The 57,671-nt window shown below is 67.1% G+C and carries 46 protein-coding genes (1 of these 46 running past the window's edge); 18 read left to right on the top strand and 28 right to left on the bottom strand.

Features of this window, described 5'->3' with window-relative positions; all coding sequences use genetic code 11:
* Positions 1 to 268: the 3' end of an ABC transporter ATP-binding protein gene (locus tag C5O79_RS10510; protein WP_046545302.1), read on the top strand. It extends 506 nt beyond the left edge of the window; only the last 268 of its 774 coding nucleotides appear in the window; its start codon lies off the left edge, out of view; the stop codon is at positions 266 to 268.
* Positions 269 to 468: 200 nt separating this feature from the next.
* Here C5O79_RS10510 and C5O79_RS10505 read toward each other — a convergent pair whose 3' ends face one another.
* The 4 genes from C5O79_RS10505 to C5O79_RS10490 form a co-directional block, all read right to left on the bottom strand.
* Positions 469 to 939 carry an Lrp/AsnC family transcriptional regulator gene (locus tag C5O79_RS10505; protein WP_011351482.1) on the bottom strand — a complete coding sequence of 157 codons (471 nt, stop codon included), beginning with the start codon at positions 937 to 939 and terminating at the stop codon, positions 469 to 471.
* Positions 940 to 1,192: 253 nt separating this feature from the next.
* Complete coding sequence (locus C5O79_RS10500; protein ID WP_131931357.1) at positions 1,193 to 1,834, bottom strand: NAD(P)H-binding protein; 642 nt, start codon at positions 1,832 to 1,834, stop codon at positions 1,193 to 1,195.
* 129 nt (positions 1,835 to 1,963) lie between these two features.
* Positions 1,964 to 2,419, bottom strand: a complete 456-nt coding sequence (locus C5O79_RS10495) for an Rrf2 family transcriptional regulator (protein WP_046545300.1) — start codon at positions 2,417 to 2,419, stop codon at positions 1,964 to 1,966.
* 90 nt (positions 2,420 to 2,509) lie between these two features.
* Entirely contained in the window at positions 2,510 to 2,938 is a 429-nt protein-coding gene (locus C5O79_RS10490; protein WP_122473718.1) for a hypothetical protein, read from the bottom strand.
* Positions 2,939 to 3,130: 192 nt separating this feature from the next.
* Between C5O79_RS10490 and C5O79_RS10485 the strand changes: the two genes are divergently transcribed.
* The 8 genes from C5O79_RS10485 (at position 3,131) to C5O79_RS10450 (ending at position 16,996) form a co-directional block, all read left to right on the top strand.
* Positions 3,131 to 3,466, top strand: a complete 336-nt coding sequence (locus C5O79_RS10485) for a hypothetical protein (RefSeq protein WP_046545298.1) — start codon at positions 3,131 to 3,133, stop codon at positions 3,464 to 3,466.
* A gap of 233 nt (positions 3,467 to 3,699) precedes the next feature.
* The gene (locus tag C5O79_RS10480; RefSeq protein ID WP_047850477.1) at positions 3,700 to 4,893 is read left to right on the top strand and encodes an ammonium transporter; all 1,194 of its coding nucleotides are present in this window, start codon (positions 3,700 to 3,702) and stop codon (positions 4,891 to 4,893) included.
* Between the two features lie 161 nt (positions 4,894 to 5,054).
* On the top strand, positions 5,055 to 7,019 hold the full coding sequence (locus C5O79_RS10475) for an alkaline phosphatase PhoX (RefSeq protein ID WP_122473717.1): 1,965 nt from the start codon (positions 5,055 to 5,057) through the stop codon (positions 7,017 to 7,019).
* A gap of 590 nt (positions 7,020 to 7,609) precedes the next feature.
* Positions 7,610 to 8,434, top strand: a complete 825-nt coding sequence (locus C5O79_RS10470) for an IclR family transcriptional regulator (RefSeq protein ID WP_046545295.1) — start codon at positions 7,610 to 7,612, stop codon at positions 8,432 to 8,434.
* Between the two features lie 254 nt (positions 8,435 to 8,688).
* On the top strand, positions 8,689 to 10,059 hold the full coding sequence (locus C5O79_RS10465) for an MdtA/MuxA family multidrug efflux RND transporter periplasmic adaptor subunit (protein WP_122473716.1): 1,371 nt from the start codon (positions 8,689 to 8,691) through the stop codon (positions 10,057 to 10,059).
* A gap of 15 nt (positions 10,060 to 10,074) precedes the next feature.
* Positions 10,075 to 13,194, top strand: a complete 3,120-nt coding sequence (locus C5O79_RS10460) for an MdtB/MuxB family multidrug efflux RND transporter permease subunit (RefSeq protein WP_122473715.1) — start codon at positions 10,075 to 10,077, stop codon at positions 13,192 to 13,194.
* Between the two features lie 3 nt (positions 13,195 to 13,197).
* Positions 13,198 to 16,506, top strand: a complete 3,309-nt coding sequence (locus C5O79_RS10455; protein ID WP_046545292.1) for an efflux RND transporter permease subunit — start codon at positions 13,198 to 13,200, stop codon at positions 16,504 to 16,506.
* 106 nt (positions 16,507 to 16,612) lie between these two features.
* A complete protein-coding gene (locus C5O79_RS10450) occupies positions 16,613 to 16,996 on the top strand; it encodes a VOC family protein (protein ID WP_122473714.1) in 384 nt (127 codons plus the stop codon).
* 79 nt (positions 16,997 to 17,075) lie between these two features.
* Here C5O79_RS10450 and C5O79_RS10445 read toward each other — a convergent pair whose 3' ends face one another.
* Entirely contained in the window at positions 17,076 to 18,581 is a 1,506-nt protein-coding gene (locus C5O79_RS10445; RefSeq protein ID WP_122473713.1) for an NYN domain-containing protein, read from the bottom strand.
* Between the two features lie 312 nt (positions 18,582 to 18,893).
* Here C5O79_RS10445 and C5O79_RS10440 point away from each other — a divergent pair, with 312 nt between their 5' ends.
* Entirely contained in the window at positions 18,894 to 19,523 is a 630-nt protein-coding gene (locus tag C5O79_RS10440; RefSeq protein WP_046545289.1) for an NAD(P)H-binding protein, read from the top strand.
* 89 nt (positions 19,524 to 19,612) lie between these two features.
* On the opposite strand, the gene C5O79_RS10435 is transcribed toward C5O79_RS10440, so the two are convergent.
* Positions 19,613 to 20,164, bottom strand: a complete 552-nt coding sequence (locus C5O79_RS10435; protein ID WP_039348233.1) for a peroxiredoxin — start codon at positions 20,162 to 20,164, stop codon at positions 19,613 to 19,615.
* A 279-nt stretch (positions 20,165 to 20,443) separates the two neighbouring features.
* On the opposite strand from C5O79_RS10435, the gene cdpA reads away from it, so the two are divergent.
* Complete coding sequence (gene cdpA / locus C5O79_RS10430; RefSeq protein WP_205746229.1) at positions 20,444 to 22,186, top strand: sensor domain-containing phosphodiesterase; 1,743 nt, start codon at positions 20,444 to 20,446, stop codon at positions 22,184 to 22,186.
* Between the two features lie 27 nt (positions 22,187 to 22,213).
* On the top strand, positions 22,214 to 23,713 hold the full coding sequence (locus tag C5O79_RS10425) for an HDOD domain-containing protein (RefSeq protein WP_047850483.1): 1,500 nt from the start codon (positions 22,214 to 22,216) through the stop codon (positions 23,711 to 23,713).
* A 118-nt stretch (positions 23,714 to 23,831) separates the two neighbouring features.
* On the opposite strand, the gene C5O79_RS10420 is transcribed toward C5O79_RS10425, so the two are convergent.
* The 16 genes from C5O79_RS10420 to hpnI form a co-directional block, all read right to left on the bottom strand.
* The gene (locus C5O79_RS10420) at positions 23,832 to 24,626 is read right to left on the bottom strand and encodes an ABC transporter substrate-binding protein (protein WP_043182082.1); all 795 of its coding nucleotides are present in this window, start codon (positions 24,624 to 24,626) and stop codon (positions 23,832 to 23,834) included.
* A gap of 354 nt (positions 24,627 to 24,980) precedes the next feature.
* Complete coding sequence (gene astE / locus C5O79_RS10410; protein WP_122473711.1) at positions 24,981 to 26,036, bottom strand: succinylglutamate desuccinylase; 1,056 nt, start codon at positions 26,034 to 26,036, stop codon at positions 24,981 to 24,983.
* Complete coding sequence (gene astB, locus C5O79_RS10405; RefSeq protein WP_047850485.1) at positions 26,020 to 27,360, bottom strand: N-succinylarginine dihydrolase; 1,341 nt, start codon at positions 27,358 to 27,360, stop codon at positions 26,020 to 26,022. Before astB ends, astE begins: the two co-directional genes overlap by 17 nt.
* Positions 27,361 to 27,374: 14 nt before the next feature.
* The gene (gene astD / locus C5O79_RS10400; protein ID WP_047850486.1) at positions 27,375 to 28,838 is read right to left on the bottom strand and encodes a succinylglutamate-semialdehyde dehydrogenase; all 1,464 of its coding nucleotides are present in this window, start codon (positions 28,836 to 28,838) and stop codon (positions 27,375 to 27,377) included.
* A 7-nt stretch (positions 28,839 to 28,845) separates the two neighbouring features.
* Complete coding sequence (astA, locus tag C5O79_RS10395; RefSeq protein ID WP_122473710.1) at positions 28,846 to 29,877, bottom strand: arginine N-succinyltransferase; 1,032 nt, start codon at positions 29,875 to 29,877, stop codon at positions 28,846 to 28,848.
* Complete coding sequence (gene aruF / locus C5O79_RS10390; RefSeq protein ID WP_046545280.1) at positions 29,874 to 30,941, bottom strand: arginine/ornithine succinyltransferase subunit alpha; 1,068 nt, start codon at positions 30,939 to 30,941, stop codon at positions 29,874 to 29,876. Before aruF ends, astA begins: the two co-directional genes overlap by 4 nt.
* A gap of 30 nt (positions 30,942 to 30,971) precedes the next feature.
* Positions 30,972 to 32,204: an aspartate aminotransferase family protein gene (locus C5O79_RS10385; protein WP_047850488.1), complete on the bottom strand. Its 1,233-nt coding sequence runs from the start codon at positions 32,202 to 32,204 to the stop codon at positions 30,972 to 30,974.
* A gap of 1,019 nt (positions 32,205 to 33,223) precedes the next feature.
* A complete protein-coding gene (locus C5O79_RS10370) occupies positions 33,224 to 34,267 on the bottom strand; it encodes a GlxA family transcriptional regulator (RefSeq protein WP_122473709.1) in 1,044 nt (347 codons plus the stop codon).
* 19 nt (positions 34,268 to 34,286) lie between these two features.
* Positions 34,287 to 35,087: an ABC transporter ATP-binding protein gene (locus tag C5O79_RS10365; protein ID WP_011351457.1), complete on the bottom strand. Its 801-nt coding sequence runs from the start codon at positions 35,085 to 35,087 to the stop codon at positions 34,287 to 34,289.
* Between the two features lie 20 nt (positions 35,088 to 35,107).
* Positions 35,108 to 35,821, bottom strand: a complete 714-nt coding sequence (locus C5O79_RS10360) for an ABC transporter permease (protein WP_046545277.1) — start codon at positions 35,819 to 35,821, stop codon at positions 35,108 to 35,110.
* Positions 35,818 to 36,507, bottom strand: coding sequence for a histidine ABC transporter permease HisQ (gene hisQ, locus C5O79_RS10355; protein WP_039348273.1), 690 nt, complete (start codon positions 36,505 to 36,507; stop codon positions 35,818 to 35,820). Before hisQ ends, C5O79_RS10360 begins: the two co-directional genes overlap by 4 nt.
* A gap of 276 nt (positions 36,508 to 36,783) precedes the next feature.
* Positions 36,784 to 37,341, bottom strand: coding sequence for a lipoprotein (locus C5O79_RS10350; RefSeq protein ID WP_046545276.1), 558 nt, complete (start codon positions 37,339 to 37,341; stop codon positions 36,784 to 36,786).
* Between the two features lie 87 nt (positions 37,342 to 37,428).
* Positions 37,429 to 38,472 carry a lysylphosphatidylglycerol synthase domain-containing protein gene (locus C5O79_RS10345; protein WP_122473708.1) on the bottom strand — a complete coding sequence of 348 codons (1,044 nt, stop codon included), beginning with the start codon at positions 38,470 to 38,472 and terminating at the stop codon, positions 37,429 to 37,431.
* Positions 38,469 to 39,353: a hopanoid biosynthesis-associated protein HpnK gene (hpnK, locus tag C5O79_RS10340; protein WP_122473707.1), complete on the bottom strand. Its 885-nt coding sequence runs from the start codon at positions 39,351 to 39,353 to the stop codon at positions 38,469 to 38,471. The genes C5O79_RS10345 and hpnK overlap by 4 nt, the downstream gene beginning before the upstream one ends.
* Positions 39,354 to 39,356: 3 nt before the next feature.
* Positions 39,357 to 40,799 (bottom strand): hopanoid biosynthesis associated radical SAM protein HpnJ, encoded by a 1,443-nt coding sequence (gene hpnJ, locus C5O79_RS10335; RefSeq protein ID WP_306426965.1) that lies wholly within the window; start codon positions 40,797 to 40,799, stop codon positions 39,357 to 39,359.
* 136 nt (positions 40,800 to 40,935) lie between these two features.
* Positions 40,936 to 42,111 (bottom strand): bacteriohopanetetrol glucosamine biosynthesis glycosyltransferase HpnI, encoded by a 1,176-nt coding sequence (hpnI, locus tag C5O79_RS10330; RefSeq protein WP_047850490.1) that lies wholly within the window; start codon positions 42,109 to 42,111, stop codon positions 40,936 to 40,938.
* Between the two features lie 641 nt (positions 42,112 to 42,752).
* Between hpnI and C5O79_RS10325 the strand changes: the two genes are divergently transcribed.
* Positions 42,753 to 43,751, top strand: coding sequence for an LLM class flavin-dependent oxidoreductase (locus C5O79_RS10325; RefSeq protein WP_122473706.1), 999 nt, complete (start codon positions 42,753 to 42,755; stop codon positions 43,749 to 43,751).
* Between the two features lie 37 nt (positions 43,752 to 43,788).
* On the opposite strand, the gene C5O79_RS10320 is transcribed toward C5O79_RS10325, so the two are convergent.
* Positions 43,789 to 44,850 carry an alpha/beta hydrolase gene (locus C5O79_RS10320; protein WP_046545271.1) on the bottom strand — a complete coding sequence of 354 codons (1,062 nt, stop codon included), beginning with the start codon at positions 44,848 to 44,850 and terminating at the stop codon, positions 43,789 to 43,791.
* 173 nt (positions 44,851 to 45,023) lie between these two features.
* On the opposite strand from C5O79_RS10320, the gene pdxY reads away from it, so the two are divergent.
* From pdxY to C5O79_RS10300, 3 genes are all read left to right on the top strand, one after another.
* Positions 45,024 to 45,884 carry a pyridoxal kinase PdxY gene (gene pdxY, locus C5O79_RS10315; RefSeq protein ID WP_039348286.1) on the top strand — a complete coding sequence of 287 codons (861 nt, stop codon included), beginning with the start codon at positions 45,024 to 45,026 and terminating at the stop codon, positions 45,882 to 45,884.
* A gap of 273 nt (positions 45,885 to 46,157) precedes the next feature.
* Entirely contained in the window at positions 46,158 to 48,302 is a 2,145-nt protein-coding gene (locus tag C5O79_RS10310) for a phospholipase C, phosphocholine-specific (RefSeq protein WP_046545270.1), read from the top strand.
* A gap of 361 nt (positions 48,303 to 48,663) precedes the next feature.
* Positions 48,664 to 49,812, top strand: coding sequence for a branched-chain amino acid ABC transporter substrate-binding protein (locus tag C5O79_RS10300; protein WP_046545269.1), 1,149 nt, complete (start codon positions 48,664 to 48,666; stop codon positions 49,810 to 49,812).
* A 138-nt stretch (positions 49,813 to 49,950) separates the two neighbouring features.
* On the opposite strand, the gene C5O79_RS10295 is transcribed toward C5O79_RS10300, so the two are convergent.
* A complete protein-coding gene (locus tag C5O79_RS10295) occupies positions 49,951 to 50,700 on the bottom strand; it encodes a FadR/GntR family transcriptional regulator (protein WP_039348294.1) in 750 nt (249 codons plus the stop codon).
* 358 nt (positions 50,701 to 51,058) lie between these two features.
* On the opposite strand from C5O79_RS10295, the gene gudD reads away from it, so the two are divergent.
* Positions 51,059 to 52,411 (top strand): glucarate dehydratase, encoded by a 1,353-nt coding sequence (gene gudD / locus C5O79_RS10285; RefSeq protein ID WP_131931355.1) that lies wholly within the window; start codon positions 51,059 to 51,061, stop codon positions 52,409 to 52,411.
* Positions 52,412 to 52,477: 66 nt separating this feature from the next.
* Here the strand turns inward: gudD and C5O79_RS10280 are convergent, their stop codons facing one another.
* The 3 genes from C5O79_RS10280 to C5O79_RS10270 all read right to left on the bottom strand — a co-directional run bounded on the left by C5O79_RS10280 (position 52,478) and on the right by C5O79_RS10270 (position 55,089).
* Positions 52,478 to 52,942 (bottom strand): DUF2214 family protein, encoded by a 465-nt coding sequence (locus C5O79_RS10280; RefSeq protein ID WP_122473705.1) that lies wholly within the window; start codon positions 52,940 to 52,942, stop codon positions 52,478 to 52,480.
* A 39-nt stretch (positions 52,943 to 52,981) separates the two neighbouring features.
* Positions 52,982 to 53,788: a hypothetical protein gene (locus C5O79_RS10275; protein ID WP_046545267.1), complete on the bottom strand. Its 807-nt coding sequence runs from the start codon at positions 53,786 to 53,788 to the stop codon at positions 52,982 to 52,984.
* Between the two features lie 236 nt (positions 53,789 to 54,024).
* Entirely contained in the window at positions 54,025 to 55,089 is a 1,065-nt protein-coding gene (locus tag C5O79_RS10270) for a glycosyltransferase family 4 protein (protein ID WP_006476459.1), read from the bottom strand.
* Positions 55,090 to 55,652: 563 nt separating this feature from the next.
* Between C5O79_RS10270 and C5O79_RS10265 the strand changes: the two genes are divergently transcribed.
* The gene (locus tag C5O79_RS10265) at positions 55,653 to 57,485 is read left to right on the top strand and encodes an ABC transporter ATP-binding protein (protein ID WP_046545266.1); all 1,833 of its coding nucleotides are present in this window, start codon (positions 55,653 to 55,655) and stop codon (positions 57,483 to 57,485) included.
* Between the two features lie 62 nt (positions 57,486 to 57,547).
* On the opposite strand, the gene C5O79_RS10260 is transcribed toward C5O79_RS10265, so the two are convergent.
* Positions 57,548 to 57,671, bottom strand: a 124-nt coding sequence (locus C5O79_RS10260; RefSeq protein ID WP_143329487.1) for a transposase, incomplete at its 5' end; no start/stop codon positions are given.

Below are 57,671 nucleotides of genomic sequence, written 5' to 3'. Positions count from 1 at the left end.
TCTCGACGTCGATACCCGCGAGCGGCTCGCGTTCGAACTGCGCGACATCCTGAAACGCACGGGCCACACCGCGATCCTCGTCACGCACAACCAGGCCGAAGCGTTCGCGATCGCCGACCGGATCGGCGTGATGAAGGACGGCCGGCTCGCGCAATGGGATACGCCGTACGCGCTGCATCACCATCCGGCCAGCCCGTTCGTCGCGGATTTCGTGCGCCGCGACGCGCTGGCCGACGAACGCGCACGCGCACTGGCGCGCGGCCGCTGAACTCGCGGGCGCGATGCGCGCGCCCGCGTCGTTTCATCGCCGCGTTTCGTTGCCGCGTTTCGTTGCCGCGTTTCATCGCCGCGTTTCGTTGCCGCGTTTCGTTGCCGCGTTTCGTTGCCGCGTTTCGTTGCTGCGTTTCGTTGCTGCGTTTCGTTGCTGCGCTTCGTTGCTGCGCTTCGTTGCTGCGCTTTATTGCTGCGTCAGGCCGGCTCGGCAAGATCGCGCACGGGCAGCGCGGTCGAATACTTGATCTGCTCCATTGCGAACGACGAACTGACGTCGAACAGCGGCACCGCACGAATCAACTGTTTGTACACGCGGTCGTAATCGTCGATGCCGGCCACCACGACGCGCAGCAGGTAATCGGTCTCGCCGCTCATCCGGTAGACCTCGACCACTTCCGGCATGTCGCGCACGGCCTGCGTGAAACGCTGCGCCCATTCCTCCGTGTGCTGGTTGGTGCGGATCGCGACGAACACGGTCGTGCCGACCCCGAGCTTGCGCGGATCGCACAGCGCAACCTGCGCGCGAATCGCGCCGGTTTCCTTGAGCCGCTGCACGCGCTTCCAGCACGGCGTCTGCGACAGGTTCACGCGCTGCGCCAGTTCCGCGATCGGCAGCGTGGCATCCGCCTGCAACAGCTCCAGCAGCTTGCGATCGATGGCGTCCATTTCTCCAGTCCCTCGTAGATAGAAATTTATTCTATTCATCCTGCACAACGGGGAACAATATGGAAACGGCTTTGCCGCGTCGACCGGTATAAATACCGATCCGGTACGCGCGCGAAGCGAGCGAACCCTCCGCCTCGCCGCATGCGCCAAATGAGACAGGCGATCCCGCCCGTGAAGGTGGAATCGCCTGGCGTTTCTGCACGGTGCAGCCGCCCCTGCGCTCACGCGCCACGGGCCAGCGTCAGCGCACCGTTCAATACGCGACCGTCGCGATCTCGCGCACGAAGCTGTCTTGCTCGAGTGCGTCGACGAACGCGATCGCGTAGTCTTCCGCCGAGATCTTGCTGTTGCCTTGTGCGTCCACGATCAGCTTGCCGACGCCCGTGCGGAACGTACCCGTGCACTCGCCCGGGGCGATCAGCGCGGCCGGCGCGAAGAACGTCCAGTCGAGATCGCCAACCGTCTTCAGGTAGTCGAGCGCGTCGCGGTGTGCGAGCGCGACCGCCTTGTATGCTTCCGGGAAACCTTCGCTGTCGACGAGCTGCTTGCCCGGCGCAACTTCGAGCGAACCGGCGCCGCCCACCACGACGAGCCGCTTCAGCCCCGCCTGGCGCGTGCCGGCGACCAGCGCCTTCGCAGCTGCGACGACCTTCGCCGCATCATCCTGCTTCGGACCGTACGCGCTCGCGACGACATCATGGCCCGGCAGTGCGGCCGCAATGCTGGCCGCGTCGAACAGGTCGGCCGCCTTCGCGGTAATGCCGTCGGCGGCTGCACCCGGATTGCGCGACAGTGCCGTCACGCGATGGCCGCGTCGTGCAGCTTCCGCGGCGATGCGCGAGCCGATCGTGCCGGTGGCGCCGAACAGCGCGATATTCAAGGTACGTTGCGTCATATCGATTCTCCAGTAAGAAAAATATGTAACATAGTTAATTACATATAAGACCGAAAAAAACGGGGCAAAGCCCCCGTCGCGCCGGTCGCCGCGCCTCTCGCGCCGTCCGGCTTCCTGCCCTGCCGCCTTTCACCCGCCGGCGCGTGCCGCCTGCTGCGTGCGCTGCTCCAGATCCAGCACGTCGGCCGTGACGTCGGCCAGCGTGCGCGTACCCAGCGATGCTTCCATCGCCCGCTGCGCGTCGCCGATGTAGCCGATCAGCGCGCCCTGGATGTGCCGCCCGACGAGACACGCGGGATTCGGCGCCTCACGGTGCAGCGCGAACAGTTGCGCATCGTCGACCGCCCGATACACGTCGAGCAGCGTGATCGCGCCTGGCTCACGCGCCAGCAGCGCACCGCCGCCCGCGCCCAGTTGCGACGTGGTCAGCCCTGCGGCCGCCAGCATCGACAGCAACCGGCGGATCAGCGCCGGATTCGTGTTCACGCTGCCCGCGATGATGTCGGACGACAGCGGCACGCCTTCCTGCATCGACAGCAAGGCAAGCACGTGGACGGCAAACGCGAACCGGCTGCTGGTATTCATTCCTCACTCACTTGACGACGCCGGCCCATCCCGCAGCCGGCGACATGTGTAACCATCATAATTACATTTTGCGGATCATGCAAGCCCGCGTCATTCTCCGCTCGCGGGCTTGGCGCCCGGCGCGTTCTGCTGGCTCCACTGCTGGAGCTTCTTGCCGGCTTCGGCGATCTTCGCGCCGGCTTCGGAAGCAGCATGCGCGACGACCGCGGACGCGGCCGCGTCGATCTGTGCCTGCGCGGCGGATGCGAGGCCGCTCGCGGACAGCGGCGGCACGGCCGATGCGGCGGACGCGATGCCGGCCTTCGCGGCGTTGAGCTGCTGGTTGACGGTGCTCGCCACCTGATCGAGCGCCTTGGCCGCATTGTTCGCGGCATCGGCGGCCGCGCTCGCGGCCGTATCGGGTTGCGTGGCCGGCGCACCGGACTTCTCGCAGCCCGCGAGCAACAGCAGCGCACCGGCGGCCACGGCCGCCAGCACGGCCCCGGGCACGCGACGCGCCCGCGAAGTCTTCATGTTCATCAGCAATCTCCGGCCGCGCGCCGCGCGGCCTCGTGGTTGGACCGACGTCGATGATACCGCCTGTGGCACTGGGCCAATCGCGCGCCGTGATTAAAAATGGCTTTCAATTTCGGACTCGTCTGATTTAATCGCACACGCGAGAACATTAAAGTGGGCACGCTTCAATCCGCTTTGGACGTGCCCCTTTTTCTCATGGATTTCCTCGTCGACTGGTTCATCGCCCTGGCCGCCGTGCTCGCCGCCACCCTGTTCCTGTGCCTGCGCCCGCCGTCGGCGCGCCGCCTGGCCGAATCCGGGCGCCCGCGCCGCGTCGCGTCCGCGCGCCTGCTCACGCAGGCCGTGATCGGCTTCTGGACGGCCGCGCTGATCGTCGCGGAAGGCATTCTCGGCCCTACCGCCGACGGCCAGTCGCTGGCGGGCTTCGCGGCACTCGCGTTTGCCGCGCTCGGGCTGACGACCGTCGCCGCCTACTGGTCGGCGTGCGCGCTGCGGTTGCGCCGGCCGCCGCTGCTGTTCCCGCGCCACTGACGCGCCGCAACGGTGCGCGGCAACGCACCACCGCGCACCAGTTCCGCACGCGCCGCACCACACGCGTGCACCCGGCATCACGTCACATCCGCACCGGCCGCGCCCCCTTCCCGTGCACGATTCACCGGATTGCCGCACCACACCGTGGTGAAGCACCAACTCCACGCAGTCGTTCACCAAGTTGGCTCGATACTTGCGTTCCTTGCCCGTTTTTTGCGCAAGGAAGCCACGGCATGGTTGGTCTGAAATCCGGCGTCGACACACTGTTCCTGTTGATCGGCGCCGTCATGGTGCTCGCGATGCACGCGGGCTTTGCTTTTCTCGAACTCGGCACGGTCCGCAAGAAGAACCAGGTCAACGCGCTCGTGAAGATCCTGGTCGACTTCTCGGTGTCGACGCTCGCGTATTTCTTCATCGGCTACACGATCGCGTACGGTGTCGAGTTCTTCGACGACATCGGCACGCTGTCGCAGCACAACGGCTATGCGCTCGTGCGCTTCTTCTTCCTGCTGACCTTCGCGGCGGCGATTCCCGCGATCGTGTCCGGCGGCATCGCCGAGCGTGCGAAGTTCAATCCGCAGCTCGTCGCGACGCTGATCATCGTCGGCTTCATCTATCCGTTCTTCGAAGGGATCGCCTGGAACGAGCGCTTCGGCGTGCAGGCCTGGCTCACGCACGCGTTCGGTGCGCCGTTCCATGATTTCGCGGGCTCCGTCGTCGTGCACGCGTTCGGCGGCTGGGTCGCGCTGCCCGCCGTGCTGCTGCTCGGCGCGCGCCACGGCCGCTATGCGAAGGACGGCAGGATCGCCGCGCACCCGCCGTCGAACATCCCGTTCCTCGCGCTCGGCGCGTGGGTGCTCGCGGTCGGCTGGTTCGGGTTCAACGTGATGAGCGCGCAGACGCTCGACAAGATCAGCGGCCTCGTCGCGGTGAACTCGCTGATGGCGATGGTCGGCGGCACGCTCGCCGCGTGGATGGCCGGCCGCAACGACCCGGGCTTCACGTACAACGGGCCGCTCGCGGGCCTCGTCGCCGTGTGCGCCGGCTCCGACGTGATGCACCCGATCGGCGCGCTCGTCACGGGCGCCGCGGCCGGCGCGCTGTTCGTCGCGATGTTCACCTGCGTGCAGAACAAGTGGCGCATCGACGACGTGCTCGGCGTGTGGCCGCTGCACGGCATGTGCGGCGCGCTCGGCGGCCTCGCGGCCGGCGTGTTCGGCCTGCCCGCGCTCGGCGGCCTCGGCGGCGTGTCGTTCATGTCGCAGCTCGTCGGCACGCTCGGCGGCATCGCGATCGCGACCGCGGGCGGCACGCTCGTCTACGGCGCACTGAAAGCGACCGTCGGGCTGCGCCTCGACCGCGAAGCCGAGTTCGACGGCGCGGACCTGTCGATCCACCGCATCTCGGCAACGCCCGAACGCGATTGAGCGGCTGACGAACGCCCGACGCGTCATTACGTTTTCAATTCAAAAAACTTTCATCGAGCGTCCTTACACTTCCGTCCAGTTTTCAATATGCCTTCGCGAAGCTTGCCGACCGCCTGCTCTCCGCGAAGGCCATTCTTCCAACAACTGAAACTGGACTCCACATGCCCGCGTTGCCCAATACTTCCCGTCGTCAGGCCCTGAAGATCCTCGCCGGCGCGCCGATGCTTCCGCTTTCCGGCCTCGCGCTGCCGGCCCTGCTGACGGGTTGCGGCGGCGACGACAATCCGGCGTCGACGCCGGCCCCGGTCGCCGCCGCGTACACGTCGGCGACGTTCTCGGCGATGGCCGCCCCCACGCTCGACAACGCGGCCGCGATGGCCACGACGACGGTCGGCTCGACGCTGTCGGTGTCGTTCTCGGACGGCTCGGCACGCAACTTCAAGCTGGCGTACCGGCCGTTCTTCGTGACCGGCGACCTGGTGCCGGACGGCAAGGGCGGCACGACGCTCGCGGGCGGCTACTACGACATCAACAACCAGCCGATCATCGATCGCTCGGTTGCCGGCAAGGAGCGCCAGTTCTATTCCGACTGCCCGGACGGCAGCTCGCTGCTGACGCTGAAGAACGCGAACGTGCCCGGCGTGAAGGGCAACACGGTGTTCGCCGTCGTGCAGTTCGAATACACGACGCGCGATCAGGCCAGCGCATCGCAGTACGGCCAGCTGCCGTCGCCGATCGCGGTGCTGACGCTCGACCAGGATCCGGCCAACGGCGCGCTGAAAGTCGTCAAGTACCACAACGTCGACACGTCGAAGGCGCACGGCCTGTGGATCACGTGCGGCGCGAGCCTGTCGCCGTGGGGTACGCACCTGTCGAGCGAGGAGTACGAGCCGGACGCGACGAAGGTCGCGACCGACGCGCAGTTCAAGGCGTTCAGCAAGAACACGTTCGGCGACGAGACGAAGGCGAACCCCTACCACTACGGCCACCTGCCCGAGATCACCGTGAATCCGGACGGCACGGGCACCGTGAAGAAGCACTACTGCCTCGGCCGCATCTCGCACGAGCTGATCCAGGTGATGCCGGACCAGCGCACCGTGATGATGGGTGACGACGCCACCAACGGCGGCCTGTTCATGTTCGTCGCCGACAAGGCGGCCGACCTGTCCGCCGGCACGCTGTACGTCGCGAAGTGGACGCAGACGTCGTCCGCCGGCGCAGGCGCCGCGACGCTCACGTGGATCAGGATCGGCCACGCAACCAGCGGCGAAATCGAAGCGCTCGCGAACACGCTGAAGGCGTCGGACATCATGGACCTCGCGACCACCGACCCGAACGATGCGAGCTACACGAAGATCCACTTCGGCGGCAAGTTCAACTGGATGCGCGTGAAGCCGGGGATGGAAAAGGCAGCCGCGTTCCTCGAAACGCACCGCTACGCGGCGCTGCTCGGCGGCAGCATGGCGTTCACGAAGCTCGAAGGCACGACCGTGAACGCGAAGGACAAGATCGTCTACACGGCGATGTCGCGGATCGAGACGTCGATGGTCAAGGGCAACGCGGTGTCGCGCGACGTCGCGGTCGACAAGAAGATTGCTGCCGGCGCCGTCTATGCGCTGAACCTGAAGGGCAGCCAGCGCGACACGACGGGCGGCACGATCGACAGCGAGTGGGTGCCGGTCGACATGAGCGCGCCGGCCGCGCTCGTCGGCGAGGATCTCGCCGCGGCCGACGGGCTCGGCAACCTTGCGAACCCGGACAAGATCGCGAACCCGGACAACCTGAAGTTCTCCGAAAAGCTGCGCACGCTGTTCATCGGCGAAGACTCGGGCATGCACGTGAACAACTTCCTGTGGGCGTACAACGTCGACACGAAGGCGCTGGTACGCGTGCTGTCGTGCCCGGCCGGCGCCGAATCGACGGGCCTGCACGCGGTCGACGAGATCAACGGCTGGACCTACATCATGAGCAACTTCCAGCACGCGGGCGACTGGGAATCGCCGCTGCACGACAAGGTCAAGCCGACGCTCGACCCGCTCGTGCGCGCGAACTTCAAGGACCGCTTCGGCGCCAGCGTCGGTTACCTGACGGCCGAGCAGACCAGCATCAAGCTCGCGAAGGGCTGACCCGGTCACGCGAGGCAGGTCCGCCCCCCTGGCGGGCCCCTTTCTTCATCACGTTCATTCGTCGGCGCTCCACGCCGTTTGATGCGCGATGCCCAATGCGGGCGTCGCGCTTTTTTTTGTGCATGCGAATCACGCAAAGCGCGCGCGCAAACAGACGCCGCCCGCGTTCAAACAGGGGATTTCGACGATCGGGGGGATAATACGGGCCTGACGCGTCCGGGCGGACGAGCAGAAAGACGGGCAAAAAAAAGCGCCACGGAGACCGTGGCGCTAAAAAAGTTCTAGCCATTCCGAGGGCCGTGCTAGAACCTGAGAGACTGCGCGAAACATCGTTGCCGGTTAAACTCTTGAAACGATGTTTCGAAAACGTGAGACATTCTTTCCGTTTCCGCCCGACAAGTCAAGCGGTATTTGCACCGGTTCATGCACTTTCTGGCAACGCACATTTGAACGTTTTCCTAATAAACCAAGGGTGAACCCGTAAAATCTCATCCAATGACCGGTTCGCCAGCAGAACATGCATCCTTTGACAATAGTCCTACAATTCCAACAAAATTGAAATCGAGTTTCGGAATTAGAGAGAATCCCTCGTGTCGACAACTGTAACCCCTCCCGCGTCGCGGGACCGTGAATCGTCGCCCGACGAGATCACCGCCCTCGCCCGCGGCCTCGCCGTGCTGCGCCGCATCGCGGCGGCCGACGCGCCCGTCAGCAACCGCGAGCTGACCGAACTGACCGGCATCCCGAAGCCGACCGTCTCGCGCATCACCGCGACGCTCGTCAGCGCCGGCTTCCTGTTCCAGTTGCCCGACAGCGAGCGCTTCGTGCTCACCGCGTCGGTGCTCGAACTGAGCCACGGCTTCCTGCGCAACTTCGACATCCGCGCGCGTTCTCGGCCGTTCATGATCGAGTTGGCCGAACGCACGTCGCTTTCCGTGCACCTCGCGGTGCGCGACCGGCTCGACATGGTCGCGATCGACGTGATCCGTCCACGCTCGGCCGTGCTCGTCACGCGCCTCGAAATCGGCTCGCGGATGGACATCGCGCGCACCGCGGTCGGCCGTGCGTATCTCGCCGCACTCGAGGACGACGAACGCCGCCTGCTGCTCGAGTCGCTGCGCACCACGGCGGGCGACGACTGGCCCCATGTGTCCGCCCGCCTGACCCCCGCGCTGGACGATGCGATGCGCGACGGCCACGCGATCGCGCTCGGCGAATGGCGCGAGGGCCTGAATGCCGTCGCGGCCGGTTTCGTCGGTCCGTCGGGCCAGCGCTATTCGGTGAATTGCGGTGGCGCGTCGCACCAGTGCCCGCCCGAATGGCTGCACGAACACGTGGTGCCCGCGCTGCACGAATGCATCGCGAAAATCACCCGCGAGATCGGCGGCGCACCAGCCCGTCGCATCGGCGTGTAATCGTTTCGTCATCGTACTGCCGCGTTCTGTAACGACCGTAACCCGTTGAAAGATAGACCACTGGACTGTAACGGGGACGGGACGTAGGATCATGCCCATCGTCGCGCCGCACTCGCGGTGCGCACCGCTCTTTTCCCGCGCAGACCGGCGGGGGCCCGGACCGAGCCGGGCGCCCCCTCCCCGGCACCGCTCGCCCACGCGCAGCCCAGCAGTCCGATTTCCGGCCCGCCGCGCCGTCTTCCTGACAGATCACGATGGATAACGAACAAAAGCCCACGCCCCCTTCGAAAGACCCCGCGTCGCCCGCCGCGCGGCGCCCGCGCCGCACGCTGATGGCCGGCGCACTCGCGGTCGTCGTCATCGGCGGCCTGCTGTGGTGGCATCCGTGGAACCGCACGCCGGCGTCCGGCAGCAGTGCGGGCGGTGCGGGCGCAAGCGCGGCCAGTGGCGCCGGCGGCCACCGCGGCCGTGGCGGCCCCGCCGCGATGGCGAACGTTCCGCAGCCCGTGCAGGTCGCGACCGCGACCCAGGGCGAGATGCCGATCGTGCTGTCCGCGCTCGGCACCGTCACGCCGCTCGCGAACGTCACGGTCAAGACGCAGTTGTCGGGCTACCTGCAGTCGGTCGCGTTCCAGGAAGGCCAGATCGTCAAGAAGGGCGACCTGCTCGCGCAGATCGACCCGCGCCCGTACCAGGTCGCGCTCGAGAACGCCGAAGGCACGCACGCGCGCGACACGGCGCTGCTCGCGACGGCGCGCCTCGACCTGAAGCGCTACCAGACGCTGCTGTCGCAAGACTCCATCGCGTCGCAGACCGTCGACACGCAGGCATCCCTCGTCAAGCAATACGAAGGCGCGGTGAAGACCGACCAGGCCGCGATCGATTCCGCGAAGCTGAACCTCACGTATGCGCGCATCACCGCGCCGGTGTCGGGCCGCGTCGGCCTGCGCCAGGTCGACCCCGGCAACTACGTGACGCCGGGTGATACCAACGGCCTCGTCGTGATCACGCAACTGCAGCCGATGAGCGTGATCTTCACCACGTCGGAAGACAACCTGCCGCAGATCCTCAAGCAGGTGAACGCGGGCCAGAAGCTGTCGGTCACCGCGTACAACCGCAACAACACGGTGCCGCTCGAGACGGGCTCGCTCGCGACGCTCGACAACCAGATCGACACGAGCACGGGCACCGTCAAGCTGCGCGCGAACTTCGATAACAAGGAAGGCATGCTGTTCCCGAACCAGTTCGTGAACACGCGCCTGCTCGTCGACGTGCTGCGCAACGCGACGATCGTGCCGACCTCGGCCGTGCTGACCGGCTCGATCGGCCAGTTCGTCTACGTCGTGAAACCCGACAACACGGTGACCGTGCGCAAGGTCACGATCGGCCCGGTCGACGGCGAACGCACCAGCATCGTCAGCGGCGTGTCGGTCGGCGAGCGCGTGGTGACCGACGGCTCCGACCGCCTGCGCGAAGGCGCAAAGATCTCGATCCCGGCCGACAAGCCGAAAGGCGCGTCGGGCGCACGCGGCGCCGGTGCGGCGTCGGGCGCATCGGGCGCCGGCGGCCATCGCGGCGAACACAGGCACGGCGCGTCGCAGGCAGCGGCCTCCGCGGCCCAGTAACGCGCGGGCCGCTCGATGAATCCATCCCGCCTCTTCATTCTCCGGCCGGTCGGCACCGCCCTCCTGATGGCGGCGATCATGCTGGCCGGTCTCGTCGCGCTGCGCTTCCTGCCGCTCGCCGCGCTGCCGGAAGTCGACTATCCGACGATCCAGGTCCAGACCTTCTACCCGGGCGCGAGCCCGGAGGTGATGACCTCGTCGGTCACCGCACCGCTCGAACGGCAGTTCGGGCAGATGCCGTCGCTGAACCAGATGTCGTCGCAGAGTTCGGCCGGCTCGTCCGTGATCACGCTGCAGTTCTCGCTCGACCTGCCGCTCGACATCGCCGAACAGGAAGTGCAGGCCGCAATCAACGCGGCCGGCAACCTGCTGCCGTCCGACCTCCCTGCCCCGCCGATCTACGCGAAGGTCAACCCGGCCGACGCACCGGTGCTGACGCTCGCCGTCAAGTCGAAGACGCTGCCGCTCACGCAGGTGCAGGATCTCGCCGACACGCGCCTCGCGATGAAGATCTCGCAGGTCGCGGGCGTCGGTCTCGTCAGCCTGTCGGGCGGCAACCGCCCGGCCGTGCGCATCCAGGCTAACCCGACCGCGCTCGCGAAATACGGGATGAACCTCGACGACCTGCGCACGACGATCTCGAACCTGAACGTGAACACGCCGAAGGGCAACTTCGACGGCCCGACGCGCGCGTATACGATCAACGCGAACGACCAGCTGACGAGCGCCGACCAGTACAACAGCGCGGTCGTCGCCTACAAGAACGGCCGTCCGGTGATGCTCACCGACGTCGCGACGGTCGTCGCCGGCTCGGAGAACACCAAGCTCGGCGCGTGGGTGAATTCGGACCCGGCCATCATCCTGAACGTGCAGCGCCAGCCGGGCGCGAACGTGATCGCGACCGTCGATGCGATCAAGGCGCAGTTGCCGAAGCTGCAGGAAACGCTGCCGGCCGCGCTCGACGTGGAGATCGTCACCGACCGCACGACGATGATCCGCGCCGCCGTGCGCGACGTGCAGTTCGAACTGCTGCTCGCGGTCGCGCTGGTCGTGCTCGTGATGTACCTGTTCCTCGCGAACGTCTACGCGACGATCATCCCGAGCCTGTCGGTACCGCTGTCGCTGATCGGCACGCTCGCGGTGATGTACATGGCCGGCTTCTCGCTGAACAACCTGTCGCTGATGGCGCTCACCATCGCGACCGGCTTCGTGGTCGACGACGCGATCGTGATGATCGAGAACATCGCGCGCTACGTCGAGGAAGGCGAATCGGGGCTCGAGGCCGCGCTGAAGGGCTCGAGGCAGATCGGCTTCACGATCATCTCGCTGACGGTGTCGCTGATCGCGGTGCTGATCCCGCTGCTGTTCATGGGCGACGTGGTCGGGCGCCTGTTCCACGAATTCGCGATCACGCTCGCGGTGACGATCGTGATCTCGGCGATCGTGTCGCTCACGCTCGTGCCGATGCTGTGCGCGAAGCTGCTGCGCCACTCGCCGCCGCCCGAGAGCCATCGCTTCGAGGCACGCGTGCACCGCGCGATCGACTGGGTGATCGCGCGCTACGCCGTCGCGCTCGAATGGGTGCTGAACCGCCAGCGCTCGACGCTCGTCGTCGCGCTGCTGACGCTCGCGCTGACCGGCCTGCTGTACGTCTACGTGCCGAAGGGCTTCTTCCCCGCGCAGGATACCGGCGTGATCCAGGCGATCACGCAAGCGCCGCAGTCGATCTCGTACGGCGCGATGGCGGAGCGCCAGCAGGCGCTGGCGGCCGAGATCCTGAAGGATCCGAACGTCGAGAGCCTCACGTCGTTCATCGGCGTCGACGGCAGCAACATCACGCTGAACAGCGGCCGGATGCTGATCAACCTGAAGGCGCGCGACGAACGCTCCGAGACGGCCGCGCAGATCATCCGCGACCTGCAGCACCGCGTCGCGAACATCACCGGCATCTCGCTGTTCATGCAGTCGGTGCAGGACCTGACGATCGACTCGACCGTCAGCCCGACGCAGTACCAGTTCATGTTGACGAGCCCGAACTCGGAAGAGTTCGCGACCTGGGTGCCGAAGCTCGTTGCCCGGCTGCAGCAGGAACCGTCGCTCGCCGACGTCGCGACCGACCTGCAGAGCAACGGCCAGTCCGTCTACATCGAGATCGACCGCCCGAGCGCCGCGCGCTTCGGCATCACGCCGGCGACCGTCGACAACGCGCTGTACGACGCGTTCGGCCAGCGCATCGTGTCGACGATCTTCACGCAGTCGAACCAGTACCGCGTGATTCTCGAGTCCGAGCCGAAGGAGCAGCACTACGCGCAATCGCTGAACGACATCTACTTGCCGTCGGCGGGCGGCGGCCAGGTGCCGCTGGCGTCGATCGCGTCGTTCCACGAGCGGCCGTCGCCGCTGCTGGTCGCGCACCTGTCGCAGTTCCCGTCGACCACCATCTCGTTCAACCTCGCGGCGGGTGCGTCGCTCGGCGAGGCGGTCAAGGCAATCGGCGCCGCCGAGAAGGACATCGGGCTGCCCGCGTCGTTCCAGACGCGCTTCCAGGGCGCGGCGCTCGCGTTCCAGGCGTCGCTGTCGAACCAGCTGTTCCTGATCCTCGCCGCGGTCATCACGATGTACATCGTGCTCGGCGTGCTGTACGAGAGCTACATCCACCCGATCACGATCCTGTCGACGCTGCCGTCGGCCGGCGTCGGCGCGCTGCTCGCGCTGATGATCACCGGGCACGACCTCGACATCATCGGGATCATCGGCATCGTGCTGCTGATCGGCATCGTGAAGAAGAACGCGATCATGATGATCGACTTCGCGCTCGAGGCCGAGCGCGTCGAAGGCAAGCCGCCTCGCGAAGCGATCTACCAGGCGTGCCTGCTGCGCTTCCGGCCGATCCTGATGACGACGCTCGCCGCGCTGCTCGGCGCGGTGCCGCTGATCGTCGGCTCCGGCGCGGGCTCCGAGCTGCGCCAGCCGCTCGGGATCGCGATCGCCGGCGGCCTGATCGTGTCGCAGGTGCTGACGCTGTTCACGACGCCCGTGATCTACCTCGGCTTCGACTCGCTCGCGCGCCGCGTGCGCGGCTGGTTCGAGCGGCACGGCCCCGGCGCCGATGCCGGCACGCATCCGGGCGCGTAAGCGATGAACCTGTCGCGCCCCTTCATCACCCGCCCCGTCGCGACGACGCTGCTCGCGATCGGCGTCGCGCTCGCGGGCCTGTTCGCGTTCGTCAAGCTGCCGGTGTCGCCGCTGCCGCAGGTCGATTTCCCGACGATCTCGGTGCAGGCGTCGCTGCCGGGCGCGAGCCCGGAAACGGTTGCAACCAGCGTGACGAGCCCGCTCGAGCGGCACCTCGGCTCGATCGCCGACGTGTCCGAAATGACGTCGACCAGCACGGTCGGCAACGCGCGGATCATCCTGCAGTTCGGCCTGAACCGCGACATCGACGGCGCCGCGCGCGACGTGCAGGCCGCGATCAACGCGGCGCGCGCCGACCTGCCCGCCGCGCTGAAGAGCAACCCGACCTACCGCAAGGTCAACCCGGCCGATTCGCCGATCATGATCGTGTCGCTGACGTCTGAAACGTCACCGGCCGCGAAGCTGTACGACGCCGCGTCGACGGTGCTGCAGCAGTCGCTGTCGCAGATCGACGGGATCGGCCAGGTGTCGGTCAGCGGCTCCGCGAACCCGGCCGTGCGCGTCGAGCTCGAGCCGCAGGCGCTGTTCCACTACGGGATCGGCCTCGAGGACGTGCGCGCGGCGCTGGCCTCCGCGAACGCCAACGCACCGAAGGGCGCAATCGAATTCGGCCCGCAGCGCTACCAGCTCTATACGAACGACCAGGCATCCCAGGCATCGCAATACCGCGACCTCGTCGTGGCCTACCGCAACGGCTCGGCCGTGCGGCTGTCCGACCTGTCGGACGTCGTCGATTCGGTCGAGGACCTGCGCAACCTCGGCCTGTCGAACGGCAAGCGCGCGGTGCTCGTGATCCTCTACCGCTCGCCCGGCGCGAACATCATCGACACGATCGACCGCGTGCGCGCGGCACTGCCGCAGCTCACCGCGTCGCTGCCGGCCGACATCACCGTCACGCCGGTGCTCGACCGCTCGACCACGATTCGCGCGTCGCTGAAGGACACCGAGCATACGCTGCTGATCGCGGTCAGCCTCGTCGTGATGGTCGTGTTCCTGTTCCTGCGCAACTGGCGCGCGACGCTGATCCCGAGCGTCGCGGTGCCCATCTCGATCATCGGCACGTTCGGCGCGATGTACCTGCTCGGCTTCTCGATCGACAACCTGTCGCTGATGGCGCTGATCGTCGCGACCGGCTTCGTCGTCGACGACGCGATCGTCGTGCTCGAGAACATCTCGCGGCACATCGAGAACGGCAAGTCGCGCATGCAGGCCGCGTTCGACGGTGCGCGCGAGGTCGGTTTCACCGTGTTGTCGATGAGCATTTCGCTCGTCGCGGTGTTCCTGCCGATCCTGCTGATGGGCGGCATCGTCGGGCGGCTGTTCCGCGAGTTCGCGCTGACGCTGTCGCTCGCGATCGCCGTATCGCTCGCGGTGTCGCTCACGGTCACGCCGATGATGTGCGCGCGCCTGCTGCCCGAGTCGCACGACCCGCAAAACGAAGGCCGCTTCGGGCGCTTCCTGGAACGCTGTTTCAGTCGCATGCAGCGCGGCTACGAACGCTCGCTGTCGTGGGCGCTGCGCCGGCCGCTCCTGATCCTGCTGACCCTGTTCGCGACGATCGGGCTGAACGTCTACCTGTACATCGTCGTGCCGAAGGGTTTCTTCCCGCAACAGGACACCGGGCTGATGATCGGCGGCATTCGGGCCGACCAGTCGACGTCGTTCCAGGCGATGAAGCTGAAGTTCTCCGAGATGATGCGGATCGTGCAGAGCAACCCGAACGTGAAGAGCGTCGCGGGCTTCACCGGCGGCACGCAGACCAACTCGGGCTTCATGTTCGTCACGCTGAAGGATCGCACCGAGCGCAAGCTGTCGGCCGACCAGGTGATCCAGCAACTGCGCGTCCCGCTGTCGGACGTCGCCGGCGCGAGCACGTTCCTGCAGGCGGCGCAGGACATTCGCGTCGGCGGCCGGCAGAGCAACGCGCAGTATCAGTTCACGCTGCTCGGCGATTCGAGCGCCGACCTGTACAAATGGGGGCCGATCCTCACCGAGGCGCTGCAGAAGCGCCCCGAGCTGACCGACGTGAACTCCGACCAGCAGCAAGGCGGCATGGAAGCAATGGTGACGATCGACCGGGCGACGGCCGCACGGTTCGGCATCAAGCCCGCGCAGATCGACAATACGCTGTACGACGCATTCGGCCAGCGCCAGGTCTCGACGATCTACAACCCGTTGAACCAGTACCACGTGGTGATGGAAGTCGCGCCGAAGTACTGGCAGAGCCCCGAGATGCTGAACCAGGTGTGGATCAGCACGTCGGGCGGCAGCGCGAACGGCTCGCAGACCACCAACGCAGCGGCCGGCACCTACGTCGCGACCTCCGCCGGCACGTCGAGCGCCGGCACGGCCACGCAGAGCGCGGCGGCGATCGCGTCGGACTCCGCGCGCAACCAGGCGCTCAACGCGATCGCGGCGAGCGGCAAGTCGAGCGCGTCGTCGGGTGCGTCGGTGTCGACGTCGAAGTCGACGATGATTCCGCTGTCGGCGATCGCGACCTTCGGGCCGAGCACGACGCCGCTGTCGGTCAACCACCAGGGGCTGTTCGTCGCGACGACGATCTCGTTCAACCTGCCGCCCGGCGTGTCGCTGTCGCAGGCGACGCAGGTGATCTACCAGACGATGGCGCAGGTCGGCGTCCCGCCGACCATCGTCGGCAGCTTCCAGGGCACCGCGCAGGCGTTCCAGCAGTCGACGAACGACCAGCCGATCCTGATCCTCGCGGCGCTGCTGGCCGTCTACATCGTGCTCGGGATCCTGTACGAGAGCTACATCCACCCGATCACGATCCTGTCGACGCTGCCGTCGGCCGGCGTCGGCGCGCTGCTCGCGCTGCTGCTGTTCAAGACCGAGTTCAGCATCATCGCGCTGATCGGCGTGATCCTGCTGATCGGGATCGTGAAGAAGAACGCGATCATGATGGTCGACTTCGCGATCGACCAGACGCGCAACAATCAGAAGTCGTCGTTCGACGCAATCCACGAGGCGTGCCTGCTGCGCTTCCGCCCGATCATGATGACGACGATGGCCGCGCTGCTCGGCGCGCTGCCGCTCGCGTTCGGCAACGGCGACGGCGCCGAGCTGCGCGCGCCGCTCGGGATCGCGATCGCCGGCGGCCTGATCGTGTCGCAGGTGCTGACGCTCTATACGACGCCGGTCGTGTACCTGTACATGGACCGCTTCCGCGTATGGGCCGAGAAGCGGCGCAACCGCCGCGGGAACAACGGCGGGCCGGCCGTCGCCGGTGAGTGATGAAAAGCGGCCGCCCGAGGGCGGCCGTTTTTTTGCGCTTGAACAGCGGCGACGATCGGCTATCGTGAGTCCATGCCCACCGCGGGGCCCTTCACGGGAACACACCATGAACGTCCAGCTCAACCATACGATCGTCTGGTGTCGCGACAAACGCACGTCGAGCCGCTTCCTCACCGAGCTTCTGGAATTGCCGCCGCCGACGCCGTTCGGCGCGATGCTGGTCGTGCCGCTCGGCAACGGCGTGTCGCTCGATTTCCATGAACGGTCGGGAGAGATCGCGTCGCAGCATTACGCGTTCCTGCTCGACGAAGCTGGCTTCGATCGCGTGCTCGCGCGCATTCGCGAACGCGGGGTGCCGCACTGGGCCGATCCGGCGAAGCGGCAACCCGATGACATCTACCGCCACAACGGCGGCCGCGGCGTGTACTTCGACGATCCGGACGGCCACTTCCTCGAAGTGATGACGCAGCCTTACGCGGTGAACGGCTAGTTCAACGGGCCGGCATTGCACCGGACGGTACCGTGGCGCGGATGCCGCCCCGCTCGGAACGGCATCCGGCCGACCGACGTTACTCGGCAGCGTCCACCGCCGTCTTGCGCGGACGACGTGCGCGCGGTGCGGCCTTGCGTGCCGGCTTCTTCGGCTTGGCAGCGGCCGGCGCTTGCGCAACCGCTTCGGCATTGGCTTCAGCCGGCGCCGCGTCGTGCGACGGCTGGGCGGCGGCACGCTCGCCGCCGGCATCGCCTGCCGCCGGCCCGGCGTGCGTCGCCGTGACATGCCGCTCGTCGCCCTGCTCCGCGTCGCGATGCGCGTCGTCGCCATGCTTGCCGTGCGCGTGCTGGTCGCCGCCGTGCTTCGGCGCGGCATGCCCGGCGTCGTCCGGCTTCCCGCCTGCCTGACGGCCTGCGCTCTTCGCGGCGGCGCCCTTCTTCGCGCCCGCCTTTTTCACCGCGGTCTTGCGCGCGCGCTTGCGGCCATCCTTCGCATCGCCATGCGCGTCGGTCGTGTCGGGCACTTCGGCCGTTTCCACCGGCGGCATCATCGGTACCACCTCGGCCACCTCGGCCACCTCGGCCACTTCCGCCTCGCCCGCTTCGACCTGCACGCTTTCGTGCACGACCGCTTCCGCCCGCTGCCCGCGACGTTGCGCATTGCGCCCAGCCCGAGCCGGCTCGGCCGCGCGCGCACCGTGGTGCGCGCCGCCGTGCCCGCCGCTTTCACCGCCCGCCGTAACATGCTCCGCGGCCGCCGACTGGCGGGCCCGCGACACGAACGCGCCCGACTTGTCGTCACGCCCCACTTCGAGCAGGCCGCGCGCCTGTGCCTCGTCGAGCAGGTTGCCGAACGCGCGGAACCCGTAGTACGACTCGTTGAAATCCGGCTTGCGGCGCTTGATCGCGCTCTTGAGCACCGACGCCCAGATCTTGCCGACGTCGTCCCGCTCCGACGCGAGCGCATCGAACGTCTCGACCGCCAGCGCGATCGCCTCGGCCTTGCGCGCGTCCAGGTCGTGCTTGCGCGACGGCTCGTCGGGCCGCTTCGCGCCGCCGTTGCCCGCGCGCTGCTGCTGTTCGCGCTTCGCGAGCGTGCGCTGCTGCTCGCGCACCAGGTCGTCGTAGAAAATGAATTCGTCGCAGTTCGCGACCAGCAGGTCCGACGTCGATTTCTTCACGCCGACGCCGATCACCTTCTTCGCGTTCTCGCGCAGCTTCGACACCAGCGGCGAAAAGTCCGAGTCGCCGCTGATGATCACGAACGTATCGACGTGCGACTTCGTGTAGCAGAGGTCGAGCGCGTCGACGACGAGCCGGATGTCGGCCGAGTTCTTGCCCGACTGGCGCACGTGCGGAATCTCGATCAGCTCGAAGCTGGCCTCGTGCATCGACGCCTTGAAGCCCTTGTAGCGATCCCAGTCGCAATAGGCCTTCTTCACGACGATGCTGCCCTTCAGCAGCAGGCGCTCCAGCACGGGCTTGATGTCGAACTTCTCGTACTTCGCGTCGCGCACGCCGAGCGCGACGTTCTCGAAGTCGCAGAACACGGCCATGCTGACGTTGTCCAGGGGTAATGCCATGTGTACTCCAACCAGTGGGCCGATGCGTTGTATGACGTAACGGCGAAAAATGCATCGCGCACATGATAGCCGGTCGGCGCGTCATTCCCGCATCCGTGTGAACGATTGGCGACCGGAATGTCGGTATCGGTCGCGCGGCCGCAGATCGCGTGCCCGCGCCGGGCAGCCGTGGCCGGCGCCCGGTGCCGGTGCGCCCGATGCCGGTACGCCCCTTAATACACACCCGCCGCATCGGCAAATCGACATTACACTTGAGTTATCGGTCGTCCGTCCCTATCTGGAAGGATGACGCATCGAGCAAGGAGCGGTTTCATGACGACGAAGGTACTGCTGATTGGTGCGACCGGCCGGACGGGCCAGGCCTGCGCGGATCTGCTGCTCAAGCAGCCGGAGTTCGAGGTCACGGCGCTCGTGCGCCGGCACGGCTATGCGCTGGCAGGCGCACGGGTCGTCGAGGCCGACCTGACGAACGATTTCTCGCACGCATTCCAGGGCATCTCGCACGTGATCTACGCGGCCGGCTCGGCCGAATCGGAAGGCGCGGCCGAAGAGGAGCAGGTCGACCGCGACGCAGTCGCCCGCGCGGCCGAATACGCACTGGCTTACAACGCGCAGAAGCTGGTGGTGATCAGCTCGCTGTCGGCGTACCGGCCCGAACTCGGCCCGGACGCGCTGCGCCACTATTCGCAGATGAAACGCGAAGGCGACGATCGCGTGATCGCGTCGGGCGTCGACTACGTGATCCTGCGCCCGGGCCCGCTCACGGACGATCCGGGCGTCGGCAAGATCGCGCTCACCGACGCATGGTTCGACGGCGCCCCACCCGTGTCGCGCCAGGATGTGGCCTGGGCCGCGATCGAGGCGATCAAGCTGGGCATATCGCGCAAGACCGTCGGCTTCGTCGGCGGCAGCGTGCCGATCGAGCAGGCATTGCGGGCCTAGCGGCCTCTCGCCCGCCGCCGCTCAGGCAGGCGCGTTGCTCCGTACCGGCGGCCCGCACGACGGGCCGCTTTGCCGTGCGGGGCGCCCGCTTACTGCTTCGGATGCGCGTCAGCCCACGCCTTCACGGCGGCGAGCGTGTTCTCGACGTGCTTGTCGGGCGACAGGCTCGTGTATTCGTAGAGCACCTTCCCTTCCGGCGAAATCACGTAGGACACGCGGTTCGCCTTGTCGATCGCCGGCAGCTTCGCATCGTATTCCCGGATGATCTTCGCGTCCGGATCGGCCGCGACCGGGAACTTGCTCCGGCACTCGCTCACCGAGAACTTCGTCAGCGTGTCGATCTTGTCAGCCGACACGCCGATCACCGTCGCACCGTAAGCCTTGTAACGGTCGACCGCGTCCGCGAACGCATGCGCCTCGATCGTGCAGCCCTTCGTGAATGCGGCCGGGTAGAAATACAGCACGACCGGCCCCTGCTTCAGCGCATCCGCGAGCGAGTACGTGTAAGTCTTGCCGCCCAGCGACGCCTGCGTCGTGAAATCGGGCGCCGCGGCGCCCGGCTTCAATTCCGCCTGCGCCGTCAGCGCATGGCCAGCCACCAGCGCCGCCACGGCGGCGCCCAGCAACAGTTTTCGCTTCATCTGCGTCCTCATTTCTTATAAAGTCAGCCTCAATGTAGGCCCCGCCGGCGTTCGCCTGTCGAACACCCGCGTGACCGATCCGGTCCAGCGGCAACGCCGTCCGCGGCCGGTCCGTTAAAGATTCCGCACAGTCTGCCGTTATTCCTTCCGGACAACCGGTTCCAGCCCTTCACGTCAGCGAGAAACATGGAAGCCAACAGGAAACAGACGTCACGCAAGGGCTCCTGGCGCAGCGCCTTGCATACGCTGCGCCGCTTCGCCTGGTCGGGCGGAGCGCTGATGCCCGCGCGCGCCGGCGCGCCGCGACGCGACGACTCCGTGCGCAACTGGCTGGAACAGACGGTCGGCACGGTGGATTTCCTCGCCCATGTCGACCGCGAGCTGCGCTTTCTGTACGTGTCCGACGCGAGCCTGCGCTTCATCGGCTACCACCGCGACTACCTGCACACGCTGACGCTGCGCGACCTGATCGCCGAACAGGATACCGCGGCGCTCGAAGGCCTGCTCGCACGCGCCGCGCGTTCCGGCCAGGTCGAGAAGGCGACGATGTGCATCGTCAAGTCGCTCACCTATCCGCTGGACGTCGAGATCCGCGCGTTCAAGAGCCGCCACCACGGGGTCGACGGGTTCGCGATCGCGGCATTCGACGTGTCGTCGTGGCGCGCGCTCGAGGCGCGCCTGACTTACGAAATGCACCACGACCCGATGACGGGGCTCGACAACCTGTCCGCGCTCGTACCCGCGCTGATGCGCGCGCAGCAGGCCGCCGACGGGGACGGCTCCTGCGCGGCGCTGCTGCTGCTCGACCTCGACGACTACCAGCGGATCAACCGCGCGCTCGGCTACGACGCGGGCGACACGCTGCTGCGCGAGACCGCGCAGCGGCTGAAGGCACTCGTCACGCCGAACGAGCAGCTCGCGCGCGTCGCGAGCGACAAGTTCGCGGTCGTGCTCGGCGCACCGGACCGCACGCAGGCGAGCAATGCGGCCGACGCACTCGCACGCCGGCTGCAGGCCGCGGTGCGCGAGCCCTACGTGTACCAGGGGCAGACCGTGCACCTGTCCGCGAGCATCGGCATCGCGCTCTACCCCGACGAGCGCTCGGCGCCGCATCGCGCGCAGCACCACAGCCCGCTGCTGCGCCGCGCCGACCACGCGCTCGCGCAGGCGAAGGCGTCGGGCGGCAATACGCTCGCGTTCCACGCCCCCGTCGACGATCCGGCCGACGCCGAACGGCTGAAGCTCGAGGCCGACCTGTACGACGGCGTGCGCAACGGCGAGTTTTCGCTCCATTTCCAGCCGATCACGCGCAGCCAGTCGGGCGCGGTGGTCGGGGTCGAGGCGCTGATCCGCTGGCGCCATCCGGTGCACGGGCTCGTGCCGCCGGCGACCTTCATTCCGCTCGCCGAATCGATCGGCCTGATCAACTATCTCGGCAACTGGGTGCTCAAGGCCGCGTGCATGCAGCTCGTCGCCTGGGACCGCCAGGGGCTCGCGCTGCAGTACGTGGCGGTCAACGTGTCGCCGCAGCAGTTCCGCGACCCGCGCTTCACGCAGAGCGTGCGCGAGGCGATCGCGCTGACGGGCATCGACCCGCGCCGCATCGTGCTCGAGATCACCGAAAGCCTCCTGATGCACGATCCCGCGCAGGCGAAGGGGCTGCTCGAGGAGCTGACCGATCTCGGCATCCGCTTCGCGATCGACGATTTCGGCACCGGCTATTCGAGCCTCGCGTACCTGCAGCGCTTCCCGCTCGCGAAGCTGAAGATCGACCGCAGTTTCGTCGAGAACCTGCTGACCTCGCGCAACGACCGCGCGATCGTGTCGGCGGTGGTCGGCCTCGCGCAGACGCTCGATCTCGAACTCGTCGCGGAAGGCGTCGAGACCGAGGCGCAGCGCGAATTGCTGACGGAGATGGGCTGCAACCATATCCAGGGCTGGCTCGTCTGCCAGGCGCTGCCGTCCGAGGAGCTCGCGCGGCGCTTCGAGGCGCAGCAGCTGCACCTGCACGCCGCCGCCTGACGCGCGCGGCGAACCGGACAGATCCGAATGTCAATCACCGAACACCTGCCCCGCACCGCATTGCTCGACAAGCTGTGGGCCCGGATGAACGAACGGGGCGATTTCCCGCTGCTGTCGGAATCGCTGCGCGCGACGATGGCCGCGATGAAGAACGACGACCTCGACTTCACCGCACTCGTGCGCGTCGTGCTGTCGGACTTCGCGCTCACGCAGAAAGTGCTGCGGCTCGCGAACTCCGCGATGTACATGGCGTTCGGCGGCAACATCACGACCGTGACCCGCGCCCTGATGGTGCTCGGCATGGACGCCGTCGGCCACCTGGTCGTCGGGCTCAAGCTCGTCGACCATTTCCACCACAGTACGCCGCGGCGCATCGACGCGAAGCTCGAGCTGAACCGCGCGCTGCTGTCCGGCTGCGTCGCGCGCAAGCTCACGGAGCGCGCCGAGCTGCGCTCGGGCGAGGAAGCCGTCGTCTGCACGCTGATGCGCCAGGTCGGCAAGCTGCTCGTGGTCTGCTATCTCGACAGCGAATGGGACCGGATCCGCCGTCGCGCGGCCGATCTGAACGGCGACGAAACGGCCGCCTGCATCGACGTGCTCGGCGTCGGCTTCGACGAGATCGGGCTCGAGGCGGCCGCGCGCTGGCGCTTGCCCGACGTGATCCGCGCGGGGATGGCCGATCACGACCACATGGTCCATGCCGACGCGTTCGGCAACGAGATTGACGACCACGATGCGGGCCATGCGGCCGATGACGGCCCGGCCGACCGCGTGCGCTGGCTGCGCGCGGTCAGCCGCTGCTCGACCGACGTCGCGGGCGCACTGGTGATGCCCGCGAGCCCGCAGCGCGACGCGCGCATCGCGGCGCTGGCGCAGCACTACGGCGCGGAACTCGACATGGAATCCGACGCGCTCGTCGAGATCGCCGAACGGCTCGCGCGCGAGGAAGCGAGCGACACCGTGATGCGCGAGATCGTCGAGTTGCGCGCGAACGCCGATGCGATCGCACGCGCCCAGGCCGCGCCCGAGGCATGCCTCGAAGCCGGTCTCGCGGACCTGCGTGCGCTGCCGTCCGAGCACGTGCTGACGCCGGTGCTCGCACTCGCGTCGGAAAGCCTGCTGGCCGGCCTCGCGTTCACGCGCACCGTGATGTTCGTGCGCCACGACGACGGCATGTTCGCCGCGCGCCTCGGCTTCGGCCCCGGCGTCGATACGACGCTCGACCGGCTGCGCTTCGACGAGCGCTTCGAGCCGGACGTGTTTCATCTCGCGATCTCGAACTCGGTCGGCATCTTCATCGAGCAGGCGCAGGAGCCGAAGATGCTCAAGCGCCTGCCCGCGTGGTATCTCGACGCGTTCGACGACACGCGCGCGTTCGTGCTGCTGCCGGTGCGCGTCGGCACGACGACCGTCGCGCTGCTGTACGGCGACTGGGCCGGCGCACAGCCCGCGCGCAAGATCACGCAGCAGGAGATGGCCGTGCTTAACGAGCTGGCGCGCGAACTGGGCCGGTTCTTTCCGGCCTGACGCTGCCGCCGGCCGCTGCTCCGCGGTTTCCCGCCACTCCTCGCCAATTCCCGCTCCCAAAAGCAAACCGGCCGCATCAGCGGCCGGTTTGCTTGCATCGTGCGATCGAACGCAACGCTTACTTGAGCGTCACGGGCACGCTGAAGTACTTCTTCGCGAGGTTGTCGATCGTGCCGTCGGCCTTCAGTTCCTTCAGCGCCTGATCGAGCGCGGTCTTCAGCGCCGCGTCGTTCTTGCGCAGGCCGAAGCCGACGCCCGAACCGAGGATTTCGGCGTCACTCACGGTACCGCCCGCGAACGCGAAGCCCTGGCCTTGCGGCTTCGTCAGGAAGCCCTTCGAACCGGCTTCCGCGTCCTGGAACGTCGCGTCGAGACGGCCCGACTTCAGGTCGGCGTAGGCCAGGTCCTGCGTCTGGTACGGCACGACTTCGACGCCTGCCGGCGCCCACTTCTTCTTCGCGTACGCTTCCTGGATCGTGCCCTGCAGCACGCCCACGCGCTTGCCCTTCAGCGATTGCGGGGTCGGCAGCAGGCCGCTGCCCTGCTTCGCGATCAGCTGGTTCGGGATCGTGTAGATCGCGTCGGTGAACGCGATCGCGTGCTTGCGCTGGTCGGTGATCGTCATGTCCGAGTTGATCGCGTCGAACTTGCGCGCCTGCAGCGCCGGGATCAGGCCGTCGAAGTCGTTCTCGACCCACACGCACTTCGTCTTCAGCTTCGCGCACACCGCGTTGCCGATGTCGATGTCGAAGCCGGTCAGCTTGCCGTCGGGCGTCTTGTATTCGAACGGCGCGTACGAGGCTTCGACGCCGAAACGGATCTCTTTCAGATCCGCTGCCATCGCGCTGCCTGCCGCCACGGCCGATGCCGCCACCACCGCGTGCGCGGCCACTTTACGCCAATCCAACTTCATCAGGTGTTCTCCTCGATACTCGAATGTTCCGGAACTACGGGCGCATGCATCATTGCAGGGTCGGATGACCACGGCAATGCTGCCGCCGCGCCGTGATGCGGCGCAACAGCCGCAAGGCCGCGATTGTACCAATCCGCGCGGCCCGATACGGCAAAGCAGCCGCCGGCACGTGATGCTGCGCTGCGGCTGCCGACGTCAGCCGGGCGGCCCGTCGAACTTGCAAGACGATGTCGCAAATACGCAAGCGCGACCCGCGGGCCTTCTGCGCGGCGGGCGCGTGCCATCTCGAAAATGGAATGGCGGCCGGACGATGCGCGGGCCGCGGTCGCCGCGGTCACGCGCAATCGGTCACCGTCAGACGAGCGCCGCGACCGTCTCGCGGGTCGTGTCGACGACGAGCAGGCCCGCGCGCAAACCCGGCTTCACCGACGGATTCGGGAACACGATGCGCTCCTCGTCGTGCGTCACCGTGTAGCGGTAATCGCCATCCTGCGCGAGCACCGTGCCGCGTGCGAACGCGGTGAAGTTCGCGACGTCGGCCGCGACGAACAGCTCGAGCGCATCGCTCTGCTTCGTGATCTGGTCGATCACCGTGAAGACGCGCGGCAACGGAACGTCGGCCTCGCAAGCGGCGCCCGACACGAGCTTGCGCACCGCGCGGTCGGCCGGCGCGAAGCGCGCCAGGTCGTTCTGGCCGAACGGGCGCACCTTGCCGAGTTCCAGCGTGCACGCAAGCGCGCCGCAGTGCTCGGCCGTGAAATGCGAGTACGTGTTGCCCTTTGCGGTATGCAGCAGCACGGCCGCGATCTGCGCGTCGCCGAGCCATTCGAACATCGTGCGCGTCGGCGGCATGCCCGTGTGCGGCAGCAGGGCGAACTGCTCGAACACCGATGCGCGGATCGCCGTGTGCATGTCGATGTGCCAGCGCGCGGCGCCGGCCGGCGCGGCCGCAAAGAACGCGGCGGCAGCGGCTTCGAGCTGCATCGCGCGCGGCGCTTCGCGGCTGGCGGGCACCTGCGCGTGACGGCCGCTGAACAGGCGGTTCAGGTCGTCGTCGAGATAGCGTTCGCCGGCGAGCATCGCCGGCACGTTGCCGAGCACGACGAGCAGCCGGCACGCGAGCGGCAGCGCACCCGATGCGAGATCGCGCACGAGCATCGACAGCAGCTCGATCGGCGCCGTCTCGTCGCCGTGCACGCCAGCCGACACGAGCACACTCGCGCGCGCCGTGCCGGCGGCCTCGGCCGCCGCCGGTTCGAGCGCGAGCAGCCCATCGCCGCGCCATTGCCAGCGCACGGCGCCGGCGGCGCAGGTGCCGTCCGTCGCGGACGGTGCGCCCCCGGTCAGCGTGAACGCGAGGAAGTCGTCGAGCAGCGCATCGGCCATGCGGGAATCAGCGCTGGAAGTCATACAGCGAACCGACGCGCAGGATCTGCGTGAGCTCGTCGAGCGCGGTGCGCGATTCGTCGAGCAGCGCCGGATCGGCGAGGTCTTCCGGTGCGAGGCGATCGCGATAGTGCCGGTCGATCCACGTGTCGAGCGACGCGAACAGCGTGTCGTTGATCCACACGTTCGACGTGACGGCCGCGCGCTCCGCTTCGTTCAGCACGACGCGCAGGCGCAGGCACGCCGGGCCGCCGCCGTTCTTCATGCTTTCGCGCAGGTCGAACACGAGCACGTCGTGAATCGGGCCGTTGCCGGCCGCGAGTTCGTCGAGATAGGCCGCGACGTTGCCGTTCTCGCGGCATTCCTGCGGCACGACGAGCACTTGCGAGCCGTCCGCGCGCGACAGCAGCTGGCTGTTGAACAGGTACGACGTCACCGCGTCGTTCACGCTCACGGCGGCCTCGGGCACCTCGATCACGTTCAGGCGCGCACCGCGTGCGTCGAGCGCGGCGGTCAGCGTGTCGTAGATCGCCTGCTTGTTGACGAACGCGCGCTCGTGCGTGAACAGCGTGTCGCGGTTGCCGACCGAGATCACGTCGTTGTGGAACACGCCCGCGTCGATCACGTCCGGATCCTGCTGCGCATAGACCGTCGCTTCTTCGGCGAGGCCGTGGCGATGCGCGACCGCGCGGCTCGCCTCGAAGGTCTGGCGCGCCGGGAAGCGCTTCGGCTCGGGCCCGCGGCGGTATTCCGCGCGGCCGTACACGAAGAACTCGATGCCCGGCTTGCCGTATTCGGCGCAGAAGCGCGTGTGGTTCGCCGCGCCTTCGTCGCCGAGTGCCGGCGTGCCGGTCAGCGCTTCGTGCACCGCGAAATGCGCGGGATCGGCGAACAGCGTCGACAGCGTGCGGCGCGTCGCTTCGTGCTCGATCGCGCGATGCAGCTTGCTGCACAGGTTCGCCGGCGTGAAGTGCACGCGGCCGTCGCTGGTGTCGGCCGACGGGCTGACGGTGGCCGCGTTCGCGGTCCACATCGCCGATGCCGAGCTCGCGGCGGCGAGCAGTTCGGGCGCCTGTTTCGCGGCCTTCGCGATCACGTCCGCGTCCTTGCCGGAGAAGCCGAGCTCGCGCAGCAAGCGCAGCGACGGCCGCTCCTGCGGCGGCAGCACGCCTTGCGCGAAACCGAGATCCGCGAGCTGCTTCATCTTGCGCAGCCCCTGCTTCGCGGCGGCCTTCGGGTTCGCGGCCGACTTTTCGTTGTTGAGCGACGCCACGTTGCCGAACGACAGCCCGGCGTAGTTGTGGGTCGGGCCGACGAGCCCGTCGAAATTGGCTTCTTGTGCGTTCATCGTCGTTCCCTCGATCAGAAATGCAGGCCCGGCGACAGGCTCGCGGGCAAGGTCAGTTCAGTGCTTTCCACCGACGCCATCGGATACGCGCAATAGTCGGCCGCGTAGTACGCGCTCGGACGGTGGTTGCCCGAGCGGCCGGTGCCGCCGAACGGCGCGGCGGACGACGCGCCGTTGGTCGGCCGGTTCCAGTTGACGATCCCGGCGCGAATCGTGCGGCGGAAGTGTTCCCATGCCTTCGCGTCGTCGGCCAGCAGGCCGGCGGACAGGCCGAACGCCGTGTCGTTCGCGCGCTCGATCGCTTCGTCGAACGTCGCGTAACGGACGATCTGCGCGAGCGGGCCGAAGTGCTCTTCGTCCGGCAGGTTCGCGACGCCGGTCACGTCGACGATCGCCGCATTCACGAAGCCGAGGCGCGGATCGCGCTGCGTCATCGCGATGATCGGCTTCGCGCCCTGCTCGATCAGGCGCGACTGCGCGTCGACGAGCTTCGCGGCCGCGCGCGCCGAGATCACCGCGCCCATGAACGGTTGCGGATCGGCGTCGAACACGTCGGCCGTGATCTTCGACGTGACGTCGGCGAAGCGTGCGAGGAAGCGGTCGCCGAACGCGCCCTGCGGCACGAAGATGCGGCGTGCGCACGTGCAGCGCTGGCCGGCCGACAGGAACGCCGACTGGATCGTGTGGTGGACGGCCGCGTCGATATCCTCGACTTCGCCGATCACGAGCGGGTTGTTGCCGCCCATCTCGAGCGCGAGCACGATTTCCGGACGGCCGCCGAACTGCTTGTGCAGCAGCGTGCCCGTATCCGAGCTGCCGGTGAAGAACAGTCCGTCGATCTGCCGATGATTCGCGAGCGCGATGCCCGTATCCTTCTCGCCCTGCACCAGGTTCAGCACGCCGTCCGGCAGCCCCGCGTCCTTCCACACTTCGACCGTCGCACGCGCGACGCCGGGTGCGAGTTCCGACGGCTTGAACACGACTGCGTTGCCGGCGATCAGCGCGGGCACGATATGGCCGTTCGGCAAGTGGCCGGGGAAGTTGTACGGGCCGAACACCGCGACGACACCATGCGGGCGGTGACGCAGCACCGCGACGCCGTCGGCCATGTCCTGGCGCTTCTCGCCCGTGCGTTCCTGATAGGCCTGGATCGAGATGCCGACCTTCGCGGCCATCGACGCGACTTCGGTGCGTGCTTCCCACAGCGGCTTGCCCGTCTCGCGGCCGATCGCGGTCGCGATGGCTTCCTTGCGTTCATTGAGCAATGCGGCGAAACGCTTGACGATCGCGCAGCGCGATTCGAAGTCGAGCGCCGACCAGCCGGCGAATGCGCGGCGCGCGCTTGCGACCGCGCGATCGACGTCGGCCGCCGAAGCGCTTTCACCCTGCCATGCGATCTCGTCGGTGCCGGGATTGCGCGAAGCGAACACGGGGCCCGAGCCTGCGACCCAGGCGCCGTCGATGAAGAGTTCCGTCATGATTCGTTTATCCCTGTTTGACTTTGAGCGGCAGCACGCGCACCGGATCGCCGGCCTTCACGTCGAGCGCGACGGCATCGTCGGTCGACAGCACGAACGCGCCGTTCGCGACCACGCCCGGCGCGACGCCGACGCGGAAATCGGTGAGCGACGTGTTCGACACGAGCGACCTGGAGGCGTCATCCCGTGCATCGGGCACGCCGATCGCGACCGGCACGACGACGCTCTCGCGCACCGTGCGCAGGTCGTTGACGTGGCATTCGAGCACGGGGCCCGCGTCGAAGATGTCGACGTGATTCTGGTAACGCAGCCCTTCCGCCTCGAGCATCTTGCGGGCCGGCAACGTGTCGCGGTGCGTGAGGCCGACCGCGTCCTGCGCATCCTGCGGCAGCAGGTCGACGTACACCGGGTAGCGCGGCATCAGTTCCGCGAGGAACGACTTGCGGCCGTGCGAGCTGAGATAGTCGGCTGCGTTGAAATCGATCTGATAGAAGTGCGAACCGACTGCGCGCCAGAACGGCGACGTGCCGTCTTCGTCGAAGTGGCCGCGCAATTCCGCGCAGATGCGTTCCGGAAAGCGCTCGCGGAACTGCGCGATGAACATGAAGCGCGAGCGCGACAGCAGGCCGCCCACGCCGCCCGTGCGATAGCGCGGGCTCAGGAACAGCGAGCACACTTCCGCGTATCCGGTCAGGTCGTGCGAGATGTTCAGCGCGGACATCCGCGTCCACACGCCGAGCTCCTGGCTCGCGTGCACGACCGTGCTCACGCGATAGTTGTAGAACGGCTGTTCGAGGCCGACCTGCGTCTCGATCCCGCACACGCCCGCGATGTCGCCCGTCTTCGATTCTTCCATCACGAAGAAGTAGCCGGCCTCGCCGGCCGCCGCCTCGCCCGCGAGCGTGCGGCGCGTGCGCTCGATGCGCGCGGCGAGCGCGTCGCGGTCGGGCTTGAACGTGGTCAGGCCCGGCCCGGTTTCCTTCGCGAGCGACACGAGCGCGTCGACGTCGCCCGTTTGTACGACCCGAACGACGATCATGCTGCGTCTCCCTTCAAATCTTCATCGTCGCGGCGGTGCAGCGGCACGCAGCGCACGACATCGCCATCCTTCACATCGAGCACCGCGCGCACGTCGCCGGCCAGCGGCGCAAGGGCGCCCCGCGCGTCCCCCGCATCGCCCGGCAGGTCGACCAGCACACAGCGGAACGATTCGCCGCTGCCCGTCGACACCATGTAGGCCACATCGCCCTGCTGGTGCGCGGCCTCGCGCACGATGCGCTCGGCGCCCTGCTTCACGCACGCGGTACGGTCGACCTGTGCGGTCAGTACCGGGCCCGCGTCGAAGATGTCGACGAAGCGGTCGGGCTCGAAGCCTTCCTCGAGATGGATGTCGTAGGCGAGCAGCGCCGATTCGTTCGGCTCGCCGAGCACGCGTTGCGCGGCTTCCGGCAACAGCGGCACGTAGAGCGGATATGCCGGCATCACTTCCGCGATGAAGGTCCGGCTGCGGCCGCCCGACGCGATGTCGACGTCGGTGAAGTCGCGGCCGAAGAACTTGCGGCCCACCGCTTCCCAGAACGGCGACGCGCCGTTGCCGTCGCTCACGCCGAGCAGCAGCGTGAACACTTCCGGCGTGAAGCGGCGGCGGTTCGCGGCGATGTACATCATCCGCGCACGCGAGATCAGGTGCGCGGCCGCGTCGCCGCGCAGCGACGGATCGACGTAGAAGCCCGCCAGCCGGCTCTTGCCGGTCAGCTCGTGCGACATCGTGAGCGCGTGGATCTTGCGGTTCACGTGCAGCTCGCGCGACGCGTGGATCAGTGCATCGTTGCGGAACGCGTAGAACGGTTCCGAGTAGCCGGCCGCGGCCACGATGCTCGCCGTGCCGAGCAGCTTGCCCGTCGACGAATCCTCGAGCACGAAGAGGTAGAACTCCTCGCCGGCGAAGTCGACGTCCGCGCGAAACGAATCCTCGGAGAGCGCCACGCGCGCTTCGAGCGCCGCGCGGTCGTGCGGCAGCGAGTGCAGGACCGGCTGCGCGGTGCGCGCCATGTGCGCGAGCGCATCGAGATCCGTGAGTTTGCCGGGGCGAACAAATAGCATCGTCGTTCCTGTCTGCGATGAGTGCGCCGATCAGCGCGCGGTGGCTTCCTGGGCGGCGAGCACTTGTTCGACTGCCTTCTCGAAGCGCTTCATGCCTTCGTCGAGCTGGTCGAACGGGATCACCAGCGACGGCACGAAGCGCAGCACGTTCGGGCCGGCGATCAGCATGATCAGGCCGTTCTCGGCGGCGGCGGTGACGAAGTCCTTCGCGCGGCCGTCGAATGCGGCGGTGAGTTCGGCGCCGACGAGCAGGCCCTTGCCGCGCACGTCCTTGAAGATGCCGAAGCGCGCGTTGATGCGCTCGAGCGCGCCCTTCAGGCGCACGCTGCGTTCACGAACGCCTTCGAGGAGTGCCGGGTCGCTGATCAGTTCGACGACCTTGTCGGCGATCGCCGATGCGAGCGGGTTGCCGCCGTACGTCGTGCCGTGCACGCCGACCTTGAAGTGCGCGGCCAGTTCGTTCGTCGTCAGCATCGCGCCGATCGGGAAGCCGTTGCCGAGCGCCTTGGCGGTCGTCAGGATGTCCGGCGTGACGCCGGTATCCATATAGGCGTAGAACTGGCCCGTGCGGCCGACGCCGGTTTGCACTTCGTCGAAAATCAGCAGTGCGCCGTGTGCGTCGCACGCTTCGCGCAGTGCCTTCAGGAAGGCCGGATCGGCCGGGATCACGCCGCCTTCGCCTTGCACCGGCTCGACGATCACCGCACAGGTTTTCGGGCCGATCGCGGCCTTGGCGGCTTCGATGTCGTTGAACGGCAGGTGCTTGATGCCTTCCGGCACCGGGCCGAAGCCTTCCGAGTATTTCGGCTGGCCGCCGACGCTGACCGTGAAGAACGTGCGGCCGTGGAACGACTGGACGAACGACACGATTTCATATTTGTCGGCGCCGTGGCGGTCGAATGCGACGCGGCGTGCGAGTTTCAGGGCGGCTTCGTTCGCTTCCGCGCCGGAGTTCGCGAAGAACGCACGGTCGGCGAAGGTCAGCGATTCGAGGCGCTTCGCGAGGCGCAGCACCGGCTCGTTCGTGTAGCCGTTGCCGATGTGCCAGAGCTTGCGGCCTTGTTCGTCCAGGACTTTCAGCAGTTCCGGGTGGCCGTGGCCCAGCGACGTGACCGCGATGCCGCACGCGAAGTCGATGTACTCGCGGCCGGCCGTGTCCCACACGCGGGAGCCCTCTGCACGGTCCGGCACGAACGGCGCGGGGGAAAATACCGGCACCATCACTTCATCGAATGTCTGGCGGGTCACGGTCGAGGTCGTCATGGTCGTTCCTTTCGGTTTCGTAAGAGGGTTCAACAGGATCAAGTTTAGGTAAGGGTGACGCAAGCGTCTTGCGGAATTGCGACGGGTTCTATCGGAAGCGGATAGTGCGCTTTGTTTTTGCCCTTTCGGGCGCGGGCTGATTGGTTGGGTGTCGGTATTTTGAGGCTTTTTGGGTGGTTCGCTTGCGTTTGACGTGAAGCACCCGTGATCTTGTCGGTCTATTAGCGTCGCCCCTGCGCGGGGCGGCGGTCACTTTTCTTTGTCTTGCCAAAGAAAAGTAACCAAAAGAAAGGCGCCCGGAGAACGCATGACTTCCCGGTGCGATGGCACTCGGAGTGGATCGCGCCTAAGTGTCCGCGCCAGGCCAGAACGCGGAGTGGTTCGAGCAATGGTTCTGACACCTCCCCCTGCCCGACAGAGCGGTATACCGCCCGCTAGCTCCGTCCTCGCTTCGCTCGGCCGACAGGGACACCCCCTCCAGTAGCGCTCCAGGTCAATCAGTTCCAGCGAGCACGAACAAGCACCCCGAATTCCACGAATCAAGGCGTGCCATCATTCGTAAGGAAAAAGGGACGCAGCACTCACGACCTTATCGAACACTCGCCGATGGCAAGCAGTCCGATAGGTATGAATGGTGTGAGCAAAGAGAGAGCCTGGCCCGCTACTGTATTGCGGGCAAAAGCGTGAGAGCGCATGCAATGTGACGTGAAGTACCTTGCAGCCGAGCGAAGCGAGGACGGAGCTAGCGGGCGGTATACCGCTCCGTGGGGTGGTGAGAGGTGTCAGAACCATTGCTCGAACCACTCCGGGTTCTTTCCTGGCGTCGACACTTAGGCGAGGGCCACTTCGAGTACTACGGCACCGGGAAGTCATGCGTTCTCCGAGCGCCTTTCTTTTGGTTACTTTTCTTTGGCAAGACAAAGAAAAGTAACCGCCGCCCCGCGCAGGGGCGACTCTAATAGACCGATACGATCACAGGTGCTTCACGTCCAACGCAGACGAACCACCAAAAACCAAAATCAATCCTTCACCCCGCGCTCGACAAGCGCGCCCCCGCGAGGCTCGCTCCCGCCGCCGGTCTGCTTCTCGAGCCAGGCTCGCCGATCTTCCCGAGGCGTAACGCCAAACCGCTCACGGTAGGCATTGGAAAAATGCGCAGCAGAAGAAAACCCGCAAGCGAGAGAAACCTGCACCACCGACTTGCTGGTCCGCTGCAACTGAGTCCGAGCCTTGAGCAACCGAAGATTGAGGTAATACTTGGAGGGCATCGCCCCGAGATACTGCCGAAAGAGCCGCTCCAGTTGCCGGCGTGAAACGCCAACGAGCTCGGCGATCTCATCGGTGGTCAGCGGATCCTCGACATTGGCTTCCATCAACAGCAAGGCATCGTTCAACCGAGGATGCCGCTCGCCCGGCGCAGTAACAAAAGGAATCCGCTGCCGCTCCTCGCCACTGCGCAAAGTCCCGGCGCCGAGCGCATCGGCGATCCTCTCGGCGAGGTCCGGCCCATGTTCCCGGCCAATCATGGCCAGCATGAAATCGACAGTCGCCTGCCCCCCGGCACAGGTAGCCCGATCGCGATCGATCTCGAAGATCTGCTGCGTGACGATCGACCGCTCGAACTGTTCGGCGAACTGCTGATACGTCTCCCAGTTCACGCTCACGCGATATCCGGAAAGCTGCCCGGCCATCGCGAGCCACCAGACGCCGTGGTGAATGCCGGTGACGACAGGCGTGCGCTGCCCCACCCGCGCGAGGCTCGCGAGAAACAACCGATAGTCGGCAAACTGCTGAAACCGCTCCGACACGACGATCACCCAATCACACGCGATCGCATCGTTGAACGCCGCATCGGCATGCCACTGCGCACCGCCGGCAAGCGGCACGGGCCGCCCGTCCCACGAACACACCTGCCAGCGATACAGCAACCGCCCGTCGATCTCGTTCGCGAGATTCAGCGCATCGACGATCGGCCCCACGCCCGACATCGACACGGGCGGCAATGCAACGATCGCCACCTGCGTCGTGCGGGTGGCGCCTGCGGGACGAGACACCGGTACCACGTTGAAACCTGCCCTGTCGTTACTTGAGGCTGCCCGACAGGAACTGCTTCAGCCGCTCGCTCTGCGGGCGTACCAGCACTTCCTTCGGATCGCCCTCTTCCTCGGTCCGCCCCTGGTGCAGGAACATCACATGATTCGACACGTTGCGCGCGAAACCCATCTCGTGCGTGACGACGATCATCGTGCGACCTTCCTCGGCCAGCTTCTGCATCACCTTCAGCACTTCACCGACCAACTCCGGGTCGAGCGCCGACGTCGGCTCGTCGAACAGCATCACGTCCGGATGCATCGCAAGCGCACGCGCGATCGCAACCCGCTGCTGCTGGCCGCCCGACAGATGCGACGGATACTGCTTCTCGACGCGCGGCGGCAAGCCGACCTTCTCCAGGTACTCGCGCGCCCGCTCCTCGGCTTCCTTCTTCGAAACGCCGAGCACGTGCAACGGCGCTTCCATCACGTTCTCGAGCACGTTCATGTGCGCCCAGAGGTTGAAGTGCTGGAACACCATCGCGAGCTTCGTGCGAATGCGCTGCAGTTGCTTGTGATCGGCGACTTCGAGCGCACCGGCGCGGTCGGTCTTCGTGCGCACGGCCTCGCCGTCCACGACGATCTGCCCCGCATTCGGCCGCTCGAGAAAATTGATGCAGCGCAGGAACGTGCTCTTGCCCGAGCCGCTCGCGCCGATGATGCTGATGACGTCGCCGGCCTTCGCGTTCAGCGATACGCCCTTGAGCACTTCGTTGTCACCGTAGCGCTTGTGAATGTCGACCGCGGCAAGCTTGGTGGAAGCGGCAGCGCTCGTTTGAGTGATCTCGGCCAACTGGCTCTCCTCGAAGTGATTCAATGACGGGCGGCCGCGAGATACGCAAGCCAGTGGCGCTCCGCGCGACGAAACGCCGCGACGAGTGCGAACGATACCGCAAGATAGATCAGCGCGGCGACCCCGAACGACTGGAACGCCATGTAGGTCGCGGAATTCGCGTCGCGCGCGACCTTCAAAATGTCCGGCACGGTCGCCGTGAACGCGACGGTCGTCGCGTGCAGCATCAGGATCACCTCGTTGCTGTACAGCGGCAGCGCGCGGCGCAGCGCCGACGGCAGGATCACCCGGCGGTACATCGTGAACGGCGACATCCCGTACGCCCGCGCAGCTTCCACTTCACCGTGCGGAATCGCACGGATCGCACCCGCGAAGATCTCCGTGGTGTACGCGCAGGTGTTCAGCGCGAACGCGAGAATCGCGCAGTTGAAGCCGCTGCGGAAGAATGCGTCGAGCAGCGAGTGCGAACGCACGAACTCGAGGCTGTACATGCCCGTGTACAGCAGCAGCAACTGCACGTAGAGCGGCGTGCCGCGGAACACGTACGTGTAGAACCGCACCGGCGTCGATACCCACTTGTTCTTCGACACGCGTGCAACCGCGAGCGGCACCGCGCACACGAAGCCGAGCGAAATCGACGCGACGAGCAGCCACAGCGTCACCGCGAGGCCGGAGAGGCGCTGGCCGTCCCAGTAAAGGAACGCCTGGCCGAATTCCTGGAGGATCTCGATCATAGTTCTGCGTGCCGCACGCCCATGGAATAACGCTTCTCGAGCTGGATCAGCACGAGGTTGGAAACGGTCGTGATCGCGAGATAGATCAGCGCCGCGACGAGGATGAAGAAGAACATGTTGAACGTGCTCTTGCCGGCGTCCTGCGCGGCCTTCACGACGTCCGCGAGGCCGATGATCGACACCAGCGCGGTGGCCTTCACGAGCACCTGCCAGTTGTTCCCGATCCCGGGCAGCGCAAAGCGCATCATCTGCGGAAACATGATCCGCGCGAACACGCGCGCGCCGCTCATCCCGTAAGCGGCGCCGGCTTCGAGCTGGCCGCGCGGCACCGACAGGAACGCGCCGCGGAACGTCTCGGTGAAGTACGCGCCGTAGATGAAGCCGAGCGTCAGCACGCCGGCCACGAACGGGTCGATGTCGATCTGGTTCCAGCCGACGAAGTCGGTGAACTGGTTCAGCCAGATCTGGATGCTGTAGAACAACAGCAGCATCAGGACGAGATCGGGCACCGAGCGTATCAGCGTCGTATAGCCGGTCGCGATCGCTCGCAGCACCCGGTTGTGCGACAGCTTCGCCACCGCGCCGATCAGCCCCAGCGCCACAGCAGTGGCGAGCGACAGCACCGACAGCTCGATGGTCTGCACGGTGCCGGCCCAGAGGACAGGACCAAAGCCGTAAAGGAACACGCGCGTCTCCAGAGTTGGAATGGATGCCGACGCGTCTGCCTGTCCCGCGCCGGGCTGACGCGGATAGTCGCAAGCGAAATTGATTGTCTCAAATCACCTGATACGCGATTGCTGCGTCGCAACAATCCGTTCCACCATTTGCAACCCCGGCCTACACCGCTGTTTCAAAAGGAAAAAAGCCGCTCCCTGACAACCGGATAACGTGCAGGGAAGCGGACTTTTTGCAATTTTCCGGTCGCTTTTTCGATATAGCGCCGAAGACGGCTGCGGCTGCGCTTACCGCCCTTTCAGGATGTCGGAGCGCGAAGTCGTATAGACAAGCCCGTCCGGTCCGAAATGGACATTGAAGAATGCGTCGGTGTTGACGCCATCCTCGAGCCAGCGCCAGCTCCAGACGATTTCGGGCTTGAGCGGATACTGCGCGATGTCGCCGGGCTTGCCGAGCAGCCGCCGAACCTCGTCCTCGCTCATCCCCGGGCGCACCTTCGCGAAATTCTCGGCGGTCAGCACTTGTGTCGCGCCCGTGTAGCGGCCGTTCGCGTCGAGGTCGACGAACCACGTCTGGTTGCCCATCGGGCCGCGCGGGTATTCGAGCCGCTTCGAGCCGTCGGTGAAGTCGCGCTCGGTCTCGGGCTTGCCCATCGTGCCGCGCACGTCGGCCTCGGTCGATTCGCCGACCTTCAGCCCCTTCAGCAGCAGCGGCGCGGGCTTGATCGCGTTGAAGAAATCCCTGATACGTTGCACGTCGAGGTTGCCTTGCTTGTCGTCGCAGCCGGTCAGCGCCAGCGCGGCGGCCAGCATCGTCACGGGAAGCAGCCGGAAACGGAAATTCATCGGAAGAAATGCGCGTCGAGAAAACACGCGGCAAGGATACCCGTGCGACGCCAAAAGCGCGAGACGGGCGCGCGGCCCGTCTCGTGATCAATGCATCGTTTCGGTTTCAGTCTCGGCCACGCGGCTCTTCGCTTGCGGCGCGCGCGGCACGGCCGGCGGCGCGCCGATGCGGCGCCGCGTACGCACGAGTTCGGCCAGTTGCCACGAACCGAGCGCCAGGCACCCGAACAGCACCTCGCGGCCACGTTTGACCAGCGCGAGCGACAGTGCCGTCTCGCGGTCGACGCCGAACATCTGCGCGAGCAGCACGACGGTCGCCTCCTGCACGCCGAGGCCGCCCGGCACCATGAACGCCGCATGCCGCACGGCCTGCGTCATCGCCTCGATCGCGATCGCGCCGCCGATCGACACCGGATGACCGAGCAGCGCGAGCGCCCAGTAGATTTCGAGCGCGCCGAGCACGTAGCCGCCCAGCTGCCAGAAAAATGCACTGAACAGCAGGCCCGTGCGCGACATCAACCCATCGATGTCGGCATCGAGCCGCTTGCCGTCGACGCCCTGCAGCAGCCGGTGCGAATCGCCGAGCAGGCGGCCCGCGAAACGCTCGAGCGCATGGAAAATCCCGCCGCGGCGCATCAGCACGACGCCGAGCACCGGCAGCGGCAGCGTCAGCAGCAGCGCGAGGCCGATCGTGCCGCCGCCCATGTTGTCCGTCGTCGCGAGCAGCAGCACGAGGCCGAGCGCCGCGAACGCATACTGGACGACGATCGTCACGAGCACCTCGACGATCACCGACGCCGTCACGCGGCTCGCGTCCGGCACCTGCCAGCGCGCGAGCCGGATGCCGACCAGCTCGCCGCCGATCCCGACCACCGGCAGCAGCCGGTTCACCGCTTCGCGCACGGTCGCGATCCACCAAAGGAACGGCAGCGACGAGCGCTTGTCGAGCAGCAGGTGCCACGCGTACGCGTCGAGCAGCAGCGGCAGCGCATGGAACGGCACGAGCCACAGCAGCGCGTAACCGGCGCGCGCGAGCATCTGCGACACGTCGCCGATGCCTTCATGCAGACCCAGCGCCAGCAGGATGCCGATGCCGAGCGGCCAGCCGAGCCATTTGATCCACTTGGTCATGACGGCTGCGCTCCCGGTGCGCGCGACGCCGGCGCGCCGCGCCGTGCGGCGGGCTGGCCGAACACGTCGGCAAAGCCGCCGGTCGCGACGCCCGCGGCCTTCAGCGCGGCCCCGACGCGCGGCGACAGCAACGCATCGAGTTCGTCCACCGGACGGTATCCGGCCATCGTCGGCGTGATCGGGCCGTCGCCGGCCTCGGCCGGATGGCAGTAGATCTCGCCGACGCCCGGCGGCAGCTTGGCGAGCGCGTCGAGCAGCACGGCCTCGTCCATCGCGCCCGTCTGCTCGATGCCGACCACGTAGTCGTTGTGCGCAAGCCCGGCACGGTCGAGCCGCGCGCGCACGAGCGCGATCCACGGCTTGAGCAGCGCGGGCGCGCTCGTCTCGTACGGCAGCCGCACCGCGCGCAGCCCGTAGTCGCGGCCGATCTCGATGATCATCGACAGCACGGTCGGATGCAGATGGAAATGCTTGTGCGCGTTCACGTGGTCGAGCGGCAGCCCGCTCGCCGCGAACGCATCGAACTGCGCACGAATCTCGCGGCGCAGCTGTGCCCGCACGTGCGGCAGGAAGAAGAAGCGGCAGCCGTCCTTCGCCATCGCATCGCCGAACCGCCCGTCGGGGCCGACGAGCGCGGGAATCTCATGCGCGGGCAGCGTGGCCGGCCCGTCCGCGAGCACCAGATGCAGGCCGACCGCGAGCGACGGCAGCCGCCGCGCGCGTTCGATCGCATCCTGCGCCGCGGGCGCGCCGACCATCAGGCTGGCGGCGTTCAGCACGCCGTCGCGGTGCGCGCGCTCGACCGCCGCGTTGACGCGCGGGTGCAGCCCGAAGTCGTCCGCGGTGAAGATCAGCGCCCGCGCCGCCGGCTGCGTCGCCACGAATCAGGCCTCGTGCGCGCGCAGGAAGCGGAAGAACTCGACGCCTTCGCGCAGGCGGCGCTTCATCATGTCCCAGCTCGTCAGCATCTCGCGGACGATCTCCCAGATCTTCGACGGGCGGAAGTAGAACTGGCGATAGAACTGCTCGAGATGGTGATAGATCTCGTCGCGCGACAGGTGCGCATAGCCGATCGCCGCGAGCTGCACGCCTTCCTTGCTCACCAGGTTGATGGTCTTGTTCTCTTCCATCCAGCCGTTTTCCACGGCCTGCTTGTAGAGCGTCGTGCCCGGGTACGGCGCGGCGAGCGACACCTGGATCGTGTGCGGATTGATTTCCTTCGCGTACTCGATCGTCTTCTTGATGGTCTCCTGCGTCTCGCCCGGCAGGCCGAGGATGAAGGTGCCGTGGATCTTGATGCCGAGCTTCTTGCAGTCCGCGCTGAAGCGGCGCGCGAAATCGGTGCGCACGCCCTTCTTGATGTTCACGAGGATCTGGTCGTCGCCGGATTCGAAGCCGACCAGCAGCAGGCGCAGGCCGTTTTCCTTCATGACCTTCAGCGTCTTGTACGGCACGTTCGCCTTCGCGTTGCACGACCACGTCATGCCGAGCTTGCCCAGGCCGATGGCGATGGCTTCGGCGCGCGGCAGGTCGTCGGTGAAGGTGTCGTCGTCGAACATCAGTTCCTTCACTTCCGGCATGTTGTCGCGGATCCACTTCGCTTCCGCGAGCACGTTCTCGACCGAGCGCGTGCGATACCGATGGCCGCTGACCGTCTGCGGCCACAGGCAGAACGTGCAGCGCGACTTGCAGCCGCGGCCCGTGTAGATCGACACGTACGGATAGTTGAGGTAGCCGATGAAGTAGTTGTCGATCTTCAGGTCGCGCTTGTAGACGGGCGCGACGAACGGCAGCTCGTCCATGTTCTCGAGGATCGGACGCGCTTCGTTGTGCTCGATCGAGCCGTCCTTCGCGCGCCAGCTCAAGCCCTTGATCTCCGGGAACGGCTTGCCCTCGGCGATTTCCTTGCAGGTGTAGTCGAATTCCTCGCGGCACACGAAGTCGATTGCCTCGCTCGCCGTGAGCGAGTTGTGCGGATCGACCATCACCTTCGCGCCGACCATGCCGACCAGCATCGACGGCTTCATCTTCTTCAGGTCCTGCGCGAACATCGCGTCGGTCGGGAACGACGGCGTGCTCGTGTGGATGATCACGAGGTCGTAGTCGTTCGCGATCTTCAGCGTTTCCTCGACCGACAGGCCGTCGGCCGGTGCGTCGACGACGCGGCTGCCCGGCACGAGCGCGGCCGGCTGCGCGAGCCACGTCGGATACCAGAAGGAACGGATTTCGCGCTTCGCCTGATAGCGCGAGCCGGCTCCGCCGTCGAAGCCGTCATACGAAGGGGCCTGCAAGAACAGCGTTTTCATGAATGCTCCGGTAGCCTGCATAGTTCGATTCGTCACAACGATTCAGTCAAAAAACCGCGGGCCGCCCTGCCGGCGCCCGCCTCTCTGTCATGTCGCGCCGCGCGGACTCGCCGCGCAGCGCGTCTCGGCCCTCGGGCCGGGTTCGGTCGGAACGGCCCTAGCGGCCGTCCACTGCTTCCACTGCCGCCGCCGCACGTTCGCCGCCGACGACCGTCATCCTCGCACCGCGCCACACCACATGCGTGCCGAACACGGCAGCGAGCCATTCGAGCGCAAGCAGCGTGTCGCGCACCGCGACGAGCGGCAGGTCGCGCCAGAACGCACGCCAGCCGTCCTCGCCGCGCGCGTGCAGCACGAGCCGCCCGAACGCACCCACCACGGCAGCCCAGCCCGCCAGCGAGCCGGCGAAGGTGCCGTCGAGGCGCAGCGCGAGCGCCGCGCCGATTGCGAGCCACGGCACGGTAAACGTAATGAACAGGAACGCGAAGCCGGCCGGGTTCAGCGAGCGGATCGTGCGCAACCAGCGCGTCTCGCGGTGCCACAGCGGCCCGAACGACGGCTCGATCACGTCGGTCGCGACCTCGACCTCCGAAAGCAAGGTGCGTCGCCCGAGGCGGCGCGGCAGCTCGGCCAGCCAGAAATCGTCGGCCAGTTCGTCCTTCAGCGCGGGAAAGCCGCCGATCCGGTCGAGCGTGTCGCGCGTCAACGCGAGCGTGGCGCCGAAGCCGAAGCGGCTCGAGCGGCCGAGGTGCGTGATCCGGACCGACGGCGCGAACCATGCGTCGACGAACTGCGCGCCGATCCGCGTCCAGAACCCGCCGACGCTGCGCGCATGATACAGGCACGTGACGACACCGACCGACATGTCGGCGAGCGGCGCCGTCACGCGCTCCAGATAGTCGGGCTTCACCGCGATGTCGCTGTCCGCGATCACGATGCGGCCGTACTTCGCGCGCTCGGCGAGGTTGATCAGGTTGCTGACCTTCAGGTTCTTGCCGTGCACCCGCGCATCGACCACGAGCGTGATGTCGCACTCGGGATAATCGGCGCGCAGCCGTTCGACCACGGCAATCGCCGGATCGGCCGCCGACGCGACGCCGAACAGCACTTCATACCGCGGGTGGCGCTGCTCGCAGAACGTCGAGAGGTTTTCGTACAGGTGCGGCTCCGCGCCGCACAGCGGCTTGAGCACGCTGACCGGCTCGAAGCCGTCGCGCACGGCCGTGCGCGGCGTACGCGGCTGCGGTGCGAACGCCGCGACGAGCGCATAGCCGGCCGCGGCCAGCGTGAAGACGATCAGGAGCCAGTCGAGCATCGTTGCGGTTGCCGTCATGCGCGACGCCTCCCGGCGACCTGAACGCCATGGAGAACGCGTGAGCGTGATTGAGCATGATTCGGTATTCCGACAACGGCGAACGCGGGCACGACCCGACTCCTTGTTCCAGCAGCGTCTGTGTATGAGGGAGGCTCGACCCATCCTGCGGGTATGGCCATGCCCGGCTTCGCATGGTGCATCTCCGCGCGACACCCGGACGGGATACGGGAAGACGCGTATGGCTACCTTCGGCACAACATGGGCAGGCGCCGGATTTTAGCAGCCCGCGGCACCCCGCGCTCGGCACTACGAGAAACGGACTAGTGCAATTCCGGCAAAGCTGCGCAGTCGGCGAACCATTTGGGTGCACCCGCGTTCACATTAGCGTAAGCGGTTTGCAGGCGTATTGCAGTCTTGAAAATCAAACGTTTCGTGCAAATTTGTATGTCGATGCGGATTCACGTCCAATCGCCGTAAAGATTGGTAATTAATCGGCGATTAGATTGATTTTTGCAACGATCGCCGAATTCGACCCGGCACCCCTGAAAGGCGCATGGGTATCGGGCCGCCTCCAGCACGTTCCGGAACCCTTTGGCAAAATCCTTGGCATTTGTTGCGTCAGCGCATCACCGCGCTCGCCCCCTTTCGAAGGCCATCCGATGACTCCGTTTTCCGTACTCGATCTCGCCCCCATTCCGGCCGGCGCCGATGCTTCCCAGGCATTCCGCAACACCGTCGATCTCGCGCAGCATGCGGAACGCTGGGGTTACCAGCGCTACTGGCTCGCCGAGCATCACAACATGCCCGGCATCGCGAGCGCGGCAACGGCCGTCGTGATCGGCCATGTCGCGGGCGCCACGCGGACGATCCGGGTCGGGTCGGGCGGCATCATGCTGCCGAACCATGCGCCGCTCGTGATCGCCGAGCAGTTCGGCACGCTCGCGTCGCTGTATCCGGGGCGCATCGACCTCGGCCTCGGCCGCGCGCCCGGCACCGACCAGACCACGTCGCGCGCGCTGCGCCGTGACCTGATCGGCAGCGCCGACTCGTTTCCGGATGATGTCGCCGAGCTGCAGCGCTACTTCGCGGAGCCGGTGCCCGGCCAGCGCGTGCGCGCGGTGCCCGGCGCAGGGCTCGACGTGCCCGTTTGGCTGCTCGGCTCGAGCCTGTTCAGCGCCCAGCTCGCCGCGATGCTCGGGCTGCCGTTTGCGTTCGCGTCGCACTTCGCGCCGGACTACCTGATGCGCGCACTCGAGATCTATCGTGCGCAGTACCGGCCGTCGGCCGCGTGGCCGAAGCCGCATGCGATGGTCGGCGTCAACGTGTTCGTCGCCGATACCGACGACGAGGCGCGGCGCTTGTTCACGTCGCTGCAGCAGCAGTTCATCAACCTGCGGCGCGGCACGCCGGGCAAGCTGCCGCCGCCGGTCGACGTGCTCGAGGCGAACGAGCTCGAACTCGCGACGGTTGCGCATTCGCTGTCGTTCGCGGCGGTCGGCTCGCGCGACACGGTGCGCGACAAGCTGCGCGACCGTATCGCGCAGACGGGCGCCGACGAGCTGATCGTCACCGCACAGATCTACGATCACGCGGCACGGCTGCGCTCGTTCGAACTGACCGCGCAGATCCGCGACGAGCTCGCGAACGAAACGCGCTGACGGTGCACGCCCGGGCCGCCCGCGGCCGGCACCCGCATCACTGCGGGTGCGCGGCCTCCAGCCCGTCGAGCAGCGCCTTGTGGAACGCGTCCGGATCCTGGATCTGCGGCGCGTGCCCGAGCGCCGGGAACTCGACGAGTTGCGCGCCGGGAATCGCCGCCTGCGTGCGCTTCGCGAGTTCCGGGTAGCGGCCGAGCTTCGCATGCACGTCGGGCGGCGAGACGTCCTTGCCGATCGCGGTCGTGTCCTTGTCGCCGATCATCAGCAGCGTCGGCACGCGGATCGCGCCGAGTTCATAGACCACCGGCTGCGTGAGGATCATGTCGTAGATCAGCGCGGAGTTCCACGCGACCGCGTCACGACCGGCGCCACGGTACATCCCGGCCAGCATCTGCACCCAGCGCTCGTACGACGGCGACCACTTGCCCGCGTAGTACGTGCCCTGCTCGTAGCGGCGAATGCCGTCGGCCGTGGTCTTCAGTTCGCGCGCATACCAGTAGTCGACCGGCAGCGGCGGCACGCCGAGCGCCTTCCAGTCCTCGAGGCCGATCGGGTTCACGAGCACGAGCTGGTCGGTCGCCTTCGGATACATCAGTGCGTAGCGCATCGCGAGCATCCCGCCCGTCGAGTGGCCGACGATCGTCGCCGACTTCACCCCCACCGATTCGAGCAGCGCGTGCGTATTGCGTGCGAGCTGCTGGAAGCTGTACTGGTAGCGATCGGGCTTCGTCGACTTGCAGAAGCCGATCTGGTCCGGCGCGATCACGCGATAGCCGGCTCGGCTCAGCACGCCGATCGTGTCCTCCCAGGTCGCCGCGCAGAAGTTCTTCCCGTGCAGCAGCACGACGGTGCGGCCGTTCGGGTGTGCCGGCTGCACGTCGAGGTAGGCCATCTCGAGGGTTACGCGCTGCGACACGAACGTGTAGAGATGCACGGGCGCCGGATAGGTGAACCCTTCCAGGCGCGGGCCATACACGGGCCCGTCGTTGCCGGCCGGCGATGCGGCAGCGGCCATGGCAGGCAGGGCGCACGCAACGGCGACACCCGCGCCGAGCACGGCGGCGCGCGCGACGAACAACATCTTGCGAATCGAAAGCATGGCGATCACGGTGATTGGAGACGCACGCGGGCGGCCGGGCCACCTCGCGCCCCGCGATTCTACGCGGTCGCGCTGACGACGGAGCGCAACACTCCGGGGCCGCGCGACTTCCGCGCGCGCGACGAACTCGGGTATCGTGTGACGTGACCCTGAAACGCGTGCAGGCGATTCCCATGAAAAACGTCCTCAGCATTCAGTCGCACGTCATCTACGGCCATGCCGGCAACAGTGCGGCCGTGTTCCCGATGCAGCGCCTCGGCGTCAACGTCTGGCCGCTCAATACCGTCCAGTTGTCGAATCACATGCAGTACGGTCACTGGGCCGGCAGCGCGATCGATGCCGCGAAGATGGAGCAGCTCGTCGACGGCATCGCCGCGATCGGCGCACTCAAGCGCTGCGACGCCGTGCTGTCCGGGTTCCTCGGCTCGCCGCCGCAGGCGCGTGCGGCCGTCGAGATCGTCCGCTCGGTGAAGGCGATGAACCCGAACGCGTGGTACTTCTGCGATCCGGCGATGGGCCAGACGGGCGGCATCCGGCCCGAGCCCGGTGTCGAGGAATTCATCGTCCAGGAGATGCCGGCGCTCGCGGACGGCATGTCGCCGAACCACACCGAACTGCAGAAGCTCGCCGGGCGGCGCATCGAAACCGTCGCCGAAGCCGTCGAAGCCTGCCGCTCGCTGATCCGCCGCGGCCCGCAGATCATCCTCGTCAAGCACCTGCACGACCGCAACAGCCCCGCCGATCGTTTCAACATGCTCGCGGTCACCGAAACCGAAGCGTGGATCGGCCAGCGCCCGCTGTATGCGTTTCCGCGCCATCCGGTCGGCGTCGGCGACCTGACCAGCGCGATCTTCGTCGCATGCCGGCTGCGCGGCGACTCCGTGCGCGCGGCGTTCGAGCACACGCTCGCGGCCGTGCATGCGGTCGTGAAGGCCACCTACGATGCGCGCCGCTACGAGCTCGAACTCGTCGCCGCGCAGGACGAAATCGCGCGCCCGAGCGAATGGTTCGGCGCGTGGGTCACGGACGCCTGACACGCCGGCATCGCCTTCCGCTTCACCAGTGCGCATCCCGCACCGCATTCCCGCCTCATCCCTGCCGCACCGCGACTTGCCAATAGATATCCTCACGCCGCTTCAATATCGCTTCGACGTGGATGCAAACGTTTCCGGACTTCACATGAATGACACCGATTCCTCGCTATGCTCGCGGTGGCACCACCCGGCGCAGCCGCATCCTGCGACCCGGGTGCGCCCTTCCAGCAGGTCCTGCCAATCGGCTCCCCCCTTCATCACACGATAACGACCATGACCCGATCGAACCGTCGTGACTTCCTGCGCGTCGCTGCCGGCACCGCCGGCGCCGCCGCGCTGAACCTGTTCCCCCCCGTGATTCGCGATGCGCTTGCGATTCCCGCGAACCGCCGCACCGGCACCATCCGCGATATCGAACACATCGTGATCCTGATGCAGGAGAACCGCTCGTTCGACCACTACTTCGGCACGATGCGCGGTGTCCGCGGCTTTGGTGACCCGCGTCCGCTGCGCCTCGCGAACGGCAAGTCGGTGTTCCACCAGCCGGTCGGCCCGGCCGAGCTGCTGCCGTTCCACCCGGGCGCGGACAAGCTCGGCCTGCAGTTCCTGCAGGACCTGCCGCACGGCTGGCAGGACATGCACGCCGCCTGGAACAAGGGCCGCTACGACCAGTGGGTGCCGAACAAGGGCACCACGACGATGGCGTACCTGAAGCGCGACGACATCCCGTTCCACTACCAGCTCGCCGACGCGTTCACGATCTGCGACGCGTACCACTGCGCGATCCCGAGCTCGACCGACCCGAACCGCTACTACATGTGGACCGGCTACGTCGGCAACGACGGCACGGGCGGCGGCCCGGTGCTCGGCAACGAGGAAACGGGCTACGGCTGGACGACCTATCCGGAAGTGCTGGAGAACGCCGGCGTGTCGTGGAAGATCTACCAGGACGTCGGCACCGGCCTGAACGCTGCCGGGTCGTGGGGCTGGACGCAGAACCCGTACATCGGCAACTACGGCGACAACTCGCTGCTCTACTTCAACCAGTACCGCAACGCGCTGCCCGGCACGCCGCTGTACGACAAGGCGCGCACCGGCACCAACATCAGCGCGGGCGGCACGCTGTTCGACGTGCTGCAGCAGGACGTGAAGAACGGCACGCTGCCGCAGGTGTCCTGGATCTGCGCGCCGGAAGCGTATTCCGAGCATCCGAACTGGCCGGCGAACTACGGCGCGTGGTACATCGAACAGGTACTGCAAGTGCTCGTGTCGAATCCGGAGGTGTGGAGCAAGACCGCGCTCTTCATCACGTACGACGAAAACGACGGCTTCTTCGACCACGTGCAGCCGCCGTTCGCGCCGCAGTCGCGCGACAACGGGCTGTCGACGGTCGCGACGACCAACGAGGTATTCCCCGGCGACGCATCGCACATGGCTGGCCCGTACGGGCTCGGGCCGCGCGTGCCGATGCTCGTCGTGTCGCCGTGGACGAAGGGCGGCTGGGTCTGCTCGCAGACCTACGATCACACGTCGCTGCTGCAATTCATCGAAGCGCGTTTCGGCGCGCAATACCCGGTCAAGGCCGGCAACATCTCGCCGTGGCGCCGCACGGTGTGCGGCGACCTGACCGCCGCGTTCGATTTCGCGACGGCCGATGCCGGCTGGCCGACGCTGCCGGACACGAGCGGCTATGCGCCGCCTGACCGGCTGCGCCATCCCGACTACATCCCGGTGCCGCCGGTGCTGCAGAAGCTGCCGAAGCAGGAGGCCGGGCTGCGTCCGGCGCGCGCGCTGCCGTACGAGCTGTTCGTGCACGGCCGCGTCGAATCGGTGAACGGCCTGTTCCGGCTGACCTTCGCGAACACGGGCCGGGCAGGCGCCGCGTTCCAGGTGCAGTCGCGCAATCGCCTCGACGGCCCGTGGGCGTACACGGTCGAAGCCGGCAAGCGGATCGCCGACACGTGGAGCGCCGCGGCGTCGCTCGGCCTGTACGACCTCGACGTGTACGGCCCGAACGGCTTCTACTGCCATTTCCGCGGCCCGTTCGCGACCGGCGTCGGCAGCGCGAACGTGAACCCCGAGGTGATCTACGGCTACGACGTCGCGAACGGCAACATCACGCTGCGCCTGATGAACCGCGGCCACAAGGCCGTGCGGCTCAAGGTCACGAACGCGTACGGCCACGGCCGCGCGCGCACGTTCGACCTCGCGCCGGGCCAGCAGATCGACGACTACTGGGATCTGCGCGGCAGCCACGGCTGGTACGACCTGACCGTCAGCGACGGCCGCCCGCTCGGCTTCCTGCGTCGCTTTGCGGGCCACGTCGAAACCGGCCGCCCGAGCACCAGTGATCCGCTGATCCGCACGCACGCATCGCACGACGATGCCGAAGCCGCATCGGACGCCCAGTCCGACTGACGGCATCCCCTGCGCGGCGCGGCCCCGGCGGGCCGCGCCGCCTTCCCGCTCCTCGCTCCCCCTCCTCTGCGCCCGCGACGGGAAACTCCCGATACCGGCTGCCTTCGCACGCGCGGAAGCTATGCGCAAATCCGCACCGAATGCGCGGCGAATTGCCAAGACCCGGGCATATCGGCGACCTATATATCGAGGCGATCGGGGCGCTTCTTCGCGGAGCCTGACGGGAGATTCTTCCGAGGATAACGATGCCGACCTCCCCGCCCGATTCCGAGAAGCGGTCGAACCGCCCGCCCGTCGCATGCGTCCGGCACGCCCGAGCGCATGCGGTACTCACTCGCACGTGTCGAACAAGAGGAACAACATGAAATTCCGTCATTCCCTGCTGTCGGTGTCGATTGCATCCGCGCTTGCCCTCCTCTCGCAACAGGCCGCACAGGCCGCCGATTCGACCGACGTGAAGGTCGGCTTCGCCGCGCCGCTCACGGGCGTGAACGCCGGTTACGGCAAGGACCTGCAGAACGGCGTGCAGCTCGCGCTCGACGACGCCGTCGCGCAGAAAGTGCAGATCGCCGGCAAGCCTGCCCACTTCAACCTCGTCGTGCAGGATGACCAGGCCGACCCGCGCATCGGCGTGCAGGCCGCGCAGGCGCTCGTCGACCAGAACGTGTCGGTCGTGGTCGGCCACTTCAACTCGGGGACGACGATTCCGGCGTCGGTGGTCTACGACAAGGCCGGCATCCCGGTGATCGATCCGGCTGCGACCAACCCGACGCTCACCGCGCGCGGGCTCGCGAACATGTTCATGGTGATCGCGACCGACGGCCAGAACGCCGGCAACGCGGGCAAGTACGCGGTCGACGTGACGAAGGCGAAGCGCATCGCGATCATCGACGACCGCACCGCGTTCGGCCAGGGCGAGGCCGACGAGTTCGAGAAGGCCGTGAAGGCCGCGGGCGGCAACCTCATCGGCCGCGAATTCACCAGCAACCAGGCGGTCGACTTCCGCGCGCAGATCACGAGCCTGAAGGCGAAGAACCCCGACCTGATCTTCTTCGGCGGCCTCGATTCGCTCGCCGCGAACTTCATCAAGCAGATGCGCCAGTTAGGGCTGAACGCGCAGTTCGTCGGCGGCGGCGGCGTGAAGGACAACGAGTTCATCAAGATCGCGGGCCCGGCCGCCGAAGGCGCGATGGCGTGGGAATACGGCCGGCCGCTCGACGAGTTGCCGCAAGGAAAGGATTTCGAACAGCGCTTCAAGAAGCGCTTCGGCGTCGACGTGCTGTCGTATGCGCAGTTCGGCTACGACGCGGCGTGGGCGGCGATCAAGGCGATGCAGGCGGCCGGCTCGACCGACCCGAAGGTCTATCGCCCGGCGCTGAAGAAGATCGACTTCGAAGGTGTCACCGGCCGCATCTCGTTCGCGAACGACGGCTCGCTGAAGAGCGGGATGTCGACGCTGTACCAGGTGAAGAACGGCGCGTGGAAGACGATCACGACGAAGGGAGGCTGATCGGAAGGTGCCGGCGGCCGGCGGCGGCAACGCCGCCCGGCCCCGGAGATCGATGAACGGATATCGATCTTATATGACGACTGATGTTGAGGCGATTCGACCGGGCCGCCGGCACTGCGGGGCGCGCCGCCCGGTGCGTCAGCCGGCCTCGGCCTCGGCCGCCTCGTGCGCGCGGCGCAGCCGCTCGCGGCTGTTGGTGAGGTGCGTGCGCATCGCGGCGCGTGCCGCTTCCGGGTCGTGGCGCGCGATCGCCTCGTAGATATCCTCGTGCTCGTGGTTCAGCCGGCCGACGTAGCGCTCCAGATCGTCGCCGGCAAAGCGCGCCGAATTCACGCGCGTGCGCGGAATGATCGACGTGCCGAGCTGCGTCATGATGTCGACGAAATAGCGGTTGCCGGTGGACTGCGCGATCTGCAGGTGGAACTGGAAGTCGAGCTGCGCCGTGTCGCGGCCGCCGCCCGCCCCCGATGCGATCGCATCGAGCGCGCGCCGCAGCGCAGCCAGGTCGGTATCGTTCGCGCGTTGTGCGGCAAGGCTCGCGCATTCGCTCTCGAGGCTGATGCGCAGTTCCAGCACCGCGAGCACGTCGCGCAGCGTCGTGATCGTCGCCGGGTCGATGCCGAGCGTCTGGCGGCGCGACGGCTCCAGCACGAAGCTGCCGATGCCGTGGCGCGTCTCGATGAGCCCGCTCGCCTGCATCCGCGAGATCGCCTCGCGCACGACCGTCCGGCTCACGCCCTGCGCCGCCATGACTTCGGTTTCGGTCGGCAGCTTGTCGCCGGGACGCAACGCGCCGTTTTCGATCTGCGCGGTCAGCGCGTCGACGACATCTTGTGCGAGGCTGCGTGCGCGACGGCGCGGCGCTGCGGGAAGCGTAGGCACGGACATGAGGCCGGTTCCTTTTTGAATGATCGCAATGTGGGCCGAGGGTTTACGCGGGGTTTGAGCGAAAGCCGATGATTCATTATACTGCGTCACAAGTCATCCGACGACTGATGATCGAAACACGGATCTCCTGTCGACTCAAGCGAGCACTCCTGCGCCGCCCGGTCCCATGCTTTACGATCAGCCAGCGTTCGCGTTCTGCGCTCCGCTGGTCAGGTTGTCGCTCCCACCCCGTTTCGGGTTGCGTCGACCTGCGGGGCTTGCGCGCCGCGCATGTCGGTTGTCGAATGATCGCACCTCCCGTCGCGCGCGGCAAAGTTTTTGCCGCACGGCATTGCCCACCCTTTCGCCATCGCCGCCCATGAACGCCGTCACTGCCTCGCCCTCCCACGACACGCCGCGTATCGTCGACCTGCAAGCGATTCCGGTCGCCGGCCACGACAGCATGCTGCTCAACCTGAGCGGCGCACACGGCCCGTTCTTCACCCGCAACCTCGTGATACTGAAGGACAGCGCGGGCCGCACCGGCGTCGGCGAAGTCCCGGGCGGCGAAAGCATCCGCCGCACGCTCGACGATGCGCGCGCGCTCGTCGTCGGCCAGCCGGTCGGCAATTACCACGCGGTGCTCAACGACGTGCGGTGCACCTTCGCCGACCGCGACGCGAGCGGCCGCGGGCTGCAAACCTTCGACCTGCGCACGACGATCCACGCGGTCACCGCGCTCGAAGCCGCGCTGCTCGACCTGCTCGGCCAGCATCTCGGCGTGCCGGTCGCCGCGCTGCTCGGCGAGGGCCAGCAGCGCGAGCGCGTCGAAATGCTCGGCTACCTGTTCTACATCGGTGACCGCACGAAGACCGCGCTCGCCTACCGCGACGGCAGCGGCGCGACCGACGACTGGACGCGCGTGCGCGACGAAGCCGCGCTGACGCCCGAGGCCGTCGTGCGGCTTGCCGAGGCCGCACATGCGCGCTACGGCTTCAACGACTTCAAGCTGAAGGGCGGCGTATTCGAAGGCGCGAGCGAGATCGAGGCCGTGACGGCGCTCGCCGAGCGCTTCCCCGACGCGCGCGTGACGCTCGACCCGAACGGTGCGTGGTCGCTCGACGAGGCCGTGCGGCTGTGCCGCGACCAGCATCATGTGCTCGCGTACGCGGAAGATCCGTGCGGCGCGGAGAACGGCTACTCGGGCCGCGAGGTGATGGCTGAATTCCGCCGCGCGACGGGGCTGCCGACCGCCACCAACATGATTGCGACCGACTGGCGGCAAATGGGTCACGCGGTGCAGTTGCAGGCCGTCGACATCCCGCTCGCCGATCCGCACTTCTGGACGATGCAGGGTTCGGTGCGCGTCGCGCAGATGTGCCGCGACTGGGGCCTCACGTGGGGCTCGCATTCGAACAACCACTTCGACGTGTCGCTCGCGATGTTCACGCACGTCGCGGCCGCCGCGCCGGGCCAGGTCACCGCGATCGACACGCACTGGATCTGGCAGGACGGCGAGCGGCTGACGCGCGAACCGCTGAAGATCGAGAACGGGCTGGTCGAGGTGCCGAAGCGGCCGGGGCTCGGCATCGATATCGACATGGATGCCGTCGCGGTCGCGCACGAGTTGTACAAGCAGCACGGGCTCGGTGCCCGCGACGACGCGGCGGCGATGCAGTATTTGATTCCGGGGTGGACCTTCAACAACAAGCGCCCGTGCCTCGTGCGCTGAGTGCGGGACGAACCGGGCGGCAGGTCGCCCGGTCGAGCCTGGGGCGCACCTACCCGGCCAGGAGGCCTAGCCGGCCGCCCCAATCCCCCGCGCCATCCCCGACGCGGCGAACACGATGACGATCACCAGCATCGCCTGCCAATGGCCGATCCGCACATAGGTGCGCGCACGGCCGAGATCGGGCATCTGCTGCTGCCGCGCGGCGACGCGCCACCGGATCAGCCCCAGCATCGGCACGACCTCGAGCAGCAGGATCAGCACGAGCGCGGTCATCTTCAGGTGAAAGAGCGGTTCGTGCAGGTAATACGCGGAGCCTTTCTCGAAACTGCCGAACGCGCGCATCAGGCCCGTCACGATCAGCACGAGCGCCGATAGCCCCCACGCGGCATCCGCCTTGAATACGCCGGGCAAATCGGCCGCCTGCGCCGACGCGATGAGCCGGCGCAACGCGCGGTTACGCCCCGCGATCGCGGCAAACGCGACGCCGAACGCACTCAGGTGAATGGCAGCCAGCAACCAGCGGACGATCATCACGCCTCCTTGTCGCCCGCCTGCCGTGCGCGGGACTTGTCAGACGATCTGTTTGAGCGCGGCGTCGAGCGCGAGCACCGCGACGCGGTCGCCTTCGGTCGCGAGCGGCGCACGCATGACGATCTGCCGGTTATGGCCGACGGCCGCCGGCGAATCCCACAGCAGTTCGACCTTCGGTCGATTGAAAAAGCTGCCGTGGCGCGGCGGCACGACGGCCGGCTGCGCGTCCGCTGCCCCCTCGCCTGCGGCAGGCGCCGCCCGGCCGGGCCAGCGCACCGACAGTTCGCGCGCATCGTACTGGCCGACCTTGCGGCTTTCCATCCACACGATCGCAGTGCGCGTCAGCACGTCGAGCGAAATCGCATAACGGCCGACCGCGAAGCGGCGGGCGGCCACGTTGGTCCGCCACAGCGGCCGCGGGCGGCAGATCCACACGATCGCCGCGTAAAGCGCCGGTGCGGCGACGAGCCAGCCGTTGGTCGCCGTCACCGCATGCAGCGCGAGGCGCCAGCCGTCCACCCAGACGAACATGCCGATCGACCAGACGGCGAACAGGAAACCGATCAGTGCAAAGACGCGCAGCGCCTGGCGCAGCCACTGCGGCAGCGGATGGAACGGCCGTTCGGCGCGCGCGACGGCGCCCGGCAGCGCGAGCAACAGGAAGATCAGCAAGAGGTAGACGAAGGCCCAGGGCGACGACACCATCGCCGACAGCGACGAGCGATAGCCCATCTGGGACATCGAGAACAGCCAGCGCGCGAGCAGCACGAGACCGATCGCACGCAACGCGAAGATCACACCGGCGCCGGGGGCCGGCGCTGCGCGCGTGGATTTCGTTCTCGCCAAGACTGCTCTCCTCTGGATATTCGTGCGGGGCCGGATTTCACGGCACGGCCATTATAGGGACATTACCGTCTGGACAGACGGACGGATGCCCTGCCGGGCCGCTTCGGGGGCCGTTCGCGGCGTCGGGCGCGGCGAGAATACAACAGATCCGCGCCGCGGATGTGACAACGCCCCGCCGGGAACCCGGACGGGGCGTCGTTGGCAGCCGCGCGCCGCAGCGCGGCGGCGGCCCGCAATCAGCTTGCGTTGACTTCGCGGAGCACCGTGCGGCGCTTCTGGCGCAGCAGTTCCTCGTAGCCCTTCACGTAGTTCTGCGCCATCACCTTCGACGAGAAGCGGGCTTCGAATGCAGCGCGGACCTTCTCGCGCGGCAGCGTATCGAGGCGCTTGAGCGCGGCAACCGCCGACAGTTCGTCTTCGACGACGAAGCCCGACACGCCGTTGTCGATCACTTCCGGCACCGAGCCGCGCTTGAACGCGATCACCGGCGTGCCGCAAGCCATCGCCTCGATCATCACCAGGCCGAAGGGCTCCGGCCAGTCGATCGGGAACAGCAGCGCGTGTGCGTTGCCGAGGAATTCGGTCTTTTCGGACTCGCTGATTTCGCCGATGTACTCGACGTGCGGCAGCGCGAACAGCGGCTTGATCTTCTCTTCGTAGTACGCGCGGTCAGCCTTGTCGAGCTTCGCGGCGATCTTGATCGGCAGGCCGGCCTGCTCGGCGATGCGGATCGCCGTGTCGACGCGCTTCTCGGGCGAGATGCGGCCCAGGAACGCGAGGTAGCTCGGCTTCACGTTCGGGATCGGCGTCAGCAGGTTTTCCGGCAGGCCGTGGTAAACGGTCGACAGCCAGTTCGCCTGCGGCAGCGGGATGCGCTGGTTGTCGGAGATCGACACGACCGGCACGTCGCTGAACGCGTTGAAGATCGGCTGCAGTTCCGGCAGGTCGAGACGGCCGTGCATCGTCGTCAGATGCGGGACCGGCTGGCGCGAGAACAGCGAGAACGGGTAGTAGTCGATGTGGCAGTGCAGGACATCGAACTCTTCCGCGCGGCGGCGCACCTGCTCGAGGAGCAGCATGTGCGGAGCCATCACGTCGCGGATCGTCGGGTCGAGGCGCAGCGCCTGCGGCCAGCAGGCTTCGAGCTTCGCGGAGGTTTGCGAATCGCCGCTCGCGAAGAGCGTGACGTCATGCCCCATCTCGACGAGTGCTTCGGTGAGGTAGGACACCACTCGCTCGGTACCACCGTACAGTTTCGGGGGCACCGCTTCGTGCAACGGAGCGATTTGGGCGATTCGCATGCGTAACTCCTAAAAAATCGGCTAAAAACCAGGTATGGGTCGGCAACCTGCCGGCGGTCCGGGCTGGATGCATGTCGTCCGAAGATCGGACGAATCAGCCTGCCGGGGGCGTCAAACCCGCGCTGCTCAAGGAGCGTCGGCGACGCGACAGGCATAGAACGTTTGAAACGAAGACCCGTTGACAGGGGTTCGTAAAAAACCTGGAATCGAACCCGGAGCCGATTATCTAGGGTTAATCCCGATACGGCGCACAACATTTCAAACACTTTACTTTGTTACAAAGGTGCAACACTTTGCAACCCGCGGACTTGGGTGTCCGTTCTAGAGTGGAAGGCCCTTTTGGCATTCCTTGACCCCGTGACCGCCGGCAGCGTGATTCCGGCACATGAGGCAGGACGGGATGCCGGATTTTATCTCAAAATCGACCGCGAGCCCCTGGCCAAGGCAAGATTCGCGCAGCGCGACACGCGGGCTTGTTTACAATGCCGGATTATTCAGTCCGGGCGAACGCCGGCCTGCGACCCAGCCGCCACGCTCACTCACCGAATCACCGCACGCATATTTTGGAATCTCTCACCCCTGCCCAGCGCAACGCCCACAACGCGAAGCTGTCGAGCTACGCGCATCGACCGATTGCGTTCCTGTTCCGCTACATCCGCCTGCATCCTGTCGCCCACCTGATCGTGCTCTGCAGCGTGCTGGCCGCCGTCGGCTGCGCGCTCGGCTCGCAATACGCGATCAAGCACCTGATCGACGTGCTGGCGACCGGGCGGCATCACCCCGGCCCGCTGTGGAGCGCATTCGCGCTGCTCGTCGGGCTGATCGCGGCCGACAACCTGCTGTGGCGCGTCGGCGGCTGGTTCGCCGCGCATACGTTCGTCGCGGTCACCGGCGACCTGCGGCGCGACCTATTCCAGTACCTGATCGGCCATTCGCCCACCTACTACGCGGAAAAGCAGCCCGGCACGCTCGCAAGCCGCATCACGGCCACGTCGAACGCCGTCTACACGTCGGAGAACACGATGGCGTGGAACGTGCTGCCGCCGTGCATCGCGGTGATGGGCGCGATCCTGATGATCATCGTCGTCAATCCGATGATGGCCGCCGGCCTGCTCGGCTGCTCCGCAGTGCTCTCCGTCGTGCTGTTCAAGCTGGCCGGCCGCGGCTCGGCGCGCCACCACGCGTTTGCGGCGAAGGCAGCGGCGGTCGACGGCGAGCTCGTCGACGTGATCGGCAACATGGGCCTCGTGCGCGCGTTCGGGATGACGCTGCGCGAACAGAAGCGCTTCGGCGCAACGGTCAAGGCCGAGATGGATGCGCGCCAGCAGAGCCTGCTCTATCTCGAGAAGCTGCGCCTGCTGCACGCGGTGATCACCGCGATGCTGTCCGCCGGCCTGCTCGGGTGGGCGCTGTGGCTGTGGGACCAGGGCCGCGCGACGTCGGGCGACATCGTGCTCGTCAGCTCGCTCGGCTTCACGATCCTGCACGGAACGCGCGATCTCGCGGTCGCGCTCGTCGACGTCACGCAGCACATCGCGCGCCTGTCCGAAGCGGTGAAAACGCTGCTCGAGCCGCACGGGATGCCGGACCGCTCCGACGCGCAGCCGCTGTCGGCCAAGGGCGGCCGCGTCGATTTCGAGCGCGTGACGTTCGCGTATCCGCACCGCCGCGCGATCCTCGACCACTTCGACCTCCATATCGAGCCGGGCCAGCGCGTCGGCCTGATCGGCAAGTCGGGCGCCGGCAAGTCGACCGTGCTCGCGCTGCTGCAGCGCTTCTACGACACGCAGGACGGCGCCGTGAAGGTCGACGGCCAGGACGTGAAGACGATCACGCAGGACAGCCTGCGCCAGGCGATCGCGCTCGTGCCGCAGGACATCTCGCTGCTGCACCGGACGATCTACGACAACATCGCGTACGGCCGCCCCGAAGCGACCCGTGAGGAAGTGCTCGCCGCCGCGCGCGACGCCCGCTGCGCGGAATTCATCGAAGCGATGCCGGAAGGCTATGACACGATCGTCGGCGACCGCGGCGTCAAGCTGTCGGGTGGCCAGCGCCAGCGTATCGCGATCGCGCGCGCGATCCTGAAGGATGCGCCGATCCTGCTGCTCGACGAAGCGACGTCCGCACTCGACAGCGCGTCAGAGGAAGCGATCCAGAGCGCGCTCGACCGCCTGATGGTCGGCCGCACGGTGATCGCGATCGCCCACCGCCTGTCGACGCTGCGCAACTTCGACCGGATCATCGTGATGAACAACGGCAAGGTGATCGACGACGGCGCGCCCGACGTGCTGCGCATTCGCCCCGGCCTGTACCGCGACCTGCTCGCCAAACAGCACGGCCGCCACCATCCGGCCCCCGACGGCAGCACGCCGACCGGCGAACGCGTGGCCTGACACACCGGCCCGCAGCCGACAAAAAAGCCGCAGTGCGCGTCGCACTGCGGCTTTTTTTAGGTTCATCGAGGATTACCGGGGAACGCGGCGCGGATCTTGAGGAAGAAGTATTCCTCGTCGCGGTACCCGTAGGCCCGACGCTTGATGACCTTGATGGTGTTGTTGATGCCTTCGACGACGCTGGTA

Origin of the sequence: Burkholderia sp. SRS-25, assembly GCF_004343765.1 — a bacterium.
GTDB classification, from domain to species: domain Bacteria; phylum Pseudomonadota; class Gammaproteobacteria; order Burkholderiales; family Burkholderiaceae; genus Burkholderia; species Burkholderia contaminans.
Note: the sequence above shows the minus strand (reverse complement) of the source record. Positions and strands in the feature narration are given on the sequence as shown.

Excerpts from the sequence above, each read along its gene's own strand:
- pdxY (WP_039348286.1), top strand. The coding sequence starts at position 45,024 with ATGAAAAACGTCCTCAGCATTCAGTCGCACGTCATCTACGGCCATGCC.
- astE (WP_122473711.1), bottom strand. The coding sequence starts at position 26,036 with ATGACTTCCAGCGCTGATTCCCGCATGGCCGATGCGCTGCTCGACGAC.
- C5O79_RS10310 (WP_046545270.1), top strand. The coding sequence starts at position 46,158 with ATGACCCGATCGAACCGTCGTGACTTCCTGCGCGTCGCTGCCGGCACC.
- C5O79_RS10270 (WP_006476459.1), bottom strand. The coding sequence starts at position 55,089 with ATGCGAATCGCCCAAATCGCTCCGTTGCACGAAGCGGTGCCCCCGAAA.
- C5O79_RS10450 (WP_122473714.1), top strand. The coding sequence starts at position 16,613 with ATGAACGTCCAGCTCAACCATACGATCGTCTGGTGTCGCGACAAACGC.
- C5O79_RS10500 (WP_131931357.1), bottom strand. The coding sequence starts at position 1,834 with ATGACGCAACGTACCTTGAATATCGCGCTGTTCGGCGCCACCGGCACG.
- C5O79_RS10385 (WP_047850488.1), bottom strand. The coding sequence starts at position 32,204 with ATGACGACCTCGACCGTGACCCGCCAGACATTCGATGAAGTGATGGTG.
- C5O79_RS10325 (WP_122473706.1), top strand. The coding sequence starts at position 42,753 with ATGACTCCGTTTTCCGTACTCGATCTCGCCCCCATTCCGGCCGGCGCC.
- astD (WP_047850486.1), bottom strand. The coding sequence starts at position 28,838 with ATGACGGAACTCTTCATCGACGGCGCCTGGGTCGCAGGCTCGGGCCCC.
- hpnJ (WP_306426965.1), bottom strand. The coding sequence starts at position 40,799 with ATGCAGGCTACCGGAGCATTCATGAAAACGCTGTTCTTGCAGGCCCCT.
- C5O79_RS10505 (WP_011351482.1), bottom strand. The coding sequence starts at position 939 with ATGGACGCCATCGATCGCAAGCTGCTGGAGCTGTTGCAGGCGGATGCC.
- C5O79_RS10445 (WP_122473713.1), bottom strand. The coding sequence starts at position 18,581 with ATGGCATTACCCCTGGACAACGTCAGCATGGCCGTGTTCTGCGACTTC.
- C5O79_RS10475 (WP_122473717.1), top strand. The coding sequence starts at position 5,055 with ATGCCCGCGTTGCCCAATACTTCCCGTCGTCAGGCCCTGAAGATCCTC.
- gudD (WP_131931355.1), top strand. The coding sequence starts at position 51,059 with ATGAACGCCGTCACTGCCTCGCCCTCCCACGACACGCCGCGTATCGTC.
- C5O79_RS10345 (WP_122473708.1), bottom strand. The coding sequence starts at position 38,472 with ATGACCAAGTGGATCAAATGGCTCGGCTGGCCGCTCGGCATCGGCATC.
- C5O79_RS10295 (WP_039348294.1), bottom strand. The coding sequence starts at position 50,700 with ATGTCCGTGCCTACGCTTCCCGCAGCGCCGCGCCGTCGCGCACGCAGC.
- astB (WP_047850485.1), bottom strand. The coding sequence starts at position 27,360 with ATGAACGCACAAGAAGCCAATTTCGACGGGCTCGTCGGCCCGACCCAC.
- C5O79_RS10280 (WP_122473705.1), bottom strand. The coding sequence starts at position 52,942 with ATGATCGTCCGCTGGTTGCTGGCTGCCATTCACCTGAGTGCGTTCGGC.
- cdpA (WP_205746229.1), top strand. The coding sequence starts at position 20,444 with ATGCCCGCGCGCGCCGGCGCGCCGCGACGCGACGACTCCGTGCGCAAC.
- astA (WP_122473710.1), bottom strand. The coding sequence starts at position 29,877 with ATGATCGTCGTTCGGGTCGTACAAACGGGCGACGTCGACGCGCTCGTG.
- C5O79_RS10440 (WP_046545289.1), top strand. The coding sequence starts at position 18,894 with ATGACGACGAAGGTACTGCTGATTGGTGCGACCGGCCGGACGGGCCAG.
- C5O79_RS10480 (WP_047850477.1), top strand. The coding sequence starts at position 3,700 with ATGGTTGGTCTGAAATCCGGCGTCGACACACTGTTCCTGTTGATCGGC.
- hpnI (WP_047850490.1), bottom strand. The coding sequence starts at position 42,111 with ATGACGGCAACCGCAACGATGCTCGACTGGCTCCTGATCGTCTTCACG.
- C5O79_RS10465 (WP_122473716.1), top strand. The coding sequence starts at position 8,689 with ATGGATAACGAACAAAAGCCCACGCCCCCTTCGAAAGACCCCGCGTCG.
- C5O79_RS10360 (WP_046545277.1), bottom strand. The coding sequence starts at position 35,821 with ATGATCGAGATCCTCCAGGAATTCGGCCAGGCGTTCCTTTACTGGGAC.
- C5O79_RS10485 (WP_046545298.1), top strand. The coding sequence starts at position 3,131 with ATGGATTTCCTCGTCGACTGGTTCATCGCCCTGGCCGCCGTGCTCGCC.
- aruF (WP_046545280.1), bottom strand. The coding sequence starts at position 30,941 with ATGCTATTTGTTCGCCCCGGCAAACTCACGGATCTCGATGCGCTCGCG.
- C5O79_RS10435 (WP_039348233.1), bottom strand. The coding sequence starts at position 20,164 with ATGAAGCGAAAACTGTTGCTGGGCGCCGCCGTGGCGGCGCTGGTGGCT.
- C5O79_RS10425 (WP_047850483.1), top strand. The coding sequence starts at position 22,214 with ATGTCAATCACCGAACACCTGCCCCGCACCGCATTGCTCGACAAGCTG.
- C5O79_RS10490 (WP_122473718.1), bottom strand. The coding sequence starts at position 2,938 with ATGAACATGAAGACTTCGCGGGCGCGTCGCGTGCCCGGGGCCGTGCTG.
- C5O79_RS10420 (WP_043182082.1), bottom strand. The coding sequence starts at position 24,626 with ATGAAGTTGGATTGGCGTAAAGTGGCCGCGCACGCGGTGGTGGCGGCA.
- C5O79_RS10350 (WP_046545276.1), bottom strand. The coding sequence starts at position 37,341 with ATGAATTTCCGTTTCCGGCTGCTTCCCGTGACGATGCTGGCCGCCGCG.
- C5O79_RS10455 (WP_046545292.1), top strand. The coding sequence starts at position 13,198 with ATGAACCTGTCGCGCCCCTTCATCACCCGCCCCGTCGCGACGACGCTG.
- C5O79_RS10495 (WP_046545300.1), bottom strand. The coding sequence starts at position 2,419 with ATGAATACCAGCAGCCGGTTCGCGTTTGCCGTCCACGTGCTTGCCTTG.
- C5O79_RS10460 (WP_122473715.1), top strand. The coding sequence starts at position 10,075 with ATGAATCCATCCCGCCTCTTCATTCTCCGGCCGGTCGGCACCGCCCTC.
- C5O79_RS10300 (WP_046545269.1), top strand. The coding sequence starts at position 48,664 with ATGAAATTCCGTCATTCCCTGCTGTCGGTGTCGATTGCATCCGCGCTT.
- C5O79_RS10320 (WP_046545271.1), bottom strand. The coding sequence starts at position 44,850 with ATGCTTTCGATTCGCAAGATGTTGTTCGTCGCGCGCGCCGCCGTGCTC.